45 protein-coding genes and 1 tRNA gene (2 of these 46 cut by a window edge) are annotated in these 57,671 nt (G+C 46.2%); 15 read left to right on the plus strand and 31 right to left on the minus strand.

What is annotated here, in order from left to right:
• The 4 genes from H6626_06130 to H6626_06145 form a co-directional block, all read left to right on the plus strand.
• Positions 1-36: the 3' end of a S9 family peptidase gene (locus tag H6626_06130; GenBank protein USN48668.1), read on the plus strand. The gene continues 2,076 nt to the left of window position 1, outside the view; the window shows 36 of its 2,112 coding nt (coding positions 2,077-2,112); its start codon lies off the left edge, out of view; its stop codon occupies positions 34-36.
• A gap of 67 nt (positions 37-103) precedes the next feature.
• Entirely contained in the window at positions 104-1,021 is a 918-nt protein-coding gene (locus tag H6626_06135; protein ID USN48669.1) for a hypothetical protein, read from the plus strand.
• A gap of 110 nt (positions 1,022-1,131) precedes the next feature.
• The gene (locus tag H6626_06140; GenBank protein ID USN48670.1) at positions 1,132-1,428 is read left to right on the plus strand and encodes a type II toxin-antitoxin system RelE/ParE family toxin; all 297 of its coding nucleotides are present in this window, start codon (positions 1,132-1,134) and stop codon (positions 1,426-1,428) included.
• Between the two features lie 2 nt (positions 1,429-1,430).
• Positions 1,431-1,694, plus strand: coding sequence for a HigA family addiction module antidote protein (locus H6626_06145; protein USN48671.1), 264 nt, complete (start codon positions 1,431-1,433; stop codon positions 1,692-1,694).
• 57 nt (positions 1,695-1,751) lie between these two features.
• Here the strand turns inward: H6626_06145 and H6626_06150 are convergent, their stop codons facing one another.
• The 9 genes from H6626_06150 to queA all read right to left on the minus strand — a co-directional run bounded on the left by H6626_06150 (position 1,752) and on the right by queA (position 10,567).
• A complete protein-coding gene (locus H6626_06150) occupies positions 1,752-2,306 on the minus strand; it encodes a DUF366 family protein (GenBank protein ID USN48672.1) in 555 nt (184 codons plus the stop codon).
• Positions 2,303-2,971, minus strand: a complete 669-nt coding sequence (queC, locus tag H6626_06155; GenBank protein USN48673.1) for a 7-cyano-7-deazaguanine synthase QueC — start codon at positions 2,969-2,971, stop codon at positions 2,303-2,305. Before queC ends, H6626_06150 begins: the two co-directional genes overlap by 4 nt.
• 15 nt (positions 2,972-2,986) lie before the next feature.
• Positions 2,987-3,232 carry a hypothetical protein gene (locus tag H6626_06160; protein ID USN48674.1) on the minus strand — a complete coding sequence of 82 codons (246 nt, stop codon included), beginning with the start codon at positions 3,230-3,232 and terminating at the stop codon, positions 2,987-2,989.
• A 67-nt stretch (positions 3,233-3,299) separates the two neighbouring features.
• Entirely contained in the window at positions 3,300-4,934 is a 1,635-nt protein-coding gene (gene recJ, locus H6626_06165; protein USN48675.1) for a single-stranded-DNA-specific exonuclease RecJ, read from the minus strand.
• 105 nt (positions 4,935-5,039) lie between these two features.
• Positions 5,040-6,011, minus strand: coding sequence for a protein translocase subunit SecF (gene secF, locus H6626_06170; GenBank protein ID USN48676.1), 972 nt, complete (start codon positions 6,009-6,011; stop codon positions 5,040-5,042).
• A gap of 14 nt (positions 6,012-6,025) precedes the next feature.
• A complete protein-coding gene (secD, locus tag H6626_06175) occupies positions 6,026-7,636 on the minus strand; it encodes a protein translocase subunit SecD (GenBank protein ID USN48963.1) in 1,611 nt (536 codons plus the stop codon).
• Positions 7,637-7,719: 83 nt separating this feature from the next.
• Positions 7,720-8,037: a preprotein translocase subunit YajC gene (gene yajC, locus H6626_06180; GenBank protein USN48677.1), complete on the minus strand. Its 318-nt coding sequence runs from the start codon at positions 8,035-8,037 to the stop codon at positions 7,720-7,722.
• Between the two features lie 407 nt (positions 8,038-8,444).
• Positions 8,445-9,566 (minus strand): tRNA guanosine(34) transglycosylase Tgt, encoded by a 1,122-nt coding sequence (gene tgt, locus H6626_06185; protein ID USN48678.1) that lies wholly within the window; start codon positions 9,564-9,566, stop codon positions 8,445-8,447.
• Positions 9,548-10,567 carry a tRNA preQ1(34) S-adenosylmethionine ribosyltransferase-isomerase QueA gene (gene queA, locus H6626_06190; protein USN48679.1) on the minus strand — a complete coding sequence of 340 codons (1,020 nt, stop codon included), beginning with the start codon at positions 10,565-10,567 and terminating at the stop codon, positions 9,548-9,550. Before queA ends, tgt begins: the two co-directional genes overlap by 19 nt.
• A 601-nt stretch (positions 10,568-11,168) precedes the next feature.
• On the opposite strand from queA, the gene H6626_06195 reads away from it, so the two are divergent.
• Positions 11,169-11,255 (plus strand) — tRNA-Leu (locus H6626_06195).
• Between the two features lie 516 nt (positions 11,256-11,771).
• Here H6626_06195 and H6626_06200 read toward each other — a convergent pair.
• Positions 11,772-12,119 carry a hypothetical protein gene (locus H6626_06200; GenBank protein ID USN48680.1) on the minus strand — a complete coding sequence of 116 codons (348 nt, stop codon included), beginning with the start codon at positions 12,117-12,119 and terminating at the stop codon, positions 11,772-11,774.
• A 241-nt stretch (positions 12,120-12,360) separates the two neighbouring features.
• On the minus strand, positions 12,361-14,103 hold the full coding sequence (locus H6626_06205; protein ID USN48681.1) for a hypothetical protein: 1,743 nt from the start codon (positions 14,101-14,103) through the stop codon (positions 12,361-12,363).
• Positions 14,104-14,365: 262 nt separating this feature from the next.
• Between H6626_06205 and H6626_06210 the strand changes: the two genes are divergently transcribed.
• Positions 14,366-15,235 (plus strand): hypothetical protein, encoded by an 870-nt coding sequence (locus H6626_06210; protein ID USN48682.1) that lies wholly within the window; start codon positions 14,366-14,368, stop codon positions 15,233-15,235.
• Here H6626_06210 and H6626_06215 read toward each other — a convergent pair.
• The 3 genes from H6626_06215 to H6626_06225 all read right to left on the minus strand — a co-directional run bounded on the left by H6626_06215 (position 15,232) and on the right by H6626_06225 (position 26,719).
• Positions 15,232-18,669, minus strand: a complete 3,438-nt coding sequence (locus tag H6626_06215; GenBank protein ID USN48683.1) for a SpoVR family protein — start codon at positions 18,667-18,669, stop codon at positions 15,232-15,234. The two genes, H6626_06210 and H6626_06215, sit on opposite strands and share 4 nt — an antisense overlap.
• A complete protein-coding gene (locus H6626_06220; GenBank protein ID USN48684.1) occupies positions 18,669-24,167 on the minus strand; it encodes a hypothetical protein in 5,499 nt (1,832 codons plus the stop codon). The genes H6626_06215 and H6626_06220 overlap by 1 nt, the downstream gene beginning before the upstream one ends.
• Positions 24,168-24,232: 65 nt before the next feature.
• Positions 24,233-26,719, minus strand: a complete 2,487-nt coding sequence (locus H6626_06225; GenBank protein ID USN48685.1) for a hypothetical protein — start codon at positions 26,717-26,719, stop codon at positions 24,233-24,235.
• 400 nt (positions 26,720-27,119) lie between these two features.
• Between H6626_06225 and H6626_06230 the strand changes: the two genes are divergently transcribed.
• Positions 27,120-28,088, plus strand: coding sequence for a CPBP family intramembrane metalloprotease (locus H6626_06230; protein ID USN48686.1), 969 nt, complete (start codon positions 27,120-27,122; stop codon positions 28,086-28,088).
• A gap of 230 nt (positions 28,089-28,318) precedes the next feature.
• On the opposite strand, the gene H6626_06235 is transcribed toward H6626_06230, so the two are convergent.
• From H6626_06235 to H6626_06245, 3 genes are read right to left on the minus strand one after another with little or no spacing between them, the layout of a single operon-like run.
• Entirely contained in the window at positions 28,319-29,659 is a 1,341-nt protein-coding gene (locus H6626_06235; GenBank protein USN48687.1) for an FAD-dependent monooxygenase, read from the minus strand.
• Complete coding sequence (gene kynU / locus H6626_06240; protein ID USN48688.1) at positions 29,652-30,893, minus strand: kynureninase; 1,242 nt, start codon at positions 30,891-30,893, stop codon at positions 29,652-29,654. The genes H6626_06235 and kynU overlap by 8 nt, the downstream gene beginning before the upstream one ends.
• A 5-nt stretch (positions 30,894-30,898) precedes the next feature.
• Positions 30,899-31,684, minus strand: coding sequence for a fumarylacetoacetate hydrolase family protein (locus H6626_06245; GenBank protein USN48689.1), 786 nt, complete (start codon positions 31,682-31,684; stop codon positions 30,899-30,901).
• Between the two features lie 318 nt (positions 31,685-32,002).
• Between H6626_06245 and H6626_06250 the strand changes: the two genes are divergently transcribed.
• From H6626_06250 to H6626_06270, 5 genes are all read left to right on the plus strand, one after another.
• A complete protein-coding gene (locus tag H6626_06250) occupies positions 32,003-33,454 on the plus strand; it encodes an aldehyde dehydrogenase (protein ID USN48690.1) in 1,452 nt (483 codons plus the stop codon).
• Between the two features lie 66 nt (positions 33,455-33,520).
• Positions 33,521-33,946: a RidA family protein gene (locus H6626_06255; protein ID USN48691.1), complete on the plus strand. Its 426-nt coding sequence runs from the start codon at positions 33,521-33,523 to the stop codon at positions 33,944-33,946.
• A gap of 12 nt (positions 33,947-33,958) precedes the next feature.
• The gene (gene nbaC / locus H6626_06260; protein ID USN48692.1) at positions 33,959-34,480 is read left to right on the plus strand and encodes a 3-hydroxyanthranilate 3,4-dioxygenase; all 522 of its coding nucleotides are present in this window, start codon (positions 33,959-33,961) and stop codon (positions 34,478-34,480) included.
• Positions 34,481-35,515 (plus strand): amidohydrolase, encoded by a 1,035-nt coding sequence (locus H6626_06265; protein ID USN48693.1) that lies wholly within the window; start codon positions 34,481-34,483, stop codon positions 35,513-35,515.
• A gap of 3 nt (positions 35,516-35,518) precedes the next feature.
• Positions 35,519-36,259 carry an SDR family oxidoreductase gene (locus H6626_06270; protein ID USN48694.1) on the plus strand — a complete coding sequence of 247 codons (741 nt, stop codon included), beginning with the start codon at positions 35,519-35,521 and terminating at the stop codon, positions 36,257-36,259.
• 89 nt (positions 36,260-36,348) lie between these two features.
• Here the strand turns inward: H6626_06270 and H6626_06275 are convergent, their stop codons facing one another.
• Together H6626_06275 and H6626_06280 are read right to left on the minus strand one after the other, a co-directional pair.
• A complete protein-coding gene (locus tag H6626_06275; GenBank protein ID USN48695.1) occupies positions 36,349-37,293 on the minus strand; it encodes a nucleotidyl transferase AbiEii/AbiGii toxin family protein in 945 nt (314 codons plus the stop codon).
• Positions 37,268-37,864, minus strand: coding sequence for a hypothetical protein (locus tag H6626_06280; GenBank protein USN48964.1), 597 nt, complete (start codon positions 37,862-37,864; stop codon positions 37,268-37,270). Before H6626_06280 ends, H6626_06275 begins: the two co-directional genes overlap by 26 nt.
• Before the next feature lie 545 nt (positions 37,865-38,409).
• Here H6626_06280 and H6626_06285 point away from each other — a divergent pair.
• Positions 38,410-39,558, plus strand: coding sequence for an ATP-binding protein (locus H6626_06285; GenBank protein ID USN48696.1), 1,149 nt, complete (start codon positions 38,410-38,412; stop codon positions 39,556-39,558).
• A gap of 186 nt (positions 39,559-39,744) precedes the next feature.
• Here the strand turns inward: H6626_06285 and H6626_06290 are convergent, their stop codons facing one another.
• A complete protein-coding gene (locus tag H6626_06290) occupies positions 39,745-41,139 on the minus strand; it encodes a tryptophanase (GenBank protein ID USN48697.1) in 1,395 nt (464 codons plus the stop codon).
• 18 nt (positions 41,140-41,157) lie between these two features.
• On the minus strand, positions 41,158-43,749 hold the full coding sequence (locus H6626_06295) for an adenosylcobalamin-dependent ribonucleoside-diphosphate reductase (GenBank protein ID USN48698.1): 2,592 nt from the start codon (positions 43,747-43,749) through the stop codon (positions 41,158-41,160).
• A gap of 653 nt (positions 43,750-44,402) precedes the next feature.
• On the opposite strand from H6626_06295, the gene H6626_06300 reads away from it, so the two are divergent.
• Both H6626_06300 and H6626_06305 read left to right on the plus strand, forming a co-directional pair.
• A complete protein-coding gene (locus H6626_06300) occupies positions 44,403-45,449 on the plus strand; it encodes an ISNCY family transposase (protein ID USN48965.1) in 1,047 nt (348 codons plus the stop codon).
• A gap of 145 nt (positions 45,450-45,594) precedes the next feature.
• Positions 45,595-47,517, plus strand: a complete 1,923-nt coding sequence (locus H6626_06305; protein USN48699.1) for a response regulator — start codon at positions 45,595-45,597, stop codon at positions 47,515-47,517.
• Here H6626_06305 and H6626_06310 read toward each other — a convergent pair.
• The 10 genes in view from H6626_06310 to hemC are tightly spaced (at most 47 nt apart) and all read right to left on the minus strand, a layout consistent with a single transcriptional unit that may run on beyond the window.
• Complete coding sequence (locus H6626_06310; GenBank protein ID USN48700.1) at positions 47,514-48,467, minus strand: pyridoxal-phosphate dependent enzyme; 954 nt, start codon at positions 48,465-48,467, stop codon at positions 47,514-47,516. The two genes, H6626_06305 and H6626_06310, sit on opposite strands and share 4 nt — an antisense overlap.
• 47 nt (positions 48,468-48,514) lie before the next feature.
• The gene (locus H6626_06315; protein USN48701.1) at positions 48,515-49,261 is read right to left on the minus strand and encodes a nucleoside phosphorylase; all 747 of its coding nucleotides are present in this window, start codon (positions 49,259-49,261) and stop codon (positions 48,515-48,517) included.
• Positions 49,246-50,355 carry a ferrochelatase gene (gene hemH / locus H6626_06320; protein USN48702.1) on the minus strand — a complete coding sequence of 370 codons (1,110 nt, stop codon included), beginning with the start codon at positions 50,353-50,355 and terminating at the stop codon, positions 49,246-49,248. Before hemH ends, H6626_06315 begins: the two co-directional genes overlap by 16 nt.
• Complete coding sequence (locus H6626_06325) at positions 50,264-51,496, minus strand: FAD-dependent oxidoreductase (protein ID USN48703.1); 1,233 nt, start codon at positions 51,494-51,496, stop codon at positions 50,264-50,266. Before H6626_06325 ends, hemH begins: the two co-directional genes overlap by 92 nt.
• A gap of 1 nt (position 51,497) precedes the next feature.
• Positions 51,498-52,862: an oxygen-independent coproporphyrinogen III oxidase gene (gene hemN / locus H6626_06330; GenBank protein USN48704.1), complete on the minus strand. Its 1,365-nt coding sequence runs from the start codon at positions 52,860-52,862 to the stop codon at positions 51,498-51,500.
• Positions 52,859-53,899, minus strand: a complete 1,041-nt coding sequence (locus H6626_06335; protein USN48705.1) for a uroporphyrinogen decarboxylase — start codon at positions 53,897-53,899, stop codon at positions 52,859-52,861. Before H6626_06335 ends, hemN begins: the two co-directional genes overlap by 4 nt.
• Entirely contained in the window at positions 53,889-54,572 is a 684-nt protein-coding gene (locus tag H6626_06340; GenBank protein ID USN48706.1) for a response regulator transcription factor, read from the minus strand. The genes H6626_06335 and H6626_06340 overlap by 11 nt, the downstream gene beginning before the upstream one ends.
• Positions 54,569-55,459 (minus strand): HAMP domain-containing histidine kinase, encoded by an 891-nt coding sequence (locus tag H6626_06345; GenBank protein ID USN48707.1) that lies wholly within the window; start codon positions 55,457-55,459, stop codon positions 54,569-54,571. The genes H6626_06340 and H6626_06345 overlap by 4 nt, the downstream gene beginning before the upstream one ends.
• Positions 55,452-56,744: a glutamate-1-semialdehyde 2,1-aminomutase gene (locus tag H6626_06350; GenBank protein USN48708.1), complete on the minus strand. Its 1,293-nt coding sequence runs from the start codon at positions 56,742-56,744 to the stop codon at positions 55,452-55,454. The genes H6626_06345 and H6626_06350 overlap by 8 nt, the downstream gene beginning before the upstream one ends.
• Positions 56,745-56,770: 26 nt before the next feature.
• On the minus strand, positions 56,771-57,671 hold the 3' portion of the coding sequence (gene hemC, locus H6626_06355; protein USN48709.1) for a hydroxymethylbilane synthase. The gene runs 608 nt beyond the window's last position; 901 of the gene's 1,509 nt are visible here — the last part of the coding sequence; the start codon falls outside the window, past its right edge; its stop codon occupies positions 56,771-56,773.

A 57,671-nucleotide genomic window follows, 5' to 3' on the forward strand; every position in this document is an offset into this window, starting at 1 on the left:
GTTTATTTTCAACAGAAGTTGATGGATAAAAAGTAGTTTTGAAAAGACTCAAGCGCAGTCCCCTTGGGGTTAATGGGCGGCGCTTTTGGAGTTGGGGGTAAAAATGGGGATAAAAACTCTAATGTGGATAGCTAGTCTATGGCTCTTTGCCAATTTGTCCGAGGCGCAAATGGCCTCAGGCGTGGACGACGTCTGCGAAAACCAAACTTCCATGGCACAACAACGTAGCCCAGCCCTTTTGGATCTCAAACAAAAAAGTATTTCAGACATTGAATGGAACGGACAACCCGTCGCATCCGAACACGAACTGTCTGGACTGGCCATGCAAGACATCCGGGCCAAGTGGCACTACTTTAATAACCTTGGCAAGCAACGAAAAAATTGGAAGTCCGTAACTGATCGCTTTGAAGACAACCGACAAAAAGTGATTGCAGGGCTCGATCGATCTGTTTTTGATCCCCTATTGAAAACTCAGATGCACAGCCGACTTGCTCAGGTCAAACTGGATGTGTCTGAAGATTTTTTAAGCCGAGACCTTCAAGAAATGAATTTTTATTTCACCGGCTGGAAAAAGCGAGGTCACTCTCTCGAAATGGCTTGCCAGCACGATGGTCTACTGCTGTCGGCCTTCTACTACAAAGAAGAAAATGTGGTGATTCTATGCCCCGGCACAGAACTGCGATTAATGCTTGGTGAAACCACCCTACCTTCTTTAGATTTTCTGCTGTCTCACGAAATCAGTCACGCCATCGACACCCGATCTTTTCCTGACGATTACGGATTTCTAAAAACGCAGTGGAATATTCCCGAATCCTATGCCAATGAATCAGCCGCGGATTACTGGGCGGCCAGTGCTCACTCCATTGAGAGCTCAATCCAGTGGGAACACAGCCTCGCCCTCTTTTGTGGATTGCCAGAAACCTCTGGAGGCTTTGCCAACTACCTATCCGGCGAAGACCGCATTCAATTCATCTTGGATGTGGCAAAAAAACCTCAGGACCTCTTGGCCTATGAGCCTTAAATTCTCTTAGGAAGCCTTGTTAACCGGCTGGGTTCTAGATGACGGATAAAACCAAACAAAAAACTTGATCTTTTACACTTTACGGTATAGTGTAAAAGCAGAGGTTCCGCATGATTGTCAACATTGGAAATAAGGCCGCCCGGGAAATCTGGGAGACCAATGAATCGAAGCTTTTGCCGAGGGATCTTTGGTTACGCGCTAAAGCCTTACTGACAATTATGCACAATACTCAGACTTTGGACGACTTGAAGATTCTGGGCCAACCACCAAATATCCGGCTCCACAAGCTGAAAGGTGATCGAAAGGAGTATTGGAGTGTAACAATTAAACTCCCCTGGTGTATTACCTTTAAGTTTAAAAATGGTGATTTCTCAGAGGTGAAAATTGAAAACTACCATAGAGGTTGATTATGATTAAAAATCCAAAGCCAATGCATCCAGGACAGGTGCTTGAAGAAGTGTACATGGGTGAAATGGGTCTCAATCAAACGGATCTCGCAAAGTTATGCAAGTGCTCGCCTCGAAAAATAAATGAAATTGTTAATGGAAAACGAGGGGTATCCCCATCATTTGCACTCACGCTCGAAAAAGTTCTAAATACCACCGCCGAGATGTGGGTGCGCATGCAGGCCGAATATGACCTGTGGGAGGCGCGAAAAGAAGCTGTCGCGTAACTTTTTTGAACCGATCACTTCTGTTTTGCCATGGACATGAATTAGCACTTTATATAATCACCGAACCCAATTCACCTTTTGCGTGGCCTCTTTAATCGATGCCACTTCTCGGGTGAGCCGAGACATCACTGTTATAGCAAAGTCCTGAGCTATCACATCCATATCATTGAGGCTTACCGTCGGCACCGGCGTGTTTTCGTTGGTTATATTTACCGCAAAGTGAATCATCGCTGAAATGGGGCTCACCGTGGCAATGCTTATCGACAATTTCTTTTCACCTTGAAAAATGTCGTCTCCAGCTCGATACAATCCAACGGCTCCAAGGCCCGTCAACTCGTCTTTGACGATGGCGGCTAATAATCGCTGTAGGGCTACGGCTGAAAATAAATTCATTCCAAACCCCTCAACAATAAAGTGCAACATTTCTCCACCACGAATAGCTGCACCAGCCAACACATCCTCCCCGTCCACCATGTGTTCTGTGGGAATGTCACAGGGGCCGCTCCAGGCGACCACTGAGTCACCGAGTAATCCGTAATTCATATAGGCAAACCGAGAAACTAACTGTTGCCCATCGTAGAGCATTGACTCTTCAATCCACAGACTTTTCATCCTGCAACACCCGCGGCTTTCATGGCTCGCAAAAATCGCTGACACGACTCACACTCACGACAAATTTCGGCCTTGTCATAGTAGCAGGGCCACACCAAACTAAAATCCACGCCAAGTTCCACGCCAACCCTTACGATTTCTGTTTTATCTAAATCAGCTGTGAAACACTTCACCTGCACTCGATTGTTTGTGGAATACTCTAAAGCCTTGTTTGTGGCGTCTATAAAATCCACTGTGTTATCTGGAAATGTCGCTGCTTCTTCGCGGTTAAACCCCGGGATCACCCACCTGGCCCCTTGGCTCTCGGCCAGGCTTGCAGCAATATTCAAAAACACGCCATTTCGATTGGGAACCCAAACCGCAGCAGCCGTTTTCATTGACTGTTCACGACTGTCAATGTCCACTTCAGGTCCCGTGGGCACTTGCATCGACGAATCCGTCAATCCACTGGATGACACCTTGCCAAGCCAACGAATATCGATAACCTCATGCGAAGTTTTGAGTTTTTCAGCTAACAATTGGGCGTGATAAACTTCTTGTCTTACGGCTTTTTGCCCATAATCAAAAGTCACGGTGGAGACCAAATCAAACTCTTGGCAGGCCCAATATAAATTCACCGTGCTGTCTAAACCCGACGACAGCAACACCATTGCCTTTTTTGCCACGCTCTTAAACTCCGCTTATTTTTGCTTTTCTTCGCGCCGATTTTTTTTCAAAGATGCTCTTACCGTTTTTGCTTTCTGCAAAATACGGTCTCCCAGGCGCACAACCAAATCCTGCTCTTCTGTGAGCTTCACTGCTGAATCAACGATTTGTTTCTGCAGGCGATGATACCGCTTCGAAGCAATGGCTAAAATTCGCTGATCTAAAAGATCCTCTTTCACCTTTTCGGCCGTTTGCTTTGCCTTTTTGATTTGAGTTTTCATCAGTGGCAAAATAACGCGTTGAATTTCATAGCGCAAGGGGGCAACAAAACTCTAATGCTGCAATGCGCTACCTGCTCCAACGAAGGTCTTTCACCAATACCTGCAGGGTCGCCTTGCCGGCAAAGTGGTTCCACTCGGGCTCGCCCAAAATATCAATAATATCCTGTGGTTGAATAAACTTATAGGTGGCTGGATGATGGGGCGGAGGCGAAAACCACAGGGCATCAGCGCGGGCGCCAGACTTTCGATCGCGCACGCTCAACTTTAAGTGTCCCCCACGCAACTCTCGCACCCCTGTCACCTCTAGGTTTTTCAATAAGAATACCGGCGCTTCAAAGCCCATTCCATAGGGACCCATATTTTCGTACCAACTCATAAACTGAGGGGTGATCTCATCCAGGCCACACTCAGAGTCATAGTGAAAGGTTTGTGTGAACTGGCTGGGCTTGTTGTCTTCACCCTGATGCTTAAAGTAGTTTCTCAGCAAATCCTCAAAAAGGTCCGCATCTTCTTTGCGGAGCTCAAAGCCGGCAGCGGCCTTGTGACCACCAAATTTTTCTAAGGCTTCTTCAGCGGCCCCCAAAGCTTCAGGCAGATGATAACCTGAGTTTTCATCTGGAATACGAGCACTGCCGACAATCCGACCATCTTCTTTGCCTGCCCCGATAAAGGCCGGCACTTTAAATTTTTGCGCCATTTTTGTAGCCACGAGACCAACGATGCCTTGATGAAATTCTGGCGACCATACCCAGATAAAACCGCTTTTTCGCTGATCTTTGGCCACTTCTTCGGCCAGCTTCTCCGCATGCCGCTGCAACTCCACACGCTCTTGATGGGTTTGAAATACTTCACCCACAAGGCGGCTTGCTTCCATTTCTGAGTCCACCAAAAACAAATCAATAGGAAGCAAAGATTTCTCAAGCCGACTTAAGGCATTTAACTTTGGTGCCAGTTTAAACCCCACATCTTGGCTCGACAGGGAACGGCCCCAAAGATCTAGTTGCTGAAGCAGGACTTTAAGTCCTGGTCTTTTTGTTTTTGATAGCTCCACCAAACCATGCTTTACGAGAGACCGATTTTCTTTGATCAAGGGCACCATATCCGTGACCGTCCCAATGGCGAAGCAATCAAGTAGCTCTTTCGGGTCAAAGGCCTCACGCAACAGTCCGCGTTTATGCATTTCTGAGCGCAATGCCAATACCAGATAAAAAGCCACACCCGTTCCGCTTAGGTGCCCCAATCCCGATTCACATTCGGACTGATTGGGATTGACGATGGCACAGGCCGCCGGCAACTCCTCTTTGGGTAAATGGTGATCCGTAATGATGACGTCTAACCCTATCTCATTAGCTTCACTCACCGCTTTTACGTCGGTGATGCCCACGTCCACTGTGACGACGAGCTGCACCCCTTGGTCCTTTAAATCTTTAAGTACATGGGCATGCAGGCCATAACCGTCACTCAGTCTTTTCGGCTGAAAGTGCCTCACATCTTTAAACCCCAACAAGGTCAAACCACGATGCAAAAGAGCCAATCCCGGAGTTCCATCCAAGTCGAAATCGGCATAGATACAAAGCACTTCACCTTGTTCAAAGGCACTAATCAACCGAGCTACGGCCTTGTCAATGCCGGTCAGGGAAGTGGGCGGAGTCAGATCTTTTAGTTTTGGAGAAAAGTGACCTTCCACCTGTTCGCGGCTCACCAGCCCCCGTGCATATAACACCTGCCAAAGGGCCCTTGGCATATCCAAGGGCGGCGATGGCAAGTCTCGAAGTGAACGATCAAACCACTGAATCTCCACCGCGTTTTACGCTGTGGCTTTCTTTGACATGATCTGGTCAGCGACCATAACCAACGGCGAGGCAATATAAATAGACGAGTAAGTCCCCACGATCACACCAATACCGAGTGTGAAAGCAAAGTCCTTAATAACTCCACCAGCTAAGAAATACATAGCCGCGACAGCCAACAATGTGGTCAAAGACGTTAATATTGTTCGTGAAAGTACATCGTTGATAGATCGATTTACAACAAACCGAAAGTTCTCATCCCGGTAAACATGTATGTTTTCACGGATCCGGTCATAGGTCACGATTGTGTCGTTGAGGGAATAACCGATGATCGTTAAAATAGCTGCCATAGTCTGAATATTCACCTCATGCCCAGTCACTGCAAAAACACCTAACGTAATCATGGCGTCGTGAAAAAGCGAAATCACAGCGCCAGGTGCGTACTTGTAGTCAAAGCGTAAGCCAATATAAATTAAGATCATCAACAAACTATAAAACGCAGCCAAAATACTATTGCGCTTAAGTTCTGACCCCACCTGTGGCCCCACGGAATCCACTCGACGCACGGCTGGCTCTTCTTGCGGAAACTCTTTGGCTAAACTAGCCGTCACACCGCTGATCATTTCATTGATCATTGTGTTGGTTTCTTTTTCTGATAGGCCTTGTTTATTTTCTACTCGAATTAAAAATTCATTGGTTTCTTGCAAGGCTTGAACGGATGCATTTTTAGAGCCGATGTTCTCAGCAAACGCTCGAACGCGGCTTGTGGGCACCTGTTGATTGAACTGCACCTGGATTTCTGTGCCTCCAGAAAAATCGATCCCGTAATTAAACCCATAGACCCCAATTGCGACCGCCGAGGCCACCATCGCGACAAGAGATACCATGGCAAACAAAGGCGCCTTGCCCATAAAGTCATAACGACCCGGGTCCTCGCCTTTAGGTTTTGTTGCTTTATCTAAGCCTTTATTTTCGTTTTTCTTTCCCATTCAACAATTCCCCTCTAGGCCATTTTGTGCTTAGGTTGTTTTCTAAATTGGGTGTCAAATATTGTGCGCGACACAAAAATGGCTGTGAACATTGACGTCACAATCCCAATGATCAAGGTCACCGCAAAACCGCGAACTGGCCCCGAACCAAAATACATCAACACAATACACACAGCGGCCGTGGTAATATTGGCATCAAAGATCGCTGAAAAGGCATGGCCAAAGCCATCTTTGACCGCAGCCGTCATGGTAGAACCCTTGCTTAGCTCTTCTTTGATCCGCTCATAGATAATGACGTTGGCATCCACGGCCATACCTAGTGTGAGCACTATCCCGGCAACGCCAGGCAATGTGAGAGTCGCTCCCAGACTTGTGAGGATGGCAAGGATCAGCAGAATATTCATTACTTGAACCATATTCAGCATGATGTCTGCGCCAAAACCCAAGTTACGGTAATAGAACAACATAAAGCCCAAAACAAGAAGGGCCCCTACCAAACCAGCTACTTCACCTTTTTTAATCGAATCAGCTCCCAATGTTGGGCCTACCGTTCGTTCTTCAAGTTGCTCCAAGGTCGCCGGCAAAGCTCCCGCACGCAGAGTGGTAGCAATAAACTCAGCCTCTTCTAAAGTTTTTTGATAATCACTTTGACCCAGGTTGATCACACCAGCCGTAGTGATTTTACTTTGAATACTGGGGGCTGACTTTAAGACGTCATCTAAAACAATGGCCAGTTGCCGGTTTACGTTTTCTTCAGTGAGCTTTCCAAATTTTCGCCCACCCTCAACAGACAATCGAAAATTCACCTGTGGCCGATTAAATTGATCATATCCCACAAAGGCGTCTTCAAGATGTCCGCCATCCACATCAGACACTTCGACCAACCGGGTGATCTTGCCCGCCTCTAGGCTTACCGCATTCTCAGCTTTTTGAAAAACCACGCGAGAATTTTCAGGTAACTTACCTTTTAAGTCTTCGTTCACTCGCTTGACATAGGCTGAGTAGCCCATGCCGTCTTTACCTAATGCGTAGTTGCCTGCCGTTTCGGCTTCGCTCACCCACTGCTCCACCTCAGCAGCTTCTTTGGCTTCCGAAACCAACATAAACTGCAATCGGGCTGTGCGATTGATCAAATCTTTGGCTCGGGCTGAGTCCTCAATACCAGGAAGCTGCACGAGAATGCGATTTTCACCCTGAGCGGCAATGACCGGTTCTGACACTCCAAACTCATCAATGCGGTTACGAATGACTTCAATGGATTGATCCACCACTTGTTTTTTCATCAAGTTGGCATAGACATCAAAGTATCGAATAGAAATCATCCCCTCTTCTTGTCCAACAATTTGAAGAGTCGTTCCGTGATTTTTATCTATGTAGGACACAATCTCTTTAGACGTGTCTGATGAAGGTGTGAACTTGATTTGGAGCTCTTTTTTATTTTCGGGTGTAACCATCACACTTGTGACGGTGATGGCCTCTTCCTTAAGCTCTTCTTTTAAATTTTCAGCTAAACGGGCAGTGCGCTCAACGATGACGCCGTCCACATCCACACCCATAACAAGGTGCAAGCCACCTTGGATATCTAAGCCATAGACGATCTTTTTCTCTGTGATCCACTCTTTCACATCAAAAAAGTTCGGCACGTTCCAAACAATGGCCATGGCGAAAACGCCTAAAATAATTATCCACCGAGTACGTAAACTTTGGATCATTTCCCCTCTTCTCCTGCTGGCGATGCTATTTGTGATTTAAGAATTCGCAACCGCACTCCGTCGGCCACTTCTAATGTCACAAACTTGTCTGTGATTCCTTCGATGGTTCCTAAAATTCCGCTGGAAGTCAAAACGGAATCCCCTCTTTTCATTTTCTCTAAGAATTGACCATGTCGTTGGCCCCGCTTTTGTTGGGGACGGATGATCAAAAAGTAAAAAACAAAGAATATAAACACAAAGGGGAATAGCTGCTCCAATACACTCGGCCCCGTCACTTCACCGGCCGCTTGAGCCCATGCTATGGCACTAAACATGTTTTGCCTCCATCTCGATAATTAGGTTTTGAACTTTGATGCTCAGTGATGAGATCTCCCGCCACTTTTTATTATTTTTGTAAGCCCGCGGAGTTACTTAGCTCTCATCCCCACATTGGCATGAGGTAAATAATGACGACTTGCAAGAAAAAGCAATCGATGACGAGATGCTGTAAAGACAATTATCGAGCAGAGTTGATGGACCTGATCATCACCTTGGGGCTCGGGCAAGAAAACTCAAGTCCCCTTCGAACACAGTTAGTCTATTTTGCGATGGGCCAGCCGGCTTAGGAGGAACTCCACGAATCGCCTTCTAATCCTGTGTGGCTTTTGGTTTTGCAGCAAGTACAAGGGCCCAGATCAATTCACTGCTCCCCTAGCCCCGCCTCCTGCCTAACGTGATGCGGCTACTGAACCTGGGTGAATCGAGCCAAACAGTGATCCCGAAACTCTGGCCAGTGGCCTTCGATAATGGCAGCCCGGGCCTTATTCATGAGGTCTAAATAAAAATACAAATTGTGAATGGTATTGAGGCGGCTAGAAATAATCTCTCCACTCATGAACACATGGCGAAGATAGGCTTTGCTGTAGTTCGTGCAGGTGTAGCAACCACACTCTGGATCAAGGGGGCTGGGGTCTTCCTTGTACTCTTGCCGCTTGATACTCACCTTCCCTTGCCAGGTAAATAGGTTGCCATTTCGAGCCGTCCGTGTGGGCATCACACAATCAAACATGTCAATTCCGGCGTCCACACAAAGAATGAGGTCTAAGGGGGTTCCCACTCCCATCATGTACCTGGGTTTATTGGCCGGCATTTTCGGGCCAATGTCTTTAACAAGGTCATGCATCATTTCAATGGGCTCTCCCACACTGAAACCACCTAAGGCATACCCGGGCAAATCCACACTGGTGATTTGTTGGAGGCTTTCTAGCCGGAGCTCTAAATCCAGTCCACCTTGTACGATGCCAAACAATAGACTTTGCTCACGGGTCATAGCGGCCTTTGATCGCTTCAACCAACGGTAGGTGAGATCCATGGATTTTCTGATTTCATCTTTGGGTGACGGGTGCGAAAGACACTCATCAAACGCCATGATGATGTCAGAGCCCAAATCCATCTGGATTTGCATACTTGACTCGGGCGACATAAAAACCTTTGAGCCATCAAGATGAGAGCGAAACTCCACGCCCTCTTCGGTCAAGGTTCTCAACTGAGACAGCGAAAACACTTGAAACCCACCGCTATCGGTCAATATGGGACCCTTCCAATTCATAAATTGATGAAGACCACCCAGATTTTTAATCACACTCTCACCGGGCCGCAGATGCAGATGATAGGTGTTTCCGAGGATAATCTGTGCCCCCAGATCTTCTAGCTCCTCTGGCAACATGCTTTTCACCGTGGCTTTGGTTCCCACCGGCATAAACACCGGAGTTTTCACCTCACCGTGCGCTGTTTGCAAGCGAGCTGCACGAGCCGAGCCCGATGTGGCTTCCACATTAAAGTGTCCTACAAGCGACGATACCATACCGTTAAATCTCCATAACTAAAAAGTCGCATGCGACGACCTATTCCTAGTTTGTAAGCCCACAGGACCTCGTCATACCCAGCAAACGCACAGACTAACGCCAACAACGTCGACTGGGGTTGGTGAAAATTGGTCAAAAGGCGGTCGACCACCTTAAACTCAAATCCGGGTTTAATAAAGAGATTCGTCTCTCCCCTAAAATAGCGATCATCCTGCAACGCCAGATGCCCTTCCTTCCAGGCTTCAAGCGCGCGAGTGACCGTGGTCCCTAAAGCCCAAATCAACCGCCCCTCAACTTTGGCTTTATTCACGGCAAGAGCCGTATCGGGTGGTATCTCGACCCATTCGTGGTGCATGACGTGTTCATCCAATCTGTCTGTTTTTACCGGCAAGAAGGTGCCCAATCCCACGTGAAGAGTGATGGGCACCACCTTAACCCCTCTTGCAGATAAAAGCTCGAGGTCTTCCTTAGAAAAGTGAAGGCTCGCTGTAGGAGCAGCCGCACTTCCTGAGTTTTTCGCCCAGCTGGTCTGATACCAAGTCTCATCATCTGCAGACATATGGCGATCGCCTCGCGCTTTTTGTATATAAGGAGGCAAGGCCAGCTCGCCGAAGCTCTCAAAGTAATCATCATCGAGGGCGCGATTGAGCTTTACCGTTTGGGGCAGACCCTTTTCCACCAATTGCATTTCCACATGAGCCGGCAAGGATAACACCTCACCCACCTGCATACCTCGAGCCGGAAATAGCACCTGCCATTGCAATTGCCCCAAATCTTTAATAAATAAAACCTCTTCGCCTGACTTGGCAAAGACCCGTCGCTTTTGAACCCGGGTGTCGTTGATCACAAGCACGTCGCCGGGTGAGAACCGGTCGAGTAGATCGGATTTGGAGCATTCAAGAATTTGAGTGGTATCGTGGACAAGCGTGCGAAATGACGGCGCCGGAGCCGTGGCCACTAACTCTTCTGGATAGGAATAATTAAGGTCCGCAGTCTTCAAATTGCAATCCTCTGGGCCACAGGCAACCCTGTCTGGCACAGGCTTTTTCGAAAAAGATAGGTCATAGAAGCTTTTTGCGGAGATCACAACTAAAACTGCCCCCATGTGATGATGTGTATGCGAAATCCTCACACATCAAGGAGGCGGTGGGGCCCGGGGAGCATCCATGCTCCCCTTTACGATCACCCCGTCCATGGGGCTCACTTATTGTGACTCGGCCACCCACCTGCGCGGTTACTGGCGCGGAGATTTTTCGCCACTTCAGCGCAAGGCCTTGTTTTCAAAAGGAAATCAGTCCTCCAAACGCCGCTACGAGTCGCAAAATAGCCTCTCAAACCCAAAGCATTGAAATTTCTAAGGCCCATTGGTAACTAATGCGGCTTACTAGGTGCCCTCATTGGAGTGACTCCGTCACTGAGGTGGAGCGTCTAAAAAGCAATTGAATGTCGTATGTGCGCCAGTGCTGAAATTGGTAGACAGGCTGGTTTGAGGGTATCGTGACGGTGCTGACAAAAGATTTGAGGTTTTAATTATTTAGATAAATTATTGGTATATTGAATTTACTCGAAATTGGTACACAGACTACCATTTTGAGACACGACCGCCAGTGCTGGAATTGGTAGACAGGCTGGTTTGAGGGACCAGTGGCCGTAAGGCCGTGAAGGTTCAAGTCCTTTCTGGCGGACCATTTTTAAATTCCCTATACCTCTTTCCCATAGAGGTTTTCCATAGACTCAAAAAACAAAAGACAGTTTGATCCCCAAAAAATCCAAAAGAAGCTCAAACTCGCCTCTGACCTTTTTGATTTTGCCTTTAAGATAAAAAGCTTCCAATTAAAGAAAAAGCACCCTGAACTCACCGAAAAAGAAATTCATTCTAAAACTTACGCTCTGATTGAGAGAGGATGCTCTTAATGGAACAAAACATGTTTGGCGTATTCACCACTGTGATTCAAAAGCTAGAGTCTGAAAATATTCCTTATATGGTCGTTGGCTCTGTCGCCTCAATGGTATACGGGGAACCACTGACCTGAGCCCCGAAGCGGTGCCACTTCTAAATTAAGTCCCGCATCAGATAAGTCGGGCCGAAGTAGCTCATGGCAACCTAGGGACTGGCAATTTCAGCGAGTAAATTTCTAATCCGTATTGATGATTGTTAGTACTTGACCCGAATATTGAAACGCCGAAACACATCTTCAATGCACCTAAGGGCAGAGCTGGCCCTGGTGATCAAACAATGCATTGGGGAGCCGTTCTTTGTTAAACTTCATGCAGAGTTCCTGCGCCTGGCCGTTTGACTTAATCTCAAGTTGCACGGACAGCCAGTATTGAACGCAGCCATTTTCTTTTGATTTTTCAATGAGGCGGGCCCGAACTCCACCTAATAGATCTGCAATATCGGCGGATGGAGCACAAAAGGAGACCGAATCATATTCAGATAAGCCTTCAATGGCCTCGGCCACCACGACATCTAAATAAGGGGGTAACTCCGAATCCGCGGCCGTGGCCATGGGCCCAAGCCCCATAATGAGTGATAAAATCACGTTTTTCATGACTGCCTCCTAAATTTTGATGCGTCATATCATTGTGATTTTTGCAGGGCAACAGAGGATCAGTCTCCGTGTAAGGTCTACAACAGAACGGTCTATGTATTCATAGGAAAAAAAAGGGGGGGGGCTCCACCCCGCAATGCCCGATGCCCGCAGCCTAGCCGTTTACCGACTCATCACAGATGGTAAAAAAAAGCCCCAAGTTGAACTTGGGGCTTTTTCGCATTTTGATGGATTGGAGAAACTACTGTTTTACCGTCGTTGCCATAAATGTGGCTTCGTTTTGGATGACTGCGCGGCAAACATCTGCGGCGTCGGTATCTGATACGGGGCCGCTATCTGTGCTTCGGTGCCAAGTGGCGTGTCTCACAACTTGACGTTGTTCAAATACAGTTTTGAACTGGCCAGTCCCGTTGGGTAAGAACTTGATCGAAAGCTCCTCGTCCACTTCACACTGAACACCATCATAGGAAGATGATCCCCAGTTGGCGCCACAGCTTGAATGTTGCACGTCGCCTGACGAGTCACTGGCACAATTGAACCAACGAGAATTATCATGGCGTTGAGTGAACGTACCGCCACCAGATGGGAAGGCGTGCCACTGCTCAAACACAAAACGCATGCTTGGTTGCGGACCAGGAGTGTGCGTGTCAGCAGTCACTGCATCTTGAGACGTGCCATTCCAGTCATTGGCATAGTCGAAATCCACTCCCTCAACCCACACTCGGGCCTTGCTAAGAGTAGCATCGCAGCCAGTGCTGTAATTGCAATATCCTTCAAGGTACACACGTGGGTAAACGCCATCATTGTTATGATCCATATTTTGGCGAATGAACTCAGACAAACAACCGGCATCATCTTCGCCATCATTGCCACTAATACTGCCCCAGTTCTCTGTGCAGGTCCAAAATTCGTTTGTGACGGCGCTGAGGTAGATAGTGCGAATCCAAGCTTTCCAATCTCCTACAGTTTGTGAGCCCCAGCTATCTAGGAACGTCGTATTTACGAGTGTGCCACCACTACTGTTATTGTCGGTGTCTAAAGTTGCAGTCCAAGAAATGCTTTGAGTCGCGACACTGCTTGCGAAGTTAAGACCCATGGCGGTTGCAAAATCACTCAAGCCTTCACCACCACTTCCGCGAGCCGAAGTCGTTGAGTTTTGCGCCCCCCAAATCGAAACCGCCTGCACTGTAGAACCGGCAGGAATTGTAGATCCGCCACTGTCAGGCAAGTCCGCTGTGGTTGTGGCATTGTATATATTAAAATCAATATACATAGCTACAGTGTCTGTGATGCCAGCAGCAGGACCGTTTACATCACCCAGGCAATCTTCTTGTTTTGAGTAGCCTGCACCGGAATAATAGTCTTCACCCAAAAAGCATTTGCAAAAACCCACATCATACAATGTGGAGTCCACATCACAGGTGAGCTGATATATTCCGTTGATATTCGTATCAGTGGCTGACGGAGTGGTGCTAGTTCGGCTGTCTGTTGTGACTTCCGCTTGCACTTTTCCGTTAGAGCCAATGGTCAAGTTCACGCCCATGTTGCCACTTGCAACGAGAGTCTCTTGATTGGTCAACGAACCCGCCGCTGGAAGTTCAATGGTGCCCAAGGTGGCATAAGTAGTGCCATTTGTTGAAACCCGCACAAAGCAACCTACGGGAGTGCCCTTTGGCAGGCCGGCCACCTCATAAGTTCCAGAAGTTCCGCCGTTACAACCCACAGTGCCCGAAGCTGCCTGAGGGTCGGCCTCAAAAGTGACGCAATAGACCTGATAAAGGTTGCCATTGGCACAGGCCGCGTCCATAGCGCCAACGCCGGCAAAGGGGCGATTGGACAACAGACTCGCCGGTGTCGATAGACTCCCCGAAAGTGTATATGTGTCTGAACTGCTGGATGATCCGCCGCTGCCATCATTGCTGCAGCCAACCGTGGCCGAAAGCGACAATCCAGCTAAAAGGACCAAAAGGTGCTTTAGCTTCATATGTTCCTCCTTGAAACATTTTCTTATTTTTCGAATAAGAAAATTCTATCTGATTCGGAGCTTGAAGCAACGGCAAAGGGCCAACGACCTGCGACAACCGGGGGCTAGCCCATGGGCTAGCGTCCTGAAATCAAAATGAACAGGTTTTCAGCTTAGGCTGTCACACCACTCTCTCCGAAGTCTCACTATCTTCAAATTGACTGTATTTACACATTGCAGTATCACATGACCCATTCCGCTCAAATCCAAGGAGAAAAAATCTATGTATCGTCGTTTTTTGCCTGTGTTGACCGCTGGGATCGCCTCGTTCACGTTTTTACTTATCTTCGAGTCAACCGCATTGGCCGCCACGCCCTCTGACTCAACGTCTACGCCTTCAATCTCTACGATTTCCTCGGCAAAAAAAACCTCGCCATTTAGCGTGGGATATTTTGGCATTCTTTATGGTCCGACCATTGGCAATTTCTCAGCCTATCAATCTACGCCAGAAGGTGAAAAAACCACTCGTCCCATCCAACTAGAAAACGAGCTTACGCTGGGTTATCGGCTGAGCGGTGGCGGAAAACTCTACGTAAAGCCCATTTTTGTGCTGGCACCGGTAGTGGATGGCAACGGTCAGGGCTTTACCTGGTATGACCCGAAAGTGGGTTATTCGAATAGCCGCTTTTACAATTCAAAGCAGGCCAATTTGTATTTGAGCCTTAACACTTACATACCGGCCACAGACTATTCGAAAAAGAAAACTCTGATCACAGCCCCTGGCAGCCTTTCTATTTTCACTTATAAATTTGGTGAAACGCGCTGGTCTTTTAGGTCTTTGAATTTTATTCGAGCCTATTTTTATGAGAATCCCACAGGCCAAAAAGATTTTAAAGTTTGGCTGTGGCCGGGCATCAATTACAAGATCAACGATGTTGTAACCCTTGAAGCCTTCTATCAAATGAACAAAAGCCACCGCAATGGCACTGACTGGACGAAGACTCAAGATGATAACTCCCGAGTCTCTGCCGGCTTACAATTAAATTTGGGTAAAGCTCTAACCCTGAACCCGCAAATTCATTTTGATGATGCACAAAACCCTAGCACCAAAAATATGGAGCTAGGGATGCTGCTATTTGGATCATTCCTTTAATCTTCATCATCGGGGCCTATTCGCTGACGGAATATTTGGCGAAGGGCTTTGTAAAATGATGGTACCCCTTCGTCGATAATCACCAAATCACCCGTCTCTGACGGGCCTAAGATTCGCTTGTAGGCCGGCAAATTGCCACGCTCAGCGCCTCGGTTGTACACATCGATATTCACCACACCCACATAATCCGCCTGTCGCTCGAGCTTTCGCAGCTCATGCGAGGCCTCTTGTTCATCTGTAGAGTCTCCATCACCCAATATAAAAACATACTGAATAAATTCGTCAGTCGGCACTCTGGCCACTTCTTCGTTGGCCAGTTTCATGCCGGAGGCATCAGCGGTTCCACCGCCCATACCGGCATTGAAAAAGTCCTCTTCTTCTACCACTTCAGCTTCTGTGTCATAGTGAATGTATCGAGACTCAAAAATGACCCCGCGGCGGCGTAGCAGATGCTTGGTTGTATCCACAAACTCCTTAGCCAGCGCCAACGGCTTACCACCCATACTGCCTGAGCGATCCATCACAAAATGAATCATCACTTTAAATGCAGGCTCCATTTCTTCGTCTTTAACGATAGACCAGTGGTCGTCTGGGTCAGTGGTTTCAACACCCATTCGCAAAACCTCTGAAACAAATTTTTGAACATCATCTGGCCCGAGATCTTGATCGAAGTAGTCTGGATTTTCAGCCATAAACTGGGCCATGCCATTTTCAAAATAAGTTTCGATGGTTTGCTCGGTATCTAGTGGCTCATTAAACATCTGTTTCGAGTGTGACCAAAACTCGGTCAACAGCTCATTTTCACCCTCGCCTGTGCGACGAATCACCGGCAGCTCTAAATTGGCCGTAATGATATTGCGCCAAACCTCTTGCGGAATAAATGTCTCTTGATTTCCCCCACTGTGAGGCCCTTGGCCCGGGTTGGATGACGGATCATCTCCTGGATCCGATGAGTCGTCGCCCTCTTCACCCTCACCCTGTCCAGAACCATCATTCTTTGGGCCCTTAACCACTTGTCCTTCGACCACGTCGCCTTGAAAAATCTGCGTGCCATCATCGGTCTCAGCCGGCAAATCGTAATTGAATGCGCCACTCACAGGGGCTGGCCCCAAGCTCATAGTTCGCCTTCTCCGAACACTGTCATCAAAGGCGAGACGAGGGACAATAGGCACAATTTGAAACGCCACGCCCCCTTGTTGGCGATGGATCGGTCTTTTTCCACTCAACGCCAACTCCAGAACTCTTGCCTGTCGTTTTCTAACCAAAGTGTAAAATTTTAAAAGGGCCCGCGAGCCACCCGTGGCCACGCCAAAGGACACACCCAAATGGCCCATTCCTGAATTGGCTAGCTCGGCAGCCAAATCGCCACCTTCTTCAAAAGAGGTTCGGGTACTGGGCAACGAGCTTAAGGTAACATCTTTTTGTGCGACCAACTGACTGTCACCAATGGGGTCCGAATCTGTAAGAAGTTGATCTTCAATGTAGTATTGAACGTAGTTCCGCATGGTGTTTGTCATCAAGGTGTCTTCAATAAATTCAGCTTCTGGAAAATCAGCTCTTGAATCCACGCCAGGCGACCACTGCGTAAACCAACTGGGATCTTCTTTAAAATAAACAATCCTAAAGAGCGCATCTTGAGCTTGTGCAGCTGATATTTGGCCCGACTGCTTGAGCTCCATAATCTGCTTGTAGTCCTTATTTGAAGCCCGCACCATCACTTCAGCACGAACATTCCCATTGGGGGTCACCCGCAGTCGCACCGGCATCACCGGATACATGCCCTCGGTTACAGAGAGAAACGTTCCTGGATTGTTGGGGTCCTCCACACCATTTTGATCCAACTGCTGAAAAACCTGATCGTACCACTCTCGAGGCACAACGGTGTCAAAAGTCACGGGTTTTCGGTGAGCTCGGGCCGCCTCGAAAATCCACATGGGTGTTAAGGCTGGATTCAAAGGAATATCACCATACACATGATGCCGATAATGAAAACTGTCACCGTTGAGTGAGCTGTCCATGGTTAGCACTCGAGGAAATTGCAATGATCGATGGGCATGTTCTCGTACAATTTTTTTTACGATACGTTGATAATTTCTCTCAGTAGCCAATACTTTTATGTAACTGGCATCGCGTTCTGCATCTTTTGGAATTTCATCTTCCGTCGCTGCCCGACCTAGCACCAACTTATTCTTACTCACCCACTCGTGATCTAGGTTTTCAAGAAGAAATGACTCATCGTTGTGGTATTGCATATCGTGATGGGCTTCTTTGACAAACTTTTTCGCCATTTCCTTTAAAGATAGCCCTTGGTTTTCTGGTCTTTCTTGAAACTTTTCAAACTTTCGCATCCAAGCTTGACGACCCATGTAATAGACGTTGGCGAATTGAAACTCATTCTTTCGGGTCTTCGGATCAGCCAGACGAATGTGGTGCGTCCACCAAGTGAGGGTGGCCAGCGACAACGCCTCGTCAGTGGTAATTTTATCTTTTAAAAGAGGGCCTAAAAACTGAGAAAAAGTGGCCCAACCTTCGTTCATGTACTGCGACTGAAAAAATCCAGCACCCATTCGATTATACTCTTCAAAATAGGAGGCCAATTTCTTTTGCCACTCAGGGCTCCCCTCAGGGAGGTTTGCTGAAAAGAACGACAGTCCACTGGCCGTGGGTTTACTGGGGAAGCGACCTTGAGTGACAATATCATGCCCAGATCGACTTCGAATTTGCTTGAGAGAAAGCATCTCATCCAGCCGCACATCATTGCGCATAAATTTAGCGGGCGCATCCCAGCTCCCGTAAACCTTGTCCACCAGTTCGGACATACTAGTCATTCTCTGCAAAAACTCGATAACTTCGGATTCATCGTGATTTGTGATGAGCTCATCGACTAACTCGGCAATTTTCTTACCCGAACCCCACCGATCCACAGCCCGATCTCTGAACCAAACTGAGTTTTCAAAAAAGTCGATGTGGCCCGCCACATGATACATAATGGATTTCTGTTCGCCATGTGGAGTTTCGCCCCGATAAATTGACGTACAATGGGAGCATCCATTTGATTCCACAAACTCCAAGGTGGAATTGCCCGCGCGAGTGGAGCGGTCAATTTGAAACCCAGGCATCCACCAAGGTACCACGTGACCAAACGAAGCCATCAAGTGATTGAGATCCGAATTGTCGGTAAAAATCATTCGATGAGGAGGAAAACTGTATCCCACAGGAAGCAAGGTCTGAATGACCTCATGGGCTGACTGTTTAAGGGGCGCCATTTCTTCATTGCTCAGCCCGCTGGCCACAAACTTCACAGGACCTGAATTTAACAAAACCTCTTCACAGGTTTCTTTTCCCAGATCACTGTCCAGGTCATCACTGTGGGCCAACCCCAAACTTCCCCAGAGGCTCACTACAAAAAGCATCCCTACCATAGATATTTTCATCAATGATCCTCTCCGGTGGTCAACATCAGTCGGCATTTAGAAGAAAAATTCAGCAAATTACTTTTTGCCACACTAGAACTCAACGAACGTCTCAAGTTCGACTCGCCCAGGGTTTGAACAATATGAGCGTGGCTCACCGGCCGAAGCAACGAACCGTTATCTTTGAACAAAAATCGCTGAATGCCCGGGCGACCCTTTAAGGATATGTCATCTGTGACCCGCTCAAGAGACGCGCTCAGAAATCTCAGTGTGTAACTCCAAGGTAACCTGGCAATGGCCTTATCAATCACATAAAAATAAGTTCTGGCCATATCATAAAAGCTGAGCATACCCACATTCCCATGACTACTGTGATACTCCAACACCTCATCAGAGGTAATTTCATCGAGATAATTTTGAAAACCATGCAGCACTTCGTCCGAAAGATCAGCGTACAATCGCCGGTAAATTCCCTCAGGCATGCCATCAAGGTTGTCTACCCATTGCTCAGTTGATAAACCACTTGGAAGATTATCGTAAGTGCCAACTCCAATGATTTTAGCCAAGGCCGGTCGCATTTTTCCAAGCAGGGTTTTGACGGATTTAGTATTTACATGCCCCCGAGAAATTCCCTCTTCCACATATTCTTCTGAAAACGCCCGCCGCTCGATATATCCAGAAGTGCGCCGTCCGAAGATCGCTGGAAAAAACGGCTCCTCAGGAGATAACTTGCCCAATACCTGCTCGAACTCATTTCGCATGAATGGATCAACGATACCAATTTTAGTCGGGTCCAATGCCAATGCATCCAAAGCTACGCGAGGTTTTTGCAAAAAATGATCATACAGTGCCTGTTGATACCACGATACAAACTGTTCTTGCTTAAATTGACTACCCGAAAACTGGGGTGATTTCTCAAGAGCACCAAGCAATGCCTCATGCAATCGAGTACGAAAAGCATCAACGATAGCATCTAGAAAATACAGCTGGGCTTCAGTACTTCTTGCCAGGGGCAATACCAAGCTCTCATCTTCTACAAAGTCGTTTATTCCAGAACCATGTTGCTTTTGATTCTTTTTCCCAGTCCCAAGTGCTGTTTTACCGAGTCCATCACGCGGCAAAACCACATAGGCTCCATTCTCACGACGACGTTGCGATAAAAAGTAGCGCGACACCGCAGCCGGCGCCTTTGTGCCAAATTCGCGGCCATTCATAGTTCCCTGATACTGACGAGCCACTTGATTTACAAAAAGGGGCGATACTAAAAAGTACTCACCGCGCTCAAAGCGACGACTACTCTGCTCGGTGAGCTGATCAATGAATCGAGTTTCTTTAGCCCATGGGGGATGACCTATAGTCTGTACCAGACCAAAACGATCCACCGACGAGTGATCAAAGGAAACACCCTCACCCCCAAGCGTGGCCACTAAAATATCGGCCAACGTGGGATCTGTATCTTTGTTTTTCTGCACTCGCTCAATTTTACTAGAATCATTTATCACGTTCGTAGTAACGCCAATAATTAGATTTCCTGGGGAGAACTCTCTCGTTTTCGGCTCTTTTCCAAGCGTTGAAGTGACTCGATATTTCTCACCAGGCTTTAAACTTTGAAGCGATCTAATAAATTGCAATAGCTTGTGGCGTGTGGCTTCCGGGATCTGCAAAGCATCATCTATGACGATAAAGCCCCTGTATCCATTGGGTAACGTCAAAAAGTGATGTAAATGATCGAGCAGCTTTTTGCCGTCTACAAAGCCGGGCGCGGAACTGTCAGCCAGCTCATTTCCTCTAATGAAAAAGAAATTGGAATCGTTATTAGAAATTGAAATAGAATCCGCACGATAATCGTAGGGTTTTAAGCCTAAAGTTTTTGCTACAGATAAAATCAGGTCTGTTTTTCCGACGCCTTGCTCACCGGCAAAAATAAACGACGACCCCACTGAAAGGCTGGACTCGCCTAAGGATTGCTGCAGAATTAGGTCTCGCAACACACCAACGTCTTTAAAGTTATTGTACCCTGTTTTTTCAAAAACAAGCCTAACAAAATCATCTCGCTTTAAAATGGACAAGTAGTCCCCATCCGGCATGTATTCCGGCTGAAGGCGCACATTGAACTCTCTGGCTAAAAGCTCATGAATCACCGACGCATCAACCACTCGCCGATCCCGCACGCGAGGATCTTCTAACAACGTGTTGCTAAACGACGACAGCACTCGTCCCAGAGTGATCAAGATACTCTTGCTTTCTTTTGCACTCAATTCATTCACTTGCGAAGCTAGGTGATCGACAATGTATGCTCGAGCCTGCTCCGGCGGGAGTTCCTCTCCCTTTCGGTGCAACATCGATGCATCGTAGGAGTAGTTCATTGCCTTTACACTGGGGTCATCTAAAACCATCTCTACCCAATGTTTCTGCAACTCGTAGTCTGGCGTGTCGATATGTACTTCGCGAAAATGGCTCAACAGACCAAAAGAGACCTCTTCCTTGGCCTCTTCATCCACAAGAAGTGATCTTTCCGTTTCTGAAACAATCATTAAAATTGGAAAGGTCTTACGCGACTGATTTTTTATTTTTGGGTATTCAATAAATTCTCCCTCATACCCTAAAAACATCCACGCATGGGGATACTCAGATTGTTTATTCGTTGTAGCATCAAGAATCTCGTCTACTACGTCCAGAGACGAGTCCATGCCATCACCATTTAATACAAAGTCAGATTCACCAATCACTCTGTCATCGTCATCTCTGACTATTCGCTCACCATTCTCGTCTGTCCGATCTGACACTCTAAAGGTTCTCTTACTTGCCTTTCCCCGCAACCGCCCCAGATCAATGACGCGATCACCATCAGCCAACAAAAATGGCTTTTGACTGTTTCCAACTTCCTTGGGAATGGATTTGAGGTATTCGATCAGTTCCTGTTGATTCGTTGGCTTCTTTTCGCCAAAAATAAATAGTTCAAATCCCTTATTTTTCCGACTCCATCCACTTTCGTTTTCAGAGTTCATCCACCGCTGCAGTATGAGATCAAAGATTTGTTCTTTGTACTGATCGGGCACAACCAACATCACATGTTCGGGAGGACCTTCAACCAGTTGATTTATCATCTCAAACTCACGTGAAAACAAAAAACTTTCCCGCTCTTCTGCAGTCGACAATTCTGATACTTTCTCTAAAGTGGGAGAACCAAATAAATGGTTTTTAAACACTTTCCATAGGGCAGAGCGATTGCGTCTAAAGCTATTGGGGCTCACTCCCTTTACAATGTCAAAGTAGCTCTCTAACTTAGCTCCCCGAAAATCAACGGGAGCCAGTTCTCTATCAGACAGCAACGATATCGCCTTAAATTGTTTACTTTCAACATCGTGCTCGGGCGTCAACGAGAAAAAAGGATGGGAAATATCTGAGATATACTGGATTCTGTTTAAGGCTTCTGCTTCATCTAAGCCTACGTTAGACACTATGTACCCGTTACCACTATTCACCAAAATGAGATGAGCCTTATTAAAATCGTCGTCCTTTTTAGGACTCACTGTAATTCGATCTGCAGCAAACTTGTACGGCGCCACGCGGACATAGCCACTATTGTTGGCATCTCGCTTTCCCTGCAACACCGAAAACAACCCCTCGCGAGTTCGCCCCGGAATTATACGCATGTAAATATCATCTAGCTCTTCCCGGAAGACTTGGCCCACCTTCACGGCCACGCTGTCTTGCAGGCGCGATACTACGAGTACTATATCCACTTCATCGCTTTGACCGAAGCTACTGTCCAAAACCAAAAGTGTGGCCGTAGCCGGGTGTTGCCACTCTCCACTGGCGTCATCCGTTGGTAGGGAGCTTTTTATGACCTGCTGGTCCCAAAACATTTTGGTGCCCGATGTGGGACGAATCGGGGTCCCCAACATGGTTTGTCCATTTCTAAAATGCAAACCCGTGGCTCTCGGATATCCTAACTCTTCATTCTTCTCATCAGAGAACTTTTTAAAATCCAAAACTTTGGGAATCAGCTCATCCACCCTCAAAGGCCTCAGATAAGTCAGCTTCAAATCATCCCGTGTGGATTCAAAAACATCTATTTGCGGACCGTATCCATCAAACTTCAACTTATAGGCCGTTGGGTTTGAAATATTCTTATCCGTAAACCCATCAAATAAAATGCGACGAGTGTCCTTATCCATTGACGTTCGCATTTGCAAATCAAGGCCCGAGTAGTGATGATGATCAATTATGTATGAATCGCTAATTTTTGGATTGTCTGAAACATATCCCTCAATTTTAACAATCTGAGTGTGAGCTTGGCCCGTGTCTTTCATGCGACTAGAAATAATCAAAGCCTTTTTATCATCGGAGCCCACAACTAAAAAATTTAGATCTTTTACGGCGGAGAGCTGGGTACCCGGCATCGGCGTCACCAAGGCTGTACCACGACTTCTTTTTTCGATGAGATGAGGTGCGCCATCTATAGACACCAAAACATGTGATTTGGTGTACGACCAAAGATTCAAAGGATTCCCAGATTCGGTTCGATCGAGGCGACCGGGCAGCACATACTCATCTGTTTGGCTCTGACCGGAAAATCTGATTTTCACAAAGGATGCGCCAGTAAAGCTGTACGATTCTCGAATTTGTATATCATTGATGCTAAGAGCTGTGCCCTCCACTTCCTCTGGCATAATCGTCTGACCATGGATGTTCACGTAAATTTTGGGTTCGTTGGGTGAATCTATCCACTCTTCGTTATTTTCCCGCAGTTGACCTCTCCACCTCTTTAACACATCGGGATCGTGCATAGTTGGCTGGGACATGGCCTGCAACACTCGTTCTGACTTTAGTTTGAACTCGCCACCTTGAGCGTAAATCAGTCTCTCAAGTTGTCCCACTTCCCGAAATTTGTAATCTAAAAGTATCGGCGACGATAAAACAGACAACTCACCTTTGCCATTAGCAGAAGCCAGGAGAGCCACGGTCATTCCCTCTCCCACAGGGCTGTCCTCGGGCAATCGAATGGACACAACAACCAGTTCGCCAAAGCCAGATTCAAGAGACACAAACCGATTGTAAATTCGAATATGACTAGCACTACGAATTTGCGGCACATGCACTGGCGTTTTTGTTACGGGGTCAATGACTTGAGCGTCACCCTGCCCTAGTCGAACATAGGAGTTCTTATCGTCTTCGTGGCTTAGTATATTGATAAGTTCAAGCCGACCCTCGCGAACGATCAATGACTCAAATTGATCTGTACGCCGAGCCACTTCAGCAAGGCGCCACAGCGGCCCCCGCCGTGGATCTACGAGCACATGGCCTGATAGGATTTTCTTCCACACCATGCTTTCACTGTCGAGTGACCTAACATGAACACCCAAATCTCGCTGCGTGGTCTTTACGGAATCTTCATATACCACAAGGTACGGTACACCCTGTTCTAAATGGATCTGGTGTTCCGTGTTGGCATGCCCCAAAGATGCCACAAGCATGACTATGAGACTAAAAATCAGTTTAAATTTGAAAAACACTTCTTATCGCCTCGCTCGTTTCCCCCCGAACAAATGCAATAGATACATTCCCCATTTCCGATGAGCTACTTTTGCTCCTCGGGTTTTTCTAAAGTGGTCGAAATAGCAATACGTCCAGCAGCCATGTCAATGGCCACTCTCGCGCCGGCCTCACTGTAACCTTTCGCCCGCATTCCCTGCAGATAGGTACTCAAGTGCCCCTGCACTTGAGTACTTTGGTTATCATTGTTGTGAACTGAGTCCGCCAACTGCCGAATAATCACTCCAACAGAGCTATTAAAAACTTGGCTCAACAACATATGCTTAATCGCTTTTACCAACCCCGGATGTCTTGCAGTAGGATCTTCTAATGCTGAATCTACGTTGCTGTAACGTAGCACTGTGTTTATGGCCCTCTCGTCAAGACCTGCACTGCTGTTGGCCTGCTTGTAAGACTTCTTAAGATCTTCGACAAATTGCCGTTCATCGTCTAATCGAATGGTGTACCCCGTGTTGAGGTCTTCATACTCTTCGGCGCCATCTTGAACAGATAGTGCTTCAAGAATTTTCCACGCTCGCACATAGAGCGGTCCCACTTGATCGTCTGGAGTTAACGATTGAATAACATCGTCTTGCACCATGCGTACGAAAACCTCATCGTATAGCGCCTTAGCCTGAGTGGCCCAGTGCTGGCGGGTCTCCAAAGAGGCATTTGTGTTTAGCTCTTTTCTTCTCATCATCTCATAAAAAGACTCCAGCGCATCCACCAAAGTCATTTCGCGAGACTCGCGACGGCGGGCTTTGGCCAAAACTTGGTCAAACCATTTCTTCACATCACGCTGATCCAAACCAAAATCACCGTCATTGGTGTGCTCAGACAGGGCTTTGAGCGCTTTATCGGCCCCGGGCCCCAATCCTAAATCTTCTCCCAATTTGAAGCGAATTCTTTGCACTTCGTCTGTATAAACCGGACTTGTTACTATGCCTTGTGAAGAATATTTCCGCGCCTCTTCAGCATTGAAGTTCATCCGCGTGACTGAGGCCACAGCTCCCATAAACAGCATCACATAGGGACTTTGGTGGACTTCATACTCGCCATCACCAAACCATACCTCGTAGCGACCGTCAGTGCCCTTGGGCTTCATGCCTCTTTTGATTCGCGGAAACAGTTCTGTTCGAGGTAAGACCACTCGTTCCGCCTGAGCATCTGCCAAGGAGCGTACAGAATAATTTCCGTGTCCGGCCATTTCAAAAATGGTGGCTGCTACGGCATGGGGATCGGTCAACCAAGGCATACGAATACGTTCGATTCGAGACAACAAAGCCCGACTTTTTGGCGACTTTTCCAAATGATCAAGATTCTCTAAATTTGACGCTCCCATAATAAACATATTCAGAGGCGTGGTTGGCAACATTCCAAAGCGCAACACACGATCCTGGGCAACCCCCAACGACGAGTTCAAAACATCTGCTGGATAGCGGAGCATCTCATCCCAAAAAATAACAAATCCGTGGCCATGCGGGATAATCCCGGGCACCCATATAGATGGGTTTTCAGACCCTAACGTGGCCATTCTTTGCGGCTCCACGCCTCCAAAAATTTCTCTAGAACGAATGTCTTTTGGTGGTGAGTCCAGCTGTGGCATGGATTTGTCTTCGCCCACAATGACCCGTCGCAGACGAGTGTGGTGATCCAGAATGGCCAAAACTTCCCGCTCTGTTAAATCTCGCTTTAACTTACGCCGGTAATGTTGAAGCACCATTTTTCTGATTCCACCATTGGACCAGGCTGGCTCTAACAAAGGATCCGGATCTCCTACATTGAATTCTCGAAGTTCTTGGTCGGCAAGATGCAGCACCCGCTTTTGCACTTCGGCGGGCAACAATGTCAGTGGTGAGTCATTCACGGCCGCAGGAATGGTGTCTTGAATAAGTGTTTTGAATCCTAAAATAGGTTCGCCATCGATCATGTCACGGCGAAGATTTCGCCAGTCATAGGACCAATACTGAAACTTTGGATCATTCTTCGAAGCATACCGAAATGCTGAACGAAAAATATTGAGAAACAGACTCTTACCTGTGGCCGCTGGCCCAATAAACACGGGAATACTTCGACTGTTTGCAAATATGGAGTTTTCAAGAGTCATCACTAATTTTTCAATGGACTCTTCTTGTTGCACAATAGCGCTATAACCATTCAACTCGCTGGGCGTGCTGAAAATATGATACAACGTCACTGGATGGGGAATGTGCCGCAATTGCACACCGGACTCCACGCGTCCTTTACGCACTAATGCTAACAATCTTTGCTCGGCGCTCAAACCTAACAAAGGGGCGTTAACAAGCAGATTCTCTTCTTTGCTTGAAGTCACCAGTCGAGAAAACGGAACCTCTTGTATTTCTGCATTAAATGCCTGATCAGGAGTGTCTTTAGCCAACGCCTGCTGACACCAGTTTGGCAAAATTAAACCCGGGCCCACCGTTGATTTTTCGTCGCCACCGTCATTGGCAAAAACAGAAGATCCCAACAGCAGCAGAACAACAACCCCTACAAACGCTCTCAACAAATACATGAACCCCACCATGTGTTAGTAATGACTTGAGATTAATTTTGAAGAAATTGAAGTCGATTAAATAAATACAGAGAAACCAAATCCCAGGATTCACACCGCAAATCAAAAAACTGTTTCAAAGTTTTACTTTAACTGAATTTCCCCTCTTTAAACCCAACCCGTTGTGTATTGATAGAGGAAGCTTTTAATAAAACCGTCTACTTGACGCAACCAAAAATAAATAAATGTCACAACACACTTTTCACTATATAGATGAATAAATTTCAATTACCTAAAATACTTTCAACAATCACTGGCAAACGCGAGCCCAGATTGAGCACTCGTGGTAAATGCGTCGCAAACCAGATGAAGCATTATGATCGTGCCGCGTCAAACTAGTTCGTTTTTTAGGAGCTCCATTTTGAAAATTAAATTTCGCCAGGCGCCCCTCACACTATTTGTTTTCAGTTTTTTGTTCGCAACAGTGAGTTGGGCCCAGTCGAGTGAGTTAGACGACTCCGTATTCTTTAAGACCTCTTATGACCAGAGCATACACCGAAAACGAAATGCCTTTTGGCCGGCCATGGGTAGCTTTTTTGCTCCCGGGATCAATCAGTGGATCGAGGGGCAACACAAATCAGCGGCGCTTTACTCAGGGGGCGCCCTGTTGGCTACGGCCTTGCAGATTTCGGCCTTGAGTGAGGTCGCCGACAGCACTGAGACTTTGATCAATCCTCAAGATTTTGCAGAAGCCGGAGATCCCATCAAGAAAATCGTTGTTGGCGATGCCATTTATAAAACCATGGGTGGTCTTAGCGCCCTTCACGCTTTTAAAACCTCGGTGCATTGGCACAAAGACCATACTGATCGTTTTTCATTTATCGACCCTCATCGCGAAAAAATGAAGGATGTGATTCTAGCTCCCTTTGCCTTTTCAAATTTAAAAAGAATGACCACATTGATTCCTCTTGCCACCATCGGCCTACTGGCGGCCACCACCAGTTTTGAAGCAGGCAATAGGGGCATAAATATCGGTGACTCACTGTTTATTGGGTCAGTTTCTTACGGTGCGGGCGTAGGAGAAGAAGCCTTGTTTCGCGGATTCCTGCTTCCCTACATGTATGATTCTTGGAATAACTTTTTCTGGAGCAATACTGCACAGAGTTTAGTCTTTGCCGCCCTTCACATTAATGCGGAGTTGACTGTTCCGGTTTGGCAATTTGCGTTGGGATATTATTTTGGATGGATCACCCACCAAAACCATTGGTCCATAGAAGAAAGCGTGTTTATACACACCTGGTGGGACGTGATTGCGTTTACCGCTACTTTTGCCGCGGCCAAAACCCGCGGCACGTCTATTTATTTTCCAATAGTACAGTCGACGTTTTAGATTTTTGCGTCACAACTTTTTCTGCTCGGCACTTGCTCTTCAGGGGCAGAGGTTATGCAAACCAAATTAAAAATCGCTTTTTGATTCTTTGGGCCGTGGTAATTGGACCAAAAAGAAAACAGAAACTACTGTTAAGTGATTTCAACAGGTTAAGGTGCCTTTTTAGGTCTGGGGCCGGCCTGGCACTCGCCTTTCACTCTTTAAAACCCACCGTTTGGCCCGAACAGTCCTCAAAGAAGAAGTTGTTTTGCGGCTTCAATGTCTAACTGGGACGGGTCGTTAATATTGGCGCAGAGCTGATCTAAAATTTTATTTTGTTCGATGCCCTTGGATTTTGCTTCAGCATATGGAACCAACGTGTAGGTCACCATGGCGTAGCGAGTTCGATAAAGTTCCGGCAGCTCTTGTTCTAAACGCCGCTCCACTTTTTTCCGCAGCAGGAACTTATCATCGGCCACTCGATCTCGCATCTCTATAAAATTCTCGATGGCCATATCGGCAATGGCATCGGCGTTGGGCTTCTGGCGTTCAAAATATGTTAAAAACGCTTTCTCCCAATCCTCTGAAAACTCGTCCAGTGCCGTCATCAGGTAAGTGATGTCTTCAAACCCACAGTTCATACCTTGTCCAAAAAAGGGCACCACGGCATGGGCGGCATCTCCTAAGAGCGCCACTTTATCTTTGAAAACCCACGGAGCGCATCTCACTGTGCCGAGAAAACCTTGCGGATTTTCACTGTACTCCGTGGCCAGATTTGGCATTAAAGGTACGGCATCTGGGTACTGTTCTTTAAAAAACTGAAAGGCCTGATCCGCCGTTTTGACTTCTTCAAAACTGTCACGGCCCGCCTCGGGTAGGTACAGCGTCATTGTAAAAGAGCCATCAAGATTGGCTAGTCCCATTAGCATATGGTGCCCTCTGGGCCAGATGTGCAAGGCGTTTTTGTCTAGAGCGTACTCTCCGGCGCCAGCAGCAGGCAGTGTGAGTTCTTTGTAGCCTGCTCCCAATGGTTCAAGCGTATTCACTTGTTCCACACCCCGTTTTTGTAACGCACTCATCATCTGTTTGCGCACCACTGAACCGGCGCCATCTGTACCGAAGATATGGTCAAATTTTTCTGAGCCACTTTCAAATCTCAGAGTCGAATTCTCTATATCCATTTCCAAGATGGGACATTCGAAGTGCAACTGAGCCCCCTCGATCTCTGCCTCGTGCAGCAGCATTTGATTCAAGTGAGTTCTTGAAATTGAATAATTACATTCTGAATCATTTCGACCATAAGGCTGATACGTGGTTTCGCCTTTGAGGTCATGCATCATTCGGCCACGCACAGAAACAGTTTGCTCTTTGACTTTATCCCAAAGTCCCACCTTTTCAAGGGCGTGAATGCCCCGGGAGGTCACCACCAAATTGATTGATCGGCCCCCATCTAAAATGTTTTTTCTGAGGTCCGGCCGGCGCTCGAATACTTTAACTGAATGACCCCGCTTTCGCATATAAACGGCCAACAACGAACCCACCAGGCCCGCACCCACAATGGCGATGTGTTTTACTGAAGAAGGATTAGCCATTGAGACCTCCATTGATAGCGTCAACAAGTCGATAAACATCTTCAAAGCTGTTATACAACGGAGCCGGCGCCATTCGCAAAATATCTGGTTCTCTAAAATCCACAATAACTCCCGCCTCGGAGAGTTTTTTAGCCAAAGTTTTTGGCTCCCCTTTTATGCGCACGCAAAGCATGGAACCCCTATTTTCTGGAGTCACTATCTCGCAAGCGCCAGCACATTCTGTCTTCAGCAGATATTCCAGGTAAGTGGTGAGGCGGTCGCCCCGTTCTCGCAAGGCCCACATTCCGGCTTCATCGAAGATCTCTAAAGAAGCCCGTAAGGTCGCCATCGGCAAAATGGGTGGATTACTGAGCTGCCAAGCCTCGACCGTTGGCATAGCCTGAAACTGTCTCGACATTTGAAACCGCTTTGACTTATCTGTACCCCACCAACCTTCAAAGCGCGGAATATCTTTTTTATTTAAATGCCTTTGGTGAACAAAACATCCCGCAAGTCCGCCAGGCCCAGAGTTTAAATATTTATAAGAACACCACACAGCAAAATCCACACCGTCATCATGTAACGACAAACCAAGATTGCCGGCGCCATGGGCCAAGTTAAAACCAGCTAAAGCCCCCACATCATGAGCCGCACTGGCGATGGCTTTCATATCGAATTTGTAGCCCGTCAAGTAATTGCAATTTCCCAGCATTACCAACGCCAACGAGGAGCCCAACTCTGAGATTGTTTCAATAATTCTGTCGTGCTCAACCTCTACTATGGCCTGTTTGGGATCAAACCCATGAAAACGCGCTTGCGAGTCCACGGCATATTGATCAGAAGGAAAGGTGTTTTTCTCTATAAGTATTTTAAATCGTTCTTTGCTCGGCCGATAGAAACTCACCATCATCAAGTGTAAATTCACGGTGAGTGAGTTCATCACCACCACTTCGTCAGGTCTTGCCCCCACAAGGCGCGCGGACGGCTCTGTTAAGAATTCATGATAAGAGTACCAAGGATGTTCGCCCAAAAAATGACCTTCAACACCGTATCGTCCCCAGCTATCAAACTCTTCCATCGCATAGTGACGCGCCCGAACCGGCATCAGTCCCAGCGAATGGCCGGCAAAGTAGAGTTGGTCTTCGCCAGTTTGAGTTTTTGGGAATACAAATTCCCGGCGAAACCGAGAAAATGGGTCTTTTTCATCAAATGCTCTTGCCGCCTGTAAGCTAGCCGACTCCGCTATGAACATCATACTTGTTATTCCCCTACCTGAAATCCTACCGAACCTAGGCCTTCCACCTCGAGTTGCACTTTCATATTAGGCTCTAGCGCCACGGCCGAAGTGGCTCCGCCAGCTAGCACCACTTGACCTGCCTTTAGTGTTTGGCCATTTTCGTGCAACAACTCAACCAGTTGTACCACTGATATAATGGGATCACCTGATATGGCGTTTGAGTTTCCCTCACCGGCCGTCTCGCCGTTAATGGTCATTTCCATAGCCAAGTCTGCAAGATTTATCTCGGAGAAATCCTCTCGCCAATTGCCCAAGACAAAATGCGAAGAGGACGAATTGTCAGCAATGACGTCTTGTAATGAAAAATACTTAAACTGTTTGTATCGAGAATCTAATATCTCAAGGGCCGGACACACGGCACTCACGGCCTCTAGGGCCTTTTCGCGGGTAGTGGGATAGGATAAATCCTCACCCATTAAAAATGCGACTTCTGGTTCAACCTTTGGGTGAATGCTATTTTTTAATTGAAACTCGCCCCCATCTTCAAGGGCCATCTTGTCAGTCAACCCGCCGTAAAGTGGAGAATGCAGGTTCATTTGCTGCCGCTTGGCTTCGGATGTGAGGCCCATCTTCCAACCCACTAGGGCTTCACCATTTTTTTCTCGAAATGCCAATCCCAAGGCCTGTACTACATAGGCATCGCGAGTTTGAAAATCAGAAATCGTTTCACTAAATTGCTCCACTGGAGCTTGATTGACTCGTGCACTGTTGAGGTCGCTGGCTATCTGTTCGCGAAGATTTGAATCCATGACTTACACCTTTTGTTCTCAATGGACCGCAACGATATTCATAAAAAGCATGGGGTACAAGACAAAACACCATAGCCAACGAGGTTCGCCAAATCCAAGAACAGGGGCGGGCCAGAGGGTTCGGCCACAAGCTCCGTTTCGGTGGCTCCACCCATTTATTTTCAGATTCACAATACACTCCGCGGCGCTCTTGAGCTGCCCCTTATAAACTGTCGACGCCCGTTTTCTTATGAAAAGGGAGGGAATAACGCCGGATGACTGGGTGTGACAGAAAAGTCTGTTTATCGATAGAGCACTGGTCTGCTACAAGAATTCTATATGCAAGAAACTCACACCATACTTAATTTTATTGCCGGAGAATTTCAGCCCGCCAAAAATGGAGCTACTTTAGACAATTATTCACCGCGAACCGGACAAATCTATGGCTCATTGCCCGACTCATCGGGCGAAGATGTCATGCTGGCGGTGGAGGCGGCCCATACAGCTTTCCCTCAGTGGGCCAACACCCCTGTGCGTGAGCGAAGCCAAATACTAAGACGACTGGCTCAACTGATTGGTGAACACGCTCCTTTTTTAGCCACTGTAGAATCCACGGATAACGGCAAACCCCTGTCAGTGGCCAAAAGTATTGATATACCCCGAAGCCAACAGAATTTTGAGTTCTTCGCCGATGCCATCGGGCAATTCTCTGGTCAAAGCTATGACATGGACGGCACAGCCTTGAACTTCACTCTTCGCTCGCCCTTAGGTGTGGTGGCCTGTATATCCCCATGGAACTTGCCGCTTTATTTGCTCACTTGGAAAATCGCGCCGGCATTGGCTGCAGGCAACACAGTGGTGGCAAAACCCTCAGAGATCACTCCCATGTCGGCTTATTGGCTATGTCACTTGGCTAAAGAAGCGGGCCTACCTGCTGGTGTATTAAACATGGTGCATGGGCAAGGACAAAAAATTGGCCCTACCCTGAACACCCATCCCCTTGTAAAAGCCATCTCATTCACAGGCAGCACCGAGACCGGAAAAAAAATTGCTGAAGACGCCGCACCTCTTTTTAAAAAACTCTCCTTAGAAATGGGCGGCAAAAATCCCAATATTATTTTTGCCGACAGCCAGTTTGATGAAGCCGTGAACACCACCCTACGCTCGAGCTTTGCCAATCAAGGTCAGATCTGTCTCTGTGGATCGCGAATCTTTGTAGAAAAAAAGATTTACGAACCTTTTAAATCCGCACTGATCGATAGGGTTCGAAGTCTAACCCAGGGCGATCCGCTTCAGCCAGACACCCAACAAGGGGCCCTAGTTTCAAAAGACCATCTTGAAAAAGTATTACGTTACATTGATCTGGCAAAAAATGAAGGCGGTCGAATACTTTGTGGGGGCGAGAGAGTGTTTTTCGATGGTCCCCTTAAAGAGGGATATTATATGCAACCCACACTCATCGAGAATCTGGATGCCTTCTGTCGCACAAACCAAGAAGAAATATTTGGACCCGTGGCCACAATTACCCCTTTTGAAACCGAAGATGAAGTGGTGGAATGGGCCAATAGCACGCGATACGGTCTTGCCGGAAGCATCTGGACAGAAAACTTAAGCCGAGCCCATCGACTGGCCCGCCGCCTGGATTCAGGGTTGCTGTGGATAAACACATGGATGATGAGGGACCTTCGAACCCCATTTGGCGGCGTGAAAGATTCTGGTGTAGGTCGCGAAGGGGGCGAGGACGCTTTGCGCTTTTTTACCGAAGTAAAAAATGTGTGCATCAAGACATGAAGCTTTAGGCAACCCCTCATGGGGGTGTTGAAATGGACTTTTGATTGAATCAAATTGGAGAATGCAATGAGTGTAATTTCAGGAATTATTAGTTCCTCAAAAGCGCCTGAACCCGTGGGCGCCTATCCCCACGCTCGCCGAGTGGGCCAGCTGCTATTTCTTTCAGGCGTGGGTCCGCGTAAGCGAGGCTCAAAAGAAATTCCCGGCGTGACGTTGAACGCCGAGGGCCAGATCGTTTCTTATGATATCGCAACTCAATGCCATTCGGTGTTTCAAAATGTGCGTTATGTTTTAGAAGAGGCCGGCTCTTCATGGGACAACCTCGTTGATGTCACCGTATTTTTAACAAACATGAAAGATGACTTTTCTACGTACAACGAATTGTACAAAGAATATTTCAAAGACAATCAGCCCTGCCGCACCACACTTGAAATCAACTGCCTGCCCACGCCGATTGCCATTGAATTGAAGTGCATTGCAACCATTGACTAAAGGATTATCAAGATGAGTGAACTCTACACTGCATTTAATTTCAAAAAGTGGATCGACGACCATCGAGATCTTTTAAAGCCTCCCGTGGGCAACAAAATGGTTTGGCCCCATCGTGAATTCATTGTGATGGTTGTTGGCGGACCAAATACCCGCACCGACTACCACGTTAACGAGGGGGAAGAGTTTTTCTATCAACTTGAAGGCGACATGACCCTAAAAATAATTGATCACGAAGGAAAGTTTCGCGACATCCCCATTTGTGAAGGAGACATCTACCTACTCCCTGGAGGCGTGCCCCACTCACCACAGCGGCCGGCGGGAACCATTGGCCTTGTGGTCGAACGGCAGCGACGACCTGAAGAAAACGATGGCCTGCAGTGGTACTGCAAAGAGTGTGGCAATAAGCTGTACGAAGAATTCTTTCATCTTGAGAATATTGAAACACAATTTGGCGCTGTATTTGATCGGTACTATGGAAACCCCGATCATTACGTCTGTAAAAAGTGTGGCTCTGACAACGGCAAGAGTGCGTAAGTGAATCTTTTTAAAGTCGATATTCACACTCATATCCTTCCTCCTGAGATTCCGAAGTTTAAAAACTTATTTGGATACGGAGGATTTATTGAATTACACCGAAAACATGACAATTGCTCAGCTGACATGCGCCTAGATGATGGCACTTTTTTTAGGTGTGTAGATAAAAACTGCTGGGATGCTCACGCGCGCCTAATAGATTGCGATCAACATCAGGTGAACGTCCAAGTTCTCTCCACGGTACCCGTTATGTTTTCGTATTGGGCGAAACCCGAAGATGGGCTTTACGTCTCAAAAGTCATAAATGATCACATCTCTGAGGTGGTGGCAAAACACCCCAAACGATTTATTGGCCTCGGCACGGTTCCGCTGCAATCGCCAGGGCTTGCCGCAAAGGAACTCGAACGGTGTATGCACCAACTGGGGTTAAAAGGTGTGGAAATTGGTTCACACATCAACGAATGGAACCTCAACGACCCGGCTCTTTTTGAATTCTACGCTGCTGCTGAAGAACTGGGCGCCGCCATTTTTGTCCACCCCTGGGATATGATGGGCAAAGAAAAAATGAATCGATATTGGCTGCCATGGCTAGTGGGAATGCCGGCCGAGACCAGTCTTGCGATTTGCTCGATGATATTTGGTGGAGTCTTTGAGAAATTCCCAAAACTTCGGGTGGCATTTGCGCACGGTGGTGGATCATTTCCACAAACCATTGGACGCATTGAACATGGATTTAACGTCAGACCTGATCTGGTGGCCATTGATAACCCAGTTAGTCCGAAAAAGTATTTGGGACGATTTTATTTGGATTCGCTGGTACATGACCCAAATGTTCTGAAATATGTGGTCGACCTGGTGGGTGCCCACCGCGTGGCCTTGGGCACCGACTACCCGTTTCCACTTGGAGAACTCGAGCCCGGCCAATTGATTGCCAATCACTCTCTATTTAGTGAAGATGAGAAAAACCAATTGCTTTGGAAAACGGCTTTTGATTGGCTCAATGTTAAAAAAGAAAATTTTGTTGAGGAGCAATAAACTATGGATTTAGGAATAGCCGGCAAACGTGCCCTAGTATTTGGTGGTTCACAAGGTATAGGCAAGGCCATAGCGCAAGCCCTGGTGAATGAAGGCGTCACTGTTGCGATTAGCGCAAGAAACGAAGACACTCTTGAGCAGGCCGCTGATGAAATTGGTGCTGATTGCTTTTTTTCAAGTGACCTCACTCAACCCGGACAAGCGGCCGAAGTGGTGCGCCTATGCAAAAAGAAATGGGGCGGCCTAGATATTTTGGTTAACAACACAGGCGGCCCCGCTAAAGGACAATTTCTTGAAGTCTCCATGGAGCAGTGGCAGCAGGACTACCAAAACCTATGGCTTAGTGCTGTTGAGGCCTTACATGAATCTCTGCCCTCAATGATGGAACAAAACTTTGGCCGCGTTCTCATGATCACAAGTATTGCCGCAAAAGAACCCCTTCCCGGATTGACCACATCAAATGGTTTGCGAGCCGGACTGGCCGGACTTTGTAAATCCATAGCTACAGAGGTGGCCGCAAAGGGAGTGACTATCAATCTATTGTTGCCTGGCTACACCAACACAGATCGCATAAAGGCATTAAATCTGGCCGATGAAAAAATCAAAGACATGGTCCCAGCCGGCCGCCTGGGCGAACCCGAAGAAATCGCCGCCTTAGCCGCATTTTTGTGTTCGAAACAGGCCGGATACATAACATCCCAAAGCATCGCCGTAGACGGCGGCGTCCTCAAAGGAATTTCATAGAGTACCGAATCCCAAACCGGATCATGGAGCGACTCTTCAGGGATCACCGCACTGACAGTTCTCCAGTCCCAGCTCGGTAGTCAACCCATCTACAGCTTCGGCAACCAAGGCTTTAGATTTTCCAAGATCTTCTTCATTTTAGGTTTCTCACCATAGAAGAGGCTTTCTATATTGTGAAATCCCTTTTCGTATTTATTTAGAGTGTTCGGGTCAGATAGTAAAAACCCTTCGTTGATAGTGAGGTCAGGCTCATCCATTGGCCTAAATCTCTTCTTTTTATGCTTAAAGTAGGAATCCGTCCCAATAAACTTTTGAACACGATCTTCTTTTAGCAAACAATCCACATCGTAGTAGTGTCTCAATTGGTTTTCATTCAATTCACCAGATTCTTGTTCCTGTCGAAACTTAGTAGATATCGCTTGAAGTTTTTCTACAAATGTATACTCAGGACAATAGCAGGCAACTCCCTTGGCTCTATTGTCATTAACTTTAACGCCAACACTAACTACCCTATCATAGGCCCAGCTGGAAATATTTTTCTCTTCATTGGGAGTCGTCTGGTCAAAGCCAACTTCTAAAAGAATCCCCGACTTCACACCTTTTATTTCATCAAACAAAGAATTGTATTTCAATCTAATACCGGCGCCTCTCATCTGCTCATCATCATAGGCCACTTCTCTAATGACATCCACAATCCCTGGTATTTTTATTTGCTCTTTTAAATCTTCAAAATACCTTCTTCGCTTTTCAACATGGACAGGCTTTTTGTGATTTCTCCCAGTTGGCAATTCTTCTCCGCTAGGTGGAAATATTAAGACATCAATATCTTCAGAACACCTCTCGAGCAAGCCCCACCCTTTAGATAAAGATGTCCCACCCTTGAGATGGAATTCAAAGCCAAGTTGCTTAAGCCCCCAAAGACAATGCATAATCCAATAGTCTTTTTCAACCAACTGTGGCGGAATATATTTGTCGCCACCTGTTGCTCTACACAACTGTTCAAAATCTTCAAGTTCGTGGCAATAGTTCGCCATATAGTACCTTTAAGTAATTTTTAGTTTTAACCTTCCCGTACCTGGAGGCCATCAATCCAACCTTTTGCCTGTCAAATTCACCCTTCTTTTGGTCTAAATTTCTCAGAATCGTCTCTGGCGACTCGCCTACATTTTCAAGATTATTCAAAAGATCCACAAGGAGGTATTCCCTTGATAGTTGATTTGGAAATTCCGAGACGTTCTTAAATACAAAGTTTCTAGAGCCTAACGTGGCCTTTGTATGGCGTTTTCTATTATAAACAAAAGTATCGCCCCTTAACTGAGTCAAACCCAAGCCAAGAGTGTTATAGTGGTTATAGGACATTAAAAGAAAACGATTGTCCCCAAGAAAAGCACGAACTAAATCCTTGTCCCTCGGTGGTAAGGAACCAAATCTTGATTTCTCCATTTTCACGTAAAGACCAGGGGCAACCTTGGTAACCTCACCAGAGGAACATAGCTTTGCCAAATCACGGTCGACTGACTTTGAGTGGCTTTCAAGCTCTTTTCGCCTATAAACCACACCCGGCTTCATCTTATTTAATAGTTTCATTTCAGTGGCTGCCTTCATAAGTTTAAGTATATGCATTTCTATCGGAATATTCAATATTATTATTAAAAATTCATGCACACATCATTATAAGTGACTGAATTTACTGACTATTTAATGTCAAATTAGATAGGTGTGTCTTCCTCGGGGGACCGCGTGGAGGGTCCAGGCCCAATGGCACGCGAATTCTCGAAAGATCGGCTTTGGGTATAAAACGTTTGCCGAAAAACTCTGGAGTTGGCATCTTCAAGGTTGAGCATAAGTCAAATAAAGCACCTATTTTGAGCAACAACCACATTACAACCCTCCAAAAACAGTCAGCTTTGACGCCGTTTTTTGAGAGAGAAGTACGCTCTCGAGTTCAATCACAAAGTAATGCCTTCGTGGCTAGCTGTCGCAACCGCTATCTTATTGGATACTGGTGAGTCCCGCTAGTCGGGCAGAAGTAGCTCATGGCCACCTAGGGTTTGGCAATTTCAGCGAGTAAACTTCACATTAGAAATACTTGTAACTCATAGTAGTTCCGTGTATTATCATGAATATTAACGGTTATACTGAGGAATTTTATGAAAAGAACTCTTAACCCATTGAAATTACTAGATAGAAGCTCCTACTTTCTTTTTGGCCCGAGGGGAGTGGGAAAGAGCTTTTTGATACGTGAAACTTTATTAAACCAAGAAAATTTAACTTTTATTGATTTGTTGAGCTCAAAAAACTATTTGCGTTTGAGCGCTCGTCCCTCTGAACTCGAGTCTATGGCCCAAGGTAAAGTGGTCGTTATCGATGAAATTCAGCGTATTCCTGAGTTACTTAATGAAGTTCACCGACTGATTGAAGAAAAACAAATTTCATTTTTGTTAACGGGAAGCAGTGCTCGTTCATTAAAGCGTGGAGGGGCCAACTTGCTGGCCGGAAGAGCATTTAGAGCAGATATGTTTGCTTTCACTTGGCAAGAACTACAAGCTGAAAAAATATTTGATCTTTCAAAATACTTACTTACGGGTGGCTTGCCTATGGCATACCTCGGTGAACATCCTCACGAGTATTTGTACAATTATGTGGAGACTTATTTAAAAGAGGAAATCCAAGCAGAATCTTTAGTGCGAAATTTAGCCAACTATCACCGCTTTTTAGAAGCGGCAGCTAGCGCCAATGCAGAAATGGTCAACTTCACCAAAGTCGCCAACGATGCTCAGCTTTCACCGAATACGGTAAGAGATTATTATGGCATTTTAGAGGACACTCTTATTGGTTACTTAATTCCTGCTTGGACAAAATCAAAAAAAAGGAAAGCCGTGCAGACGGCGAAATTTTATTTTTTTGATCCAGGTGTGGTCCACGCGATTCGCCAAATTGAAAGTTTAGAACCGCAATCCGATCTTTACGGGAAAGCTTTCGAACAATTTATTGCCGGTGAAATACGGGCTTATCTCTCATATTCACAGTCACGACAATCTCTCAGCTATTGGCGCTCGACCAGTCAAATGGAGGTTGATTTTGTAATTGGAGACCATATTGCCATTGAAGTGAAGAGTTCAGACCGTACGAATCATCGTGATCACAAGGGACTGCTGGCCATCAGTGAAGAACAAGATTGGCAACACTTGCTTCTTGTTTCAAAAGACGAAACAGAACAAAAATTTAAGTCGGGCATTCACCATATTCATTGGGAAGTTTTCTTAAAAAACCTGTGGGCTGGTTATTACCTAAAATAGGACCAAGCGGACTCACTCTATAAGCAAGGATTTACCCATGTTTTTCAGCATAGGGCGGTTGGCCCAACCAGCTATTTGCAGGTGGCACTCGTGATGATCGCCCGGGGGCAGAGTGTGCCGACGCCCCTAGCCTACGCGAGATCCATCCGTCAATAACGCGAATCGTGCAGCGGTTACGGTGATTCTCTAGAATTTTACTTGTGAAAATTTTGCTGTAAAATGCCTTAAATACTTGGGCTGGTAATCAATTTTATAACCAGGAAGATTTTCAAAATTTGAGAAGGCATGACCGGCTTTTTCAATCATATAGTCCACATGACTTTGAGTGTAAACTCTTCTTGGTAGAGCCAAGCGGACAAGTTCTTTTGCAACAAATTCTTCTTTTCCGGTTTCTTCATTGCGTCGACCAAACATGACAGATCCAACTTCAACACTTCTTAATCCAATAAACTCATAAAGTGCTACGCTTAATGCTTGAGCGGGGTAGTACTCAATAGGAAAATGAGGGAGACTGGCTCCGGCATCAATGTATACGGCATGTCCACCAAAAGGTTTTACAACTTTTAGACCAATAGATTCAAGCCCACTTCCAAAGTATTCCACACTTCTTTTTCGGTAACTTAAATAATCTTCATTGAGGATTTCTTTTAAGCCAACTGCAATTGCATCAAGATCCCTACCACAAAGTCCACCATATGTTGGAAAACCCTCCGTGATAACCATGAGTTGCCTTACTTTTTGAGTAAGAGAGTCATCATTTGTAGCCAAGAAGCCGCCAATATTTGCAAAGGCATCCTTTTTAGCACTCATTAGTACTCCGTCAGCATAACTAAATAGTTCTTTTGAAATATCTTTGACTGAGGAATCACTAAATTCAGCTTCTCTGGTTTTAATAAAATATGAGTTCTCTGCAAATCTTGCAGCATCTATAAACATTGGTATTTTATATTGATTGAGTAGATTTTTAGTTTTTCTAATATTTTCCATTGAAACAGGTTGCCCACCAATGGAATTGTTTGTCACAGTCATAATGAAAAAAGGAATTTGGTCGCTATATTCCTTGAGATATTTTTCTAATTTTTCTAAATCGACATTCCCTTTAAATGGAAAGGTCGACTGCGAGTCATCTGACTCTTTGCAGGGCATATCAATTGACATGCAACCCACAGATTCAATATTTGCACGTGTCGTATCAAATTGGGTGTTTCCAATTACTTTTTGCCCAGGAGTGAGCATGGCTTTACTTAGTAGGGCTTCCGCTGAGCGTCCTTGGTGCGTGGGGATGACATGTTTCATGCCGGTGATGTCTTTAATTGTTTCTGAAAAACGAAAATAACTGTCTGAACCGGCATAAGATTCGTCACCTTCCATGATTGCGGCCCACTGGCTTGCAGACATGGCACTTGTCCCGCTGTCCGTCAATAAATCAAAGGTGACATATTTAGCAGGAATACTAAAGAGGTTGTAAAAAGACTCTTTTAAGACGGATTGACGTTCTTTTAAACTCAATATGGGAAGAGGCTCAACCATTTTAATTTTAAATGGTTCAAAAATTGTTTTTGTTGGTGGAAGAGTTTCCATCACGTATATCTCCAAATTTTAATTACACTTACTACTACCGCAATCTTTACAAATAAAACAACCCTCTTGTAGAGCAATGTTTGTGCTCGAACAGTCAGTACACTTAAGGCTTTTGATTTCAGAAATATAATGCTTTATAGTTCGTGCTATTGCCTTTGAAAAAGAAGTTATATTGCCTTCACTTTTTATAAGCTGGGAAACAATAAACTCAATGTCCGCACCATGTCTAAGTGCAGTTGAGATCATTCTAGTGAGTGCCTCTTGTTCGTTAGATTCAAAAAAGGTTCGAATGTCTCTTAGTACCCATCCATCTTGAGTCTCAAGGTTATAGATACCAGACTTCTCTTTAACTAATCGCCCCTCCTTTAGGTGGGGAGGGAGGTGCAGTCGACTTTGTTTCATAGCAAACACTTCATAGGGGTCTTCATCTAATAAGCCCACCAAAACTACCCACTTTTCCCCGGAAGTGGTTAAATGGTGAATGTGACAGTCTAAGTATTTTGGTCTTTTAGTAGCTTTTGTTCGCGGAATACCCTTAGTTTTGCCTGTTGTGGTTGTACTATTTGCTGATAAAACAGTTGTCATCGTACCCTCACGGTAAGAGGTACATCCCTTAATGGTTCCCGTATTGTATACATCGGCATATAAACGCTTAAAATCTTCATAAGGATAGTCGTTGGGAATGTTTACTGTTTTTGACATGGCAGAGTCGATATTTCGTGAAAAGACTTCCATGGTTTTAACGTGATCATCTATATTTAGATTAAAAGCCGTAGAAACCCAATCTGCTTGAGGGTCCCATGTATTATTTTGCTTGTGGAACCTAACGCCATAGTCTTTAATTTGAGATTCTTTTAAAAGTCCACGAGATTGATCAAATTTCCACACCTCTCCTTTAAACTTTGTAACAAGTAGTGTTTCATCTCCTTCAGTGGTCCAATTCCATTTAGTTTCTGGCCCTGTCGTTGTATAAGTTTTATTTTGCCAATGAACATCTTTGGGGACACCAAGCCCCTCTGGAGCAAAGGGCTGCATAGAAGTCCGTGTATATTCCGTCATAAATAAAGGTTCTAAGCCTCCAGACACATTGTTGGCAAAAACAGAACTGTTTCCAGTGGGTTGAATTGACAGTAAATGACTGTTTCGAATTCCATACTTTTTAATCTTTTCCCGGACTTCTGGTTTTAAATTTTTAACAAAGGCCCCAGACAAGTACTTAGATTCATCATAGAGGGGAAAGCTACCTTTTTCTCGGGAGAGTTCGGCTGAAGTTTCATAGGCCTTATTCATAATAAAATCACCTAGTTCTTCAGTTAATTTAAGTGCTTTAGCAGACCCATAGCGCACTTTAAGCATTAGTAAAGCAGAACCATAGCCTAATATTCCAAGTCCAATGCGTCTTTTAGTTTTTAAACTCTCTTCTTGTTCGGGCAAAGGCACTAGAGTTTTATCATTTACATTGTCCATGAAGCGAACTGCTGAGTTAATTACTTTACTGAGTTCGGCATAGTCCCAAGTTTGATTTTTTGAGTCTACAAATTGTGTCAGGTTTATTGAGCCCAACAAGCAGCATCCGCCAACAGGTAAAACTTGTTCACCGCATGGGTTCGTTGCATTGATGTGTTCAGCATAATAAAGATTATTTAATCTATTGATAGTATCACTAAAAAGTATGCCGGGTTCATTGCGACTAAAGGTAGACTTCATTATTAAGTCCCAAAGCTCATTGGCATTTTTAAATGTCTTATAGATTTTTATTGGAAGCTTTCGGGACTTCCAACTATCTAAATTTCCATCCCAGTAAGACTTATATTCCTTTTTTACAGCTTCATAATCCGGAAATTCCAAATTCCATGGTTTATTGGCCTTAACTGCAGCCATAAATTCATCTGAAACAAGAACAGACATGTTGAATTTTGTGAGTCGTCCCGGTGTTTGTTTTGCAGTAATAAATTCCTCGATGTCTGGGTGAAAAACTGACATGGTGACCATTTGGGCCCCTTTGCGAATTTTCTTTTTCCCCTTGCTTTTTTTAAGACCACTACCGGCAGTGATTACTGCACTTTGTGTATCCCACATTTCCAACAGCTTTACAGCTCCAGGTGAGTCCCCACCAATCCCTTCAACATAGGCTCCTCGTGGTCTCATTACATCAGCACAAAAACCATAGCCACCTTCAGACTTTAATATTAAGGCTTGGCGGCGGAGTTCATCCATTATGCTTTCCATAGAGTCCTGGTTTTCTCCGCGAAACCCACTAACGAAACAGTTTATATAAGTTGTTCCCTTTAAGCCGGTGCCGGCATTAGAAGTGATACGACCACCAGGAACAAATTTAAAATTTTCTAAAATATCAAGAAACCTTTCCGTCCAATAATCTCTCTGTTCAGGTTTTTCCACGGAGGCCAAGTCTTTAGCCATTGCCAGGTGTCTATCGTTGATATCTTTTTCATTTTCGTATTTGTAAGTCATCTCAAAAACTTCTTTTGAGAAGTCATCAGTAAATTGAGTATTTCTCTTGTTAATGCGCATTTTTGATTTTATTGGTAACTTATTCTGTGATTCTTGGCTACCCATTGAAACACCCTCGTGTTCAGCATTTATTGTCATAACATCTCCGTTTAAATAGCCTGTGCAATTTTATTTATTCATAGAATTAATTTTAGCCAAAAGCTTACTTTCAATAAATCAAGCTTGCTCCCAAACAACAACAGTTTTCTGTTTTTTTTCTCAGACCCCAGCTAAATCTAAGTAACAATTGCTTATACAATTGTCGCAGGAGGCTATCTTGATTTTAATCAATGGATATTCAGAAACCTAGGAGTATAAGAAGGATTAAGCACCTATTTTGAGTAACCGTCATGTATCGCTCCACCAAAGACCCTTATTAAAGAATTTACTTGCTGTTAACAAAGATACTCAAAAAAGATTCTAGAGCTACTTCTGCCAGACTTATCTTATGCGGGACTTACTACCTTTACTCTAGGTCTATGGTTGCAGCTCTCATCTCTGCATGTGGGAGCGTTCCCGCCGGGACTTCTGGCCTTCGCATTTAAACCCGACAGCTCGTTCGTATACGTCTCTAATCCTTGAAATCTACCGCTGGCCCCGAGGCTTGCCGACTCTCGTGTTGGAAAGATAGAAATGCCTCCTTTCTTCGATCCACACCGCACTATTTCAGGGTCTCCCACTGGACCAAGTATCAGATCTTAAGCTATCAAGGTAGCAGATACTCGAAAACATAATTTTTGTGGGAATAGCCTATTGGTAAGGTATTTTTTACCTTTTTAACAGCAAGTAGAATTCCATACCAGAAAGCAAATCTTAACTTCACTCACTTTACTGAGAAACTTAATGAAGTGGAGGGAATAAAGATCAGCGTTGAGTCAGTGCGAAAAATACTGCGCAGTGAAAATCTGACTAACAAGAAAATGCATCGTCCAAGGAAGCACCGCAAAGAGCGCCCGAGACGTGAGAGTGCCGGCGAGCTTTTGCAACAAGACACATCACCGCACGACTGGCTGGGCACAGGGCAGGAGCTACAACTAATCGTGATTGTCGATGATGCCACCTCAGACCCGCTCTATGCACAGTTCTTTGAGCATGACGGGACTATGCCTAACTTCAAGGCCCTCGAACATGTGTTTAGAACTTATGGCCTTCCTATGGCCATCTACACGGACAAGGCCAGTTGGTTCCACTACTCAGGACAAGGAGTGAAGGTAGGTACTCACAAGTCGTACTTCGAAGATCCAAAGGAAGACAAAAAAGTCCTCACCCAAATCGGCAGAGCCCTTGATGAGCTGGGAGTCGAGTTCATAGCAGCACACTCGGCCCCCGCTAAGGGTCGCGTTGAGAGAATGAACAGGACTTTTCAAGATCGACTGATCTCAGAGCTCAGGCTTCGAAAAATAAAAAACATCGACGTTGCAAACGTATTTATCGAAGACGTGTTTTTACCTGACTTCAGGAAGCGCTTCAGGAAGGCGCCTAAAAGCCCCAGGAAAGCCTTTGTAGAGCTCTTTGACCCCAAGTGCTTACGGAACATCCTCTGCGCTAAATACACAAGTACAGTACGGCCAGATAACATCATTGCTCGAAAGGGCCTTTATAAAATCCAACTCCTGCCAGCCGCTCACAGAGCCAACTGGGCAAAGGCAAAAGTGGAGGTCAGCATCCACACCGATGGCACCTTGAGCGTGGTTCACGAAAAAACCAGAGAGGCAATCCCACATGAGGTGATTGAGTGTAAAAAACTAACAGAATTTAAGAATGGCTCAAAACGAAACACGCACAATGTGTCAGACTGAGAAAAGGGGACATTTTAACTTGGGAAAAGGCCACAAAAACCGGACATTTCTAAAATTTTTTAACATTTTTCGTGTCGCATCTAAACAAAATCGATTTTCTGCCGATAGAGGGATTGTACGAAAAGTACGTCAAAGGAAAGTGTTGATGAAAGAAGTTCGGAAAAGTAAAGCTCCCCGCCGGGGACTGTTGTGCAACCGTCGGGTTTTGGAACCCTTGACGTTGGCCATGGCCTCTATTCCGCCCCTTGTTTTAGTGCTTTTACGCATTGATCCTTCTGCAAATGAGTACCTTTTGGGAGCTGTGAGCGCCGTTAGTATACTCTCGTTTATCGCTTGCTTTCTTCTTATTCGAAGTTCATTTAATTCTATGCGTGAGCAGGAGCAAGAGCTGAAATCCACCGATGATAGACTCAATTTGGCCTTGGCCGACTCCCATCGCTTTATTGTGGATATGATTGTTCAACTTCGTCGCCCGCTCAATGGCATTTTAGGCATGGTGCAAGTGAATCAAATTGATTTTGATGATGACTCGGCTCGAGTGAACCTTAAAGAGTTCACTGAGGTGGCCGATTATTGTTGTCGACACATGATGGATCAGCTTGAACATATACAATTTCACTCTGAACTAGAATCTGGACAAATTACTTTTTCATTCAAACCCACTACACTTGGCCATTTGCTTGAAGAAAGCGTCTCTGATGCCCGTGGACTGTTCTCTTCAGAGAACATTGAGGTCAATACTGTTGTAGACTTCAACACGCCTCAAGACGTCACGCTGCCAGCTGATGCCATACAAATGGTGCTGACGGATCTCACAAAAAATGCATTTCGGTACACCGAAAAGGGGCAAATTCGCCTGCGAGCAGAGATTGATCCTAAAAGAGAAGACCATATCCTTTTTAGTGTCAGAGACACTGGCGTAGGAATGACTGAGCAAAGAAAACAACAGATCTTATCAGATCTTTCTAAGGTGAGATCTTCACGGCAGTGGCATGAACGCTCCATGGGCCTAGGTCTTGCCACCGTGTCCAGTGTGCTTCGCAATATCAACGCCCACATAGACCTGCAAACCGAAGTGGGCTTTGGCACAACTTGGTGGATTTCAGTGCCATTTAAACCTGTGCTTTCTAAACGCCTCACTGATCAAAGCGCAGATCGTTTTTCTATCCCCGACAATGAACCCTCGCTATCGGGCGACTCTCACAGACAGGCCCCCGTTCGCGAAACACCGGTTTACCCAAAACACCTCGCTCCGTCAGAAGCCAAGACCAACCGAATACTTGTTGTCGATGACGAAGTCTTTGCCCGCAAAGTGATTGGTGAAATGCTCAAACGGTTCGGGCACAGTTTTGATGTGGCTGAAAACGGACAGCAGGCTTTAGAGATGGTTTCAAAAAACAGCTATGACCTCGTTCTTATGGACCTGCAAATGCCGGTCATGGATGGAATTGAAGCGTCCACACGAATTCTAGGCCAAAAAAATAAACCACGGCCCCATATTGTGGCCACCACTTCTCATGCACGAGCTGCCGATAAAAGACTCTGCGATGAAATCGGGATGGACGGCTTCTTATCGAAGCCCATAGACATTGAGTTATTGAGAACCGTGGTCAACCAGTTTGTTTCCTCCTCCGAGATCTCTCTTCGGGCCGAGCCCTCCCCTCACAGCCCGTCTTTAGAGTCTAGTAACATTGACGATACGGTCACTGAGCTATTTGATCGTATGAAGATCTATGAATACAGCGGACAAAACCTCGCCCTTTGTATTAATTTTGTAGAAATTTCTTCTGAGTCAAATCTTGAATTAATGAAAGATCTCATCGCAGCCGTGGGACAACTTGATAACAAAAAAATTCAATTTTGCTCACACAAAATAAAAGGCAATCTGCAGTTTCTAGCCTGCGAACAAGGCGCTGATCTGGCCCAAAAAATCTATATTTTGGCGGAGAACGGGCAAGACGTTGTCAGCAACAAACAGCAACTGATCCATCTCGTTCAACAACTCAATGATATCGTTCAGCAGGGAACTCGTTTGAGTTTTGATGACCTAGGTTTACACTCAGCTTAGTCGGCAAACCCGTTTTGGGCTCTCCAATTAGCATCCAAAAATTTTGTCATGTAGTTTCGAATGCCGTCAGGCAACACAACCACGCAATTTTGACCGGCTTTTAGATTTTTCGCCTCTTGCAGTGCCGCCATCATGGCTGAACCACAAGATCCCCCCACCAACAGGCCTTCTTCACGAATCAACCTTCGAGCTAAATGAAATGACTCGCTGTCAGTAGTTTTAACCCATCGATCCACCAACGATCGGTCCAATACATCAGGTATAAAGTCGTACCCGATGCCCTCAACGTGATAAGAGTGAATTTCTCCGTCTCCTGCCAGAATCGAACCCTCAGGGTCTGCGCCAATGATTTTTGCCTCCGGACACGCCTCTTTCACCCGACGAGCCACACCAGTGATGGTGCCTCCGGTGCCGGCACCCATCACCACCATGTCCACTTGCCCATTTAAATCATCGAGTATTTCTTGAGCTGTGCCTGAATAATGGGCCAACGGGTTTGCCGGGTTCGCATACTGATCTAGAATATGAGCATTGGGCAATTCATCACGCAATTTCTTTGCCACACTAATATGACTTTCAGGATGATCCGACGCCACTTCCGTCGGCGTTCGAATAATTTCGGCCCCCAAGACTTCTAGGGCTATTTGTTTTTCGCGACTCATTTTTTCAGGCATGGTGATAATCACTTTGTATCCAAGTACAGCACCTGCGAGAGCCAGTCCAATGCCGGTGTTGCCGCTTGTGGGCTCAATCAGAGTATCCCCCGGCTTAATTATTCCTCGCTCTTGGGCATCCAAAACCATTTGTTTGCCGATACGATCTTTGATGGAACCGCCAGGATTTACAAACTCACACTTTGCATAGAGGTTACAGGGCAATTCAGCGCCCACTCGATTTAATTTAACAAGAGGAGTGCGCCCAATTGCATCCAATATATTATTACAAAGCATGAAGTTCTCCTTTAAGTTATCGCATATTTGACATTGAAACGGGGCGACTAGCAAGATCTAAGGATTTGCACAGCGGCATGTATAGTGCCAAACAAACTGTCTTTGACCACCTTGTGATGAAAATAGGGTTGCCACTCCCCTTGACCCAAAAAATCGCTGATTACGGCAACGCTCGCCGCCTCAAGACCTAAAAACTTGGCCACCGAAAACAGGGCTGAGGCCTCCATTTCCACACACCCAGCGCCCTGGCTCATCCATTGCTCGATTTTTGAGGGAGTTTCTCGATAGGGCGCATCCGTAGACACCCAAAGTTCACTGGCCACAGGCGACCCAAAGCCTTTTGCCAATGATTCCACTAACCCCTTATGGGGAAACACTTTTAGCTCTGTTACCCCATAGTGCTGGGAGCACCCTTCTTGGCGCAAAGCTCCATTGGCTAGAACCACCTGTCCCACTTGATGATCATTTGTAAGAGAGCCGGCCACGCCCAAGCCCAACACGCGTTTCACACCCAGGACATTCAGCTCTTCTAGTTTTGCCACCAGAGCCGGCGCCCCCACACCTATTTCTGTGAGAACCCCCACATCCGGGTGATTGGAATCTGTATACAAAGTGGCACCCAAAAATTTTCTTTTCTCCCAATGCGGCTCACTACAAAGCCCGTGGGCCACAAAGGGGATAAAACAAACAACCATGTTTTTAGGAACGGGCCCGTCGTCAAGCTGCCCTCGGCTCTTTAAATATTGCAAAAACTTTTCAGCTGTAAAAATTGAAGATTCTAAAGAGGATGCCATAAACTTTTCTCATCTAAAATTTCTGACACGGCCGATACCCACTGCGGATTCGAGTTAAGACTGGGGACCAAAAATAATTCTTCACCACCTGCGGCTTTGAAATCCTCTCGCGCCCGAATCGCTATTTCTTCAAGGGTTTCTAAACAATCCGCTACAAAAGACGGCGCCACCACGGCTACAGTCTTAACACCTGTTTTTGCCCAGTGGGGCAAAACCTGATCTGTATAGGGCTCAAGCCAAGCGTCCTTACCCAAACGACTTTGAAAACTCACCTGCCACTGATCGGTGGCCAGACCGAGCTCTTTTGCCAACGCTTCGGCCGTTTGTACACATTGCATTCTGTAACAAAGCTGATTTGCGGGACGGATCACTTCACAACATCCCGGGTTTTCAAGGCATCCCTTTGCCACTTTTTTGATATGACGAACGGGCAAACCATGAAAACTAAACAACACCCGATCCACAGGCTTTGATGAAATGTGCTCTTTAATATTAATCACCCAAGACTTTAAAAAAGCGGGGTGGCGATAAAACTCTCGTAAGTAAAACACATCGACCTGGCCTTCACCGTAGGACCTCTGCCACTTTCTAGCCACATCCAACGTGGTCTCAGTCGTGGATAGTGCATATTGAGGATAAAGGGGAAGCAAAAATATTTTTTTCACTCCCTGTTGCTTTAGATTCTTCAACTGCTGAAACAGCTGTGGCTTTCCATAGCGCATAGCCAGAATCGTGGTTTCTTTTCTTTGCGCTTGAAGTTGAGACACAAAATCCTCGCTGTGAAACCTTAGTGGTGAGCCCCGCTCACTCCAAATCTGTGAATAGGCGTGAGTCGATTTTTTTGCCCGAAACGGAACAATAATCAAGTACACCAAAATCCAGCGCAAAACCGCCGGGATATCTATAACGAACGGATCTGACAAAAATTCTCTCAAGTACCTTCTAACAGCACTCACTTTCGGGGCATCGGGAGTCCCCAGGTTCACAAACACAAAAGCCTCTTTAGAATTCACTGGACGCTCCCAGTTGCTCTGCAATGTTCTTTGCGCGCTGTAAAATTCGACTGAGTCCAATCCCGCCCATGTAATTGCCATTTAACAAAATATTTTTTGGTTCAGTTAAATCCCCTAAGAATTCTTTCAGCCCTAAATCATAATGGGGAATGGCTTTGGGCCAAACAGTGAGTTTTGTGTGTAAAGGCTCCACTCGCCGCCCATACAATTTCTCTCGGTCAGCCAGGGCCGCGTGCACGATTTCCCACTCCGGAGCATCCGCAATTTCTCGGTCAAGGGCGCCACCTAAAATCCATGTCTCAGTGTGCGCTTCTGTTCGGCCAGAAAAAATATATCTATTGAATAAAACGCCTAAACTTCTGATACCCTGGTCCCTCGGAAATAAACATCCAAACCCCTTGAGTGTGCCTTCGTTCTTATCAAAGTGCATGGTTAGAGAAGCTAACGGTAAAAGATCTAAGTTCTTCAGCTGAGCACTCAAGTGAGGGTCCGAAGATTTCAAAATTTTCGCCGCCGCCTGAGGCCCCACACACAACACGTGGGGATGATTCGGTTCTGTGCCAAGCTCTGGATCGGCGTTCAAAACCATCTCCACGCCTTTTTCTCTCAGAAAAGCCACCAATTGATCGACAAACTGTTGCATGCCTTTTTCTGGCGCTACCGTGCCCCTATGGTAATGGCCTTGGCTGCGCTTAAAGCCTCGCTCACGAGAGGGGGGCTTCAAAATTAATTCTGCCGAGAGCTCCCGCACATCACCGGCAAAGATCCCCTGCTGTCCGGGTTCAATAAAATATCGAAGGACCTCTTCACCGAAAAGTCTTTCTGCCCAATGGCCCAAAGTTTCATTGGTTTGAGGAGCAAACCCTGCTTTTCCCTTCATCAAGGCTCGAACTAAGCTTCGAACCAAATTCAAGGACTCAGATAGAGTCAAAGGCCAGCGTTTGGGACCATTTCTATAAATGTAACGATTCCGACTCTCCAATCGAGTGGGCAGCAGCCTTACACCGATATTTTTTGCCAGGTCATGCAACTCAAAACTATTCAAAATGCCATTGGCCGCAGTTTCCACAAGCCCCCATGGCTCATAGTGGGTGCCCAATAGCCCGCCCCAGCGAGCCTCTTTTTCAAATAAGCGAACATCAAATCCGGCTTGCACCAAATAGTACGCCGTCACCAGCCCTGAGAATCCTCCGCCAATAACTGTAACCGGCTTTTGTTCCATGTCAGATCGCCTGCGAATGAGCGCGCACACCGGACTGGCTTCGACGCAATCTCAAGTCAAGAGCCATACACGCATTTCTCAAAAAAGGTCGCCCCTTGTCTGTAAGAGTTAAACTGTGACCCGAAAGATGGACCAATTCATCATCAAACATGGGCTTTAAAAAAGTTCTCACATCATCCACTTGCTCTGGCCGCAAATCCACACAAAACTCATTCATAAATTTTAATATTTGCTGGCGCTGCTGCATATCCTCTTCGGTGAGCACATGTCCTCGAAAGGTGGGTAAATTTCCAGATGTTATTTCTCGTTCATAAACGGGAAGAACTTTTTCATTTTGATGAAAACAAGTCGGTGTTTCAGAAATGCTGCTCACGCCCAGACCCAAAAGGACATTGGTTTTTTGATCTGAGTATCCCATAAAATTTCGGTGCAAACGTTTTTCTTTCGCGGCCAAGGCCAAACCATCTTCTGGCAATGCAAAATGATCCATCCCTATTTCTAAATACCCACCATCCAAAAGAATTTCTCGAGCTAACTCATAGAGCGATCGTTTTTCTGCGCCCTCGGGTAGATCTTCGTCTTTGAAAAGCCTTTGCGCCGGCTTAATCCACGGAACTTTTGCATAACTGTAAAGCGCTATGCGATCTGGCCGCAACTGAAGGGTTTGCATAGCTGTGGTTTTAAACGAGTCGATGGTTTGCATGGGCAAGCCGTATATCAAGTCAAAGTTAACTGAGGTGTAGCCCACTTCCCGTGCCATATTTGTTGTTTGTTCTGTCATCGAATAGGGTTGCACGCGATTGATCAACCGTTGCACTTCATCATTGTAATCCTGCACACCTAAGCTGACTCGACGAAAGCCAAGCTCGTAGAGCGCCTGCAATTGATCCCGATGTAAGCGGCGAGGATCCACCTCGATGGACCCCTCAAACTCCGTTTGCGAAACATTAGCTGCTTTCATAATGGGGGCCACAAGGTCGTGTAGGTGTCTAGCGCTAAAAAAATTCGGGGTGCCGCCGCCCAAATGAATGTGCTTTAAAGGCGCTTTTTGCAATTCAGGAACTTTTTCTACATAAAGCGCCCATTCTTTTAAAATAATATCTAAGTAAGGTTTTTCTTTGTCATGATTGCGCGTGATCGTGGTGTTGCAGCCACAAAATGTACACAATGTTTCACAAAAGGGAATATGTACATACATGGACCAGCCATCTCCGCTGGCGAGCCCGTCTTTGACAGCTGAAATCCAAAATTCTTTTTCGGGAGCCCCCTCCCAATGAGGCACTGTGGGATAACTGGTGTATCTCGGGGCCGGCACATCGTACTTTGAAAAAAGCTGCTTTTTTGTCAATCGAGTGGAGTCTGTCATGAAAACCTTTTTCGCACAGTTTCTATAAATAAATGCACATGCTTTTCTGGAGTTTGTGGCAGAATGCCGTGCCCTAGCCCACAAACCCAACCGCGCCGTTGCTCGGGTGACATCTCAACAAGTGGGTTGAGATAATCACCTAAAACTTTTTTAAACTGCTCTGGCTCAGAAAATAGAAGTGCTTGATCAAAATTGCCCTGCACAAATCCTTTTTCGGGGCCAACAGATTTATTTCGTCCAGCCAGAACTTCGTGGACATTCCACCGGTGATCCACCCCAAAACCCGCCCAATTGGGGTCTTGCCATAAACGGGGACGTAAATGAGAGTTGTCCGTTAATTTTGAGTAATACCCCAAGCGCCCCGGAAAAGATTGAGATAATTTCTCAAGCTCCGGCACCACTAGAGAATTAAACAGAGACGGCGATAATTCGCCTGCAGCCGTATCAAAAATCATAACGATCTCGGCCCCTGCATTCAGTTGCAATCGAATATTCTCCTGCAACAGCGGTAGCAATCGGCTGGTGAAATCAGTAAACAAAGTCAAATCCGCTTTCGCTTCTGTTAGTGCCCCTTTGTGGCCGCCCTCCACAGCGTAGGTGTACAACGTCCACGGACCGCCAATAAAGCCGATTAAACTTTTATTTTGAGGCAAGCGCTGGCGGGTCGCCCTCAACACATCTCCTTGAAACTGTAAAAGCGGCAAAGCCTCATCGACGCTTTTTAGATCTTTTAAAGTTCTACGATTTAGTTTCCAACCCAAAACAGGACCGGGTTCATAGGTCAGACCCATGCCGAATGCCTCAAGCGGAAATAGCAAATCACTAAACATTATAGAGACGTCAAAATCAAATTCGGCTACCGGGCCATAAGCCACTTCAGCAGCCAACTCTGGCACCTTACACAAATCCATAAACGAATATCTAGATCTTAAATTCTGGTAATGACTATGGTAACGGCCGGCCTGCCTCATAAACCAAATGGGCGGAACCGACACCGGTTCGCCACTCAATGCCGCTTTAAAAAGATCATTTGCCATGTTCTACCGCCACTTTCTCGGCCCATTGATAACCCACTCCACGGACTGACCGAATGCAACGAGACCCGCCCTCTCCCAGAGCTTGGCGAATCCGTAAAATAATGTTGTCCACTGTTCTATGAGTGGGGAACTTCTCTTCTCCCCACACTTTATTGAGAATGTCGTCACGACTCACTACTTGTGGTGATCGTTCAATTAATAATTTTAAAATCTGAAAATCCTTTAGCGGCAATCGAGTTTGGGTCCCATCTTCATTTAAGATCGACATACTTTGAAAGAGTATTTGTTTTTGTCCGCAAGAAACCACCGCGTCAATGGCATGATTTTCAAGAACGTGCGACACGCGCATCAAAAACTCTTTTAAATGAAAAGGTTTTGGAATGTACTCTTCTGCGCCAATCTCATAACCATGCAACCTTTGCTCGGCCGAAGTTTGGGCCGTCACAAAAATAAAGGGCACCGTGCTGGACTCCCTCACTTCTTTAGCAAAATCAAAACCTGATCCATCAGGCAAACCCACATCAAGAATCACCAAGTCAAATCGAGTGGCCTTAAACGCCTCTTTGGCTCGCGCAAGAGTAGATACCCAGGTAGTTTGGTAACCCTCTTTGTCCAGACGTTCTTTTAAAGATACGCCCAGTGATTTGTCATCTTCAACCAGCAACAAATTCATGCCTGAACACTTCCTCTTAATTGCAGGCGAATGGCAAAGCCATGGCCTGGAGACCTTCGAATAAACTTAATGTCGCCATCTATTTCATTGAGAAGCTGGCGCACTATATATAAACCAAGGCCGCTTCCGCTACTGGGGTTGTGCCGGTAAAAAATCTCACCCAGTTGTTCATAATCTCCAGGAAACCCCTCGCCATTGTCTGAGATTTCAACTTCCACACTTTCTTGGCTTAGTGGCCCGCCCTTGATCACGACCTCCGAGGCGCTCCCATGCACGACGGAGTTTTGAATTAGATTGGTAAAAATGCTCTCTAAGGCACGACGATCCCCTCGCACGGTCACTGGATTCAATACCTTGATTTTCAACTGAGGCCAAAAGTGCTCTAATGAATGAATCATGTCGTTCACCGAAATATTCTCGATAAAAATCTTTTGAGCTTCGTGCCGTCCCAGATAAAGTGAGTTTTCAAGCTGTAACCCTAGCCGAACAATATCACCCTCTAATCGGTCAACGAGGGGACTGAGTTCCGGATCTTTCATATCTTCACGCAGGCTCTCGGCCTGAAGCCGCAAGCTCGCCAAAGACGTTTTCATATCGTGAGAAAACGCGGCCACAAATTCTTTGATCTGCTGGGTGTAGCGTTCCTCTTGCAAGACAAAATAGATCAATGCAATTCCGCCAGCCAATAGAAGTAAAATCCAAGTGGCCCCTTCCCACATCAACATATTTTTGTGCCGCAAAACATCAGCCTGTCCTTCCCAAGGCACATTTTTTATTCTTTCAAGCAGGTTGATCGAAAAAGCCATCCACCATCCCGCCATGGCAATGGTAAAAACGATCCAAACGCTGACATAAATGATCTTTCGATTCACTCGCCGTCTATACATGGCTCTCTTTTACGGCTTGATCAAACCGCTCCAATACCTCGCCTAAAATTTCATCCGTGTGGGCCCAAGATAAAAACCCCACTTCATAGCTACTAGGGGCCAAATATATACCTGCGTTGAGACAAGCGTGAAACAAAACGGAAAACCCTTCTGCATGTCCTTCGACAAAGTCAGTGATGGCCCGAATCGGTTCACCTTTTGATTTGTGAATCCAAAATAGTGATCCTTGGTGAGTCACCCGCAATGGCGATTGATGACGTTGAAAAATTTCATTCAGCGACTGACTCCATTTCTTGGTTCGCGCCTCAAGCTTATCAATGACACCGTCTCGTTCTACCTTTTTAAGCGTTGCAAGTCCGGCCTGCATACCCACAGGATTCGCCGATAAGGTCCCTGCCTGGTAAACAGGACCAAGCGGCGCCACTTGATCCATAATCTCACCCCGCCCGCCGTAACAGCCCACGGGGAATCCACCGCCAATGACTTTTCCGTAAGTCACTAGATCTGGCTGAATATTTAGCGTCTCTGCCATGCCGCCCATTTTCACACGAAAGCCCGTAATCACTTCGTCAAAAATCACCAAACTCCCAGCGGCTCTTGCCGTGTTGACCACAGTTTTGAGAAATTCCTCTCGTTGCACCAAAAGCCCAAAATTGGCTGGCAACGGCTCTAGAATAACTGCTGCTATCTCAGCTCCGTGCTCGCTAAATGCCTTTTTTAATGCATCTTCATTGTTCAGCGGCACTACAATCGTATCCGATGCCACTTTCTCTGACACCCCAGCGGAGTCACTGGCCGCCAATCCAGCAAGGCCACTGCCCGCTTTCACTAACATTGAATCCACATGACCGTGATAACAGCCCTCAAACTTCACGATTTTCTCACGTCTTGTAAAACCACGGGCCAAACGAAGTGCACTCATTACGGCTTCCGTGCCTGAACTTACAAACCGTAAACGCTCCACCCAAGGAATTCGCTCCGTTATCCACTCGGCTAACTGCAGAGAATAGGGCTCGCTGGCCCCCACTGACCACGCCGTATCTATGGCTTTGTGAACCACCTCTTTCACTTCAGGATCGCAGTGACCAAGAATATTGGGCCCAAAGCTTTGGCAAAAATCCACATAGGTTTTATCATCCACAGAAGTCAAAAGGGCCCCTTGCGCGGATTCAAAAAACAACGGCTCGCCACCAACACTTTTAAATGCCCGCACCGGAGAGTGAACTCCCCCAGGGGCGACTTTCAAAGATCTTTCAAACAGACGATGAGATTCGGACTGAGGCAACGGCCGCTCCTTTTTTTAAACGAAATCTAACTCAACACATCTTCACGCCATTGAGCGTGGCTCAAATACACTCTAATTCGCGAAGAGTCGCTGATGTGTTGCTTTAACACCCCGAATGTGTGCCCGGGGCCACAAGCATGATAATATTGCCGGATCTGGGGCTCGATTTCAATGGCTCGTAAAAAGGCTGTCCCACTGGGCCAAAAAAAATATTTTTTACCAGTAAAGTCAAATCTCTCGGCACGAGGCTGTAATTCATAGGTGGGACAGAGTGTTTTTTCAGAAGTGGATTCTGCACGATGGTGCGACAATTTTGTCCAATTCCCCATTGAACCACCCAGTAGGTTCTCAATATTCTCAGACTCTTGCTCGCCAAGCCCCTCAGCGGAACCATTCACCCAAACGCCTCGTAGCGCCAATTTTTGCCAGGTATGTAGTCCAGCCGTCCAAATCACCTGCCCCATGGAGGCCACGAAGGCCTCCGGCAACGCATCAGCCCGCGCCACCCAAAGGGGACCACTTGGTATTTCCACATCGGACATGGGAATTCGATTGAACAACGTCACTTCATTCATTTCATACGGCCAGATCTCATCCCTATTGGTTGGACCGGGCCACACAGGACGAGCCGAAGTCTCTAAATTCGCCGCATTGAGAATTTCACCCCTGTCGGTAAGGCCCTGCAGATAGGTGATCTCACCATAAGGGCGAGAGAGAACATTCACACCAATTTTCTGGTGGCATCCGCCTCCTAGGCCTGCCAGCCATTCTCTCTCCCGGCGAATATTCGTAAAAGTCTTTGCACAATTCACTTTAGCAAAAATCGCTCGCAGGTCGTCTCGGGTCTTTAATATTTCTATGGCAATGGCACCTTGAGCGGCGGCCGTGGGGTTTTGCGAGGCAGGAAGAACCATCCAGTGACATTGA

The organism is Pseudobdellovibrionaceae bacterium, from assembly GCA_023898385.1.
Classification (GTDB): Bacteria; Bdellovibrionota; Bdellovibrionia; order Bdellovibrionales; family UBA1609.

Bases quoted from the DNA above. Each gene is read 5' to 3' on its own strand.
- H6626_06135 (USN48669.1), top strand. From the start codon at position 104: ATGGGGATAAAAACTCTAATGTGGATAGCTAGTCTATGGCTCTTTGCC.
- H6626_06140 (USN48670.1), top strand. From the start codon at position 1,132: ATGATTGTCAACATTGGAAATAAGGCCGCCCGGGAAATCTGGGAGACC.
- H6626_06145 (USN48671.1), top strand. From the start codon at position 1,431: ATGATTAAAAATCCAAAGCCAATGCATCCAGGACAGGTGCTTGAAGAA.
- H6626_06150 (USN48672.1), bottom strand. From the start codon at position 2,306: ATGAAAAGTCTGTGGATTGAAGAGTCAATGCTCTACGATGGGCAACAG.
- H6626_06160 (USN48674.1), bottom strand. From the start codon at position 3,232: ATGAAAACTCAAATCAAAAAGGCAAAGCAAACGGCCGAAAAGGTGAAA.
- secF (USN48676.1), bottom strand. From the start codon at position 6,011: ATGGGAAAGAAAAACGAAAATAAAGGCTTAGATAAAGCAACAAAACCT.
- yajC (USN48677.1), bottom strand. From the start codon at position 8,037: ATGTTTAGTGCCATAGCATGGGCTCAAGCGGCCGGTGAAGTGACGGGG.
- tgt (USN48678.1), bottom strand. From the start codon at position 9,566: ATGGTATCGTCGCTTGTAGGACACTTTAATGTGGAAGCCACATCGGGC.
- H6626_06200 (USN48680.1), bottom strand. From the start codon at position 12,119: ATGAAAAACGTGATTTTATCACTCATTATGGGGCTTGGGCCCATGGCC.
- H6626_06205 (USN48681.1), bottom strand. From the start codon at position 14,103: ATGAAGCTAAAGCACCTTTTGGTCCTTTTAGCTGGATTGTCGCTTTCG.
- H6626_06210 (USN48682.1), top strand. From the start codon at position 14,366: ATGTATCGTCGTTTTTTGCCTGTGTTGACCGCTGGGATCGCCTCGTTC.
- H6626_06215 (USN48683.1), bottom strand. From the start codon at position 18,669: ATGAAAATATCTATGGTAGGGATGCTTTTTGTAGTGAGCCTCTGGGGA.
- H6626_06225 (USN48685.1), bottom strand. From the start codon at position 26,719: ATGTATTTGTTGAGAGCGTTTGTAGGGGTTGTTGTTCTGCTGCTGTTG.
- H6626_06235 (USN48687.1), bottom strand. From the start codon at position 29,659: ATGGCTAATCCTTCTTCAGTAAAACACATCGCCATTGTGGGTGCGGGC.
- kynU (USN48688.1), bottom strand. From the start codon at position 30,893: ATGATGTTCATAGCGGAGTCGGCTAGCTTACAGGCGGCAAGAGCATTT.
- H6626_06245 (USN48689.1), bottom strand. From the start codon at position 31,684: ATGGATTCAAATCTTCGCGAACAGATAGCCAGCGACCTCAACAGTGCA.
- H6626_06250 (USN48690.1), top strand. From the start codon at position 32,003: ATGCAAGAAACTCACACCATACTTAATTTTATTGCCGGAGAATTTCAG.
- H6626_06255 (USN48691.1), top strand. From the start codon at position 33,521: ATGAGTGTAATTTCAGGAATTATTAGTTCCTCAAAAGCGCCTGAACCC.
- nbaC (USN48692.1), top strand. From the start codon at position 33,959: ATGAGTGAACTCTACACTGCATTTAATTTCAAAAAGTGGATCGACGAC.
- H6626_06270 (USN48694.1), top strand. From the start codon at position 35,519: ATGGATTTAGGAATAGCCGGCAAACGTGCCCTAGTATTTGGTGGTTCA.
- H6626_06275 (USN48695.1), bottom strand. From the start codon at position 37,293: ATGGCGAACTATTGCCACGAACTTGAAGATTTTGAACAGTTGTGTAGA.
- H6626_06280 (USN48964.1), bottom strand. From the start codon at position 37,864: ATGAAGGCAGCCACTGAAATGAAACTATTAAATAAGATGAAGCCGGGT.
- H6626_06285 (USN48696.1), top strand. From the start codon at position 38,410: ATGAAAAGAACTCTTAACCCATTGAAATTACTAGATAGAAGCTCCTAC.
- H6626_06290 (USN48697.1), bottom strand. From the start codon at position 41,139: ATGGAAACTCTTCCACCAACAAAAACAATTTTTGAACCATTTAAAATT.
- H6626_06295 (USN48698.1), bottom strand. From the start codon at position 43,749: ATGACAATAAATGCTGAACACGAGGGTGTTTCAATGGGTAGCCAAGAA.
- H6626_06305 (USN48699.1), top strand. From the start codon at position 45,595: ATGAAAGAAGTTCGGAAAAGTAAAGCTCCCCGCCGGGGACTGTTGTGC.
- H6626_06310 (USN48700.1), bottom strand. From the start codon at position 48,467: ATGCTTTGTAATAATATATTGGATGCAATTGGGCGCACTCCTCTTGTT.
- H6626_06315 (USN48701.1), bottom strand. From the start codon at position 49,261: ATGGCATCCTCTTTAGAATCTTCAATTTTTACAGCTGAAAAGTTTTTG.
- hemH (USN48702.1), bottom strand. From the start codon at position 50,355: ATGGCAATTACATGGGCGGGATTGGACTCAGTCGAATTTTACAGCGCG.
- H6626_06325 (USN48703.1), bottom strand. From the start codon at position 51,496: ATGGAACAAAAGCCGGTTACAGTTATTGGCGGAGGATTCTCAGGGCTG.
- hemN (USN48704.1), bottom strand. From the start codon at position 52,862: ATGACAGACTCCACTCGATTGACAAAAAAGCAGCTTTTTTCAAAGTAC.
- H6626_06335 (USN48705.1), bottom strand. From the start codon at position 53,899: ATGGCAAATGATCTTTTTAAAGCGGCATTGAGTGGCGAACCGGTGTCG.
- H6626_06340 (USN48706.1), bottom strand. From the start codon at position 54,572: ATGAATTTGTTGCTGGTTGAAGATGACAAATCACTGGGCGTATCTTTA.
- H6626_06345 (USN48707.1), bottom strand. From the start codon at position 55,459: ATGTATAGACGGCGAGTGAATCGAAAGATCATTTATGTCAGCGTTTGG.